Source organism: Pedobacter hartonius, from assembly GCF_900107535.1.
Taxonomy (GTDB): domain Bacteria; phylum Bacteroidota; class Bacteroidia; order Sphingobacteriales; family Sphingobacteriaceae; genus Pedobacter; species Pedobacter hartonius.
Genome location: NZ_FNRA01000003.1, coordinates 403,700 through 461,370, shown reverse-complemented (window position 1 = coordinate 461,370; position 57,671 = coordinate 403,700). Strand labels below are relative to the sequence as shown.

The 57,671-nt window shown below is 42.5% G+C and carries 49 protein-coding genes (2 of these 49 running past the window's edge); 29 read left to right on the top strand and 20 right to left on the bottom strand.

All coding sequences use genetic code 11. The features are described 5' to 3' along the window. Positions 1-1,876 carry the 3' portion of an ABC transporter permease gene (locus BLW16_RS08055; protein WP_090556028.1) on the top strand. 518 nt of this gene lie to the left of the window's left edge, so only the last 1,876 of its 2,394 coding nucleotides appear in the window; its start codon lies beyond the left edge, outside the window; it ends in the stop codon at positions 1,874-1,876. A 44-nt stretch (positions 1,877-1,920) separates the two neighbouring features. On the opposite strand, the gene BLW16_RS08050 is transcribed toward BLW16_RS08055, so the two are convergent. Beyond that, a complete protein-coding gene (locus BLW16_RS08050; RefSeq protein WP_090556027.1) occupies positions 1,921-2,322 on the bottom strand; it encodes a hypothetical protein in 402 nt (133 codons plus the stop codon). 350 nt (positions 2,323-2,672) lie between these two features. Between BLW16_RS08050 and BLW16_RS08045 the strand changes: the two genes are divergently transcribed. From BLW16_RS08045 to BLW16_RS08030, 4 genes are all read left to right on the top strand, one after another. Next, positions 2,673-2,873, top strand: a complete 201-nt coding sequence (locus BLW16_RS08045) for a hypothetical protein (protein ID WP_139298286.1) — start codon at positions 2,673-2,675, stop codon at positions 2,871-2,873. Positions 2,874-3,245: 372 nt separating this feature from the next. Continuing rightward, positions 3,246-3,842 (top strand): Crp/Fnr family transcriptional regulator, encoded by a 597-nt coding sequence (locus BLW16_RS08040; RefSeq protein ID WP_090556025.1) that lies wholly within the window; start codon positions 3,246-3,248, stop codon positions 3,840-3,842. 185 nt (positions 3,843-4,027) lie between these two features. Continuing rightward, a complete protein-coding gene (locus BLW16_RS08035) occupies positions 4,028-4,477 on the top strand; it encodes a MauE/DoxX family redox-associated membrane protein (RefSeq protein WP_090556024.1) in 450 nt (149 codons plus the stop codon). Positions 4,478-4,548: 71 nt separating this feature from the next. Beyond that, positions 4,549-4,857: a hypothetical protein gene (locus BLW16_RS08030; RefSeq protein WP_090556023.1), complete on the top strand. Its 309-nt coding sequence runs from the start codon at positions 4,549-4,551 to the stop codon at positions 4,855-4,857. 95 nt (positions 4,858-4,952) lie between these two features. On the opposite strand, the gene BLW16_RS08025 is transcribed toward BLW16_RS08030, so the two are convergent. The 4 genes from BLW16_RS08025 to BLW16_RS08010 all read right to left on the bottom strand — a co-directional run bounded on the left by BLW16_RS08025 (position 4,953) and on the right by BLW16_RS08010 (position 11,986). Further along, positions 4,953-6,356 (bottom strand): RagB/SusD family nutrient uptake outer membrane protein, encoded by a 1,404-nt coding sequence (locus BLW16_RS08025; protein ID WP_090556022.1) that lies wholly within the window; start codon positions 6,354-6,356, stop codon positions 4,953-4,955. A gap of 6 nt (positions 6,357-6,362) precedes the next feature. Then, the gene (locus tag BLW16_RS08020) at positions 6,363-9,809 is read right to left on the bottom strand and encodes a SusC/RagA family TonB-linked outer membrane protein (RefSeq protein WP_175470512.1); all 3,447 of its coding nucleotides are present in this window, start codon (positions 9,807-9,809) and stop codon (positions 6,363-6,365) included. 283 nt (positions 9,810-10,092) lie between these two features. Beyond that, positions 10,093-11,247, bottom strand: coding sequence for a FecR family protein (locus BLW16_RS08015; RefSeq protein ID WP_090556020.1), 1,155 nt, complete (start codon positions 11,245-11,247; stop codon positions 10,093-10,095). Positions 11,248-11,413: 166 nt separating this feature from the next. Further along, on the bottom strand, positions 11,414-11,986 hold the full coding sequence (locus BLW16_RS08010) for an RNA polymerase sigma factor (protein ID WP_090556019.1): 573 nt from the start codon (positions 11,984-11,986) through the stop codon (positions 11,414-11,416). 623 nt (positions 11,987-12,609) lie between these two features. Here BLW16_RS08010 and BLW16_RS08005 point away from each other — a divergent pair. After that, positions 12,610-13,032, top strand: a complete 423-nt coding sequence (locus BLW16_RS08005; RefSeq protein WP_090556018.1) for a winged helix-turn-helix transcriptional regulator — start codon at positions 12,610-12,612, stop codon at positions 13,030-13,032. Positions 13,033-13,171: 139 nt separating this feature from the next. Continuing rightward, on the top strand, positions 13,172-13,495 hold the full coding sequence (trxA, locus tag BLW16_RS08000) for a thioredoxin (protein WP_090556017.1): 324 nt from the start codon (positions 13,172-13,174) through the stop codon (positions 13,493-13,495). 58 nt (positions 13,496-13,553) lie between these two features. Here trxA and BLW16_RS07995 read toward each other — a convergent pair whose 3' ends face one another. The 3 genes from BLW16_RS07995 to BLW16_RS07985 all read right to left on the bottom strand — a co-directional run bounded on the left by BLW16_RS07995 (position 13,554) and on the right by BLW16_RS07985 (position 15,939). Beyond that, a complete protein-coding gene (locus tag BLW16_RS07995; protein WP_090556016.1) occupies positions 13,554-13,904 on the bottom strand; it encodes a hypothetical protein in 351 nt (116 codons plus the stop codon). A gap of 127 nt (positions 13,905-14,031) precedes the next feature. Beyond that, positions 14,032-14,913: an OmpA/MotB family protein gene (locus tag BLW16_RS07990; RefSeq protein ID WP_175470511.1), complete on the bottom strand. Its 882-nt coding sequence runs from the start codon at positions 14,911-14,913 to the stop codon at positions 14,032-14,034. Positions 14,914-15,018: 105 nt separating this feature from the next. Next, positions 15,019-15,939, bottom strand: a complete 921-nt coding sequence (locus BLW16_RS07985) for a Nif3-like dinuclear metal center hexameric protein (protein WP_217631536.1) — start codon at positions 15,937-15,939, stop codon at positions 15,019-15,021. A 239-nt stretch (positions 15,940-16,178) separates the two neighbouring features. Here BLW16_RS07985 and BLW16_RS07980 point away from each other — a divergent pair, with 239 nt between their 5' ends. From BLW16_RS07980 to BLW16_RS07970, 3 genes are all read left to right on the top strand, one after another. After that, positions 16,179-16,985 (top strand): GlgX family protein, encoded by an 807-nt coding sequence (locus BLW16_RS07980; RefSeq protein WP_245735174.1) that lies wholly within the window; start codon positions 16,179-16,181, stop codon positions 16,983-16,985. Positions 16,986-17,222: 237 nt separating this feature from the next. Then, complete coding sequence (locus tag BLW16_RS07975) at positions 17,223-17,471, top strand: hypothetical protein (protein WP_090556014.1); 249 nt, start codon at positions 17,223-17,225, stop codon at positions 17,469-17,471. Between the two features lie 209 nt (positions 17,472-17,680). After that, positions 17,681-17,968: a helix-turn-helix domain-containing protein gene (locus BLW16_RS07970; protein ID WP_245735173.1), complete on the top strand. Its 288-nt coding sequence runs from the start codon at positions 17,681-17,683 to the stop codon at positions 17,966-17,968. A gap of 1 nt (position 17,969) precedes the next feature. On the opposite strand, the gene BLW16_RS07965 is transcribed toward BLW16_RS07970, so the two are convergent. Next, on the bottom strand, positions 17,970-19,196 hold the full coding sequence (locus BLW16_RS07965; protein ID WP_090556012.1) for a hypothetical protein: 1,227 nt from the start codon (positions 19,194-19,196) through the stop codon (positions 17,970-17,972). A gap of 156 nt (positions 19,197-19,352) precedes the next feature. Here BLW16_RS07965 and BLW16_RS07960 point away from each other — a divergent pair, with 156 nt between their 5' ends. Further along, complete coding sequence (locus BLW16_RS07960) at positions 19,353-20,942, top strand: family 43 glycosylhydrolase (protein ID WP_090556011.1); 1,590 nt, start codon at positions 19,353-19,355, stop codon at positions 20,940-20,942. A 128-nt stretch (positions 20,943-21,070) separates the two neighbouring features. Here BLW16_RS07960 and BLW16_RS07955 read toward each other — a convergent pair whose 3' ends face one another. The 3 genes from BLW16_RS07955 to BLW16_RS07940 all read right to left on the bottom strand — a co-directional run bounded on the left by BLW16_RS07955 (position 21,071) and on the right by BLW16_RS07940 (position 24,500). Beyond that, positions 21,071-23,116 carry a M13 family metallopeptidase gene (locus BLW16_RS07955; protein ID WP_090556010.1) on the bottom strand — a complete coding sequence of 682 codons (2,046 nt, stop codon included), beginning with the start codon at positions 23,114-23,116 and terminating at the stop codon, positions 21,071-21,073. Between the two features lie 602 nt (positions 23,117-23,718). Continuing rightward, entirely contained in the window at positions 23,719-24,210 is a 492-nt protein-coding gene (locus BLW16_RS07945; RefSeq protein WP_090556008.1) for a M61 family metallopeptidase, read from the bottom strand. After that, positions 24,207-24,500: a hypothetical protein gene (locus BLW16_RS07940; RefSeq protein WP_139298285.1), complete on the bottom strand. Its 294-nt coding sequence runs from the start codon at positions 24,498-24,500 to the stop codon at positions 24,207-24,209. The genes BLW16_RS07945 and BLW16_RS07940 overlap by 4 nt, the downstream gene beginning before the upstream one ends. An 88-nt stretch (positions 24,501-24,588) precedes the next feature. On the opposite strand from BLW16_RS07940, the gene BLW16_RS07935 reads away from it, so the two are divergent. Beyond that, positions 24,589-25,038, top strand: a complete 450-nt coding sequence (locus BLW16_RS07935; protein WP_139298284.1) for a hypothetical protein — start codon at positions 24,589-24,591, stop codon at positions 25,036-25,038. Between the two features lie 84 nt (positions 25,039-25,122). On the opposite strand, the gene BLW16_RS23480 is transcribed toward BLW16_RS07935, so the two are convergent. Continuing rightward, the gene (locus BLW16_RS23480) at positions 25,123-25,290 is read right to left on the bottom strand and encodes a hypothetical protein (RefSeq protein WP_394332011.1); all 168 of its coding nucleotides are present in this window, start codon (positions 25,288-25,290) and stop codon (positions 25,123-25,125) included. A 620-nt stretch (positions 25,291-25,910) separates the two neighbouring features. On the opposite strand from BLW16_RS23480, the gene BLW16_RS24005 reads away from it, so the two are divergent. From BLW16_RS24005 to BLW16_RS07860, 13 genes are all read left to right on the top strand, one after another. Next, complete coding sequence (locus tag BLW16_RS24005; protein ID WP_217631540.1) at positions 25,911-26,282, top strand: FecR family protein; 372 nt, start codon at positions 25,911-25,913, stop codon at positions 26,280-26,282. After that, a complete protein-coding gene (locus BLW16_RS07915) occupies positions 26,167-26,439 on the top strand; it encodes an endo-1,4-beta-xylanase (RefSeq protein WP_090556004.1) in 273 nt (90 codons plus the stop codon). Before BLW16_RS24005 ends, BLW16_RS07915 begins: the two co-directional genes overlap by 116 nt. Positions 26,440-26,566: 127 nt before the next feature. After that, on the top strand, positions 26,567-27,775 hold the full coding sequence (gene nagA, locus BLW16_RS07910; RefSeq protein WP_090556003.1) for an N-acetylglucosamine-6-phosphate deacetylase: 1,209 nt from the start codon (positions 26,567-26,569) through the stop codon (positions 27,773-27,775). Between the two features lie 9 nt (positions 27,776-27,784). Continuing rightward, a complete protein-coding gene (locus BLW16_RS07905) occupies positions 27,785-28,540 on the top strand; it encodes a glucosamine-6-phosphate deaminase (RefSeq protein WP_175470510.1) in 756 nt (251 codons plus the stop codon). Between the two features lie 138 nt (positions 28,541-28,678). Then, positions 28,679-29,746 (top strand): LacI family DNA-binding transcriptional regulator, encoded by a 1,068-nt coding sequence (locus tag BLW16_RS07900; protein WP_090556002.1) that lies wholly within the window; start codon positions 28,679-28,681, stop codon positions 29,744-29,746. Between the two features lie 349 nt (positions 29,747-30,095). Next, a complete protein-coding gene (locus tag BLW16_RS07895) occupies positions 30,096-31,445 on the top strand; it encodes a sugar MFS transporter (RefSeq protein ID WP_090556001.1) in 1,350 nt (449 codons plus the stop codon). A gap of 11 nt (positions 31,446-31,456) precedes the next feature. Then, on the top strand, positions 31,457-33,049 hold the full coding sequence (locus BLW16_RS07890; RefSeq protein WP_090556000.1) for a beta-N-acetylhexosaminidase: 1,593 nt from the start codon (positions 31,457-31,459) through the stop codon (positions 33,047-33,049). 170 nt (positions 33,050-33,219) lie between these two features. Further along, positions 33,220-36,423, top strand: coding sequence for a SusC/RagA family TonB-linked outer membrane protein (locus tag BLW16_RS07885; RefSeq protein WP_090556156.1), 3,204 nt, complete (start codon positions 33,220-33,222; stop codon positions 36,421-36,423). Positions 36,424-36,446: 23 nt separating this feature from the next. After that, the gene (locus tag BLW16_RS07880; RefSeq protein WP_090555999.1) at positions 36,447-38,024 is read left to right on the top strand and encodes a RagB/SusD family nutrient uptake outer membrane protein; all 1,578 of its coding nucleotides are present in this window, start codon (positions 36,447-36,449) and stop codon (positions 38,022-38,024) included. Positions 38,025-38,110: 86 nt separating this feature from the next. Next, positions 38,111-38,773, top strand: coding sequence for a carbohydrate-binding family 9-like protein (locus tag BLW16_RS07875; RefSeq protein WP_090555998.1), 663 nt, complete (start codon positions 38,111-38,113; stop codon positions 38,771-38,773). A gap of 107 nt (positions 38,774-38,880) precedes the next feature. Beyond that, a complete protein-coding gene (locus BLW16_RS07870; RefSeq protein WP_090555997.1) occupies positions 38,881-40,305 on the top strand; it encodes an inorganic phosphate transporter in 1,425 nt (474 codons plus the stop codon). A 34-nt stretch (positions 40,306-40,339) separates the two neighbouring features. Beyond that, positions 40,340-41,161 (top strand): universal stress protein, encoded by an 822-nt coding sequence (locus BLW16_RS07865; RefSeq protein WP_090555996.1) that lies wholly within the window; start codon positions 40,340-40,342, stop codon positions 41,159-41,161. Positions 41,162-41,169: 8 nt separating this feature from the next. Further along, positions 41,170-42,567, top strand: a complete 1,398-nt coding sequence (locus BLW16_RS07860; protein WP_090555995.1) for a CehA/McbA family metallohydrolase — start codon at positions 41,170-41,172, stop codon at positions 42,565-42,567. A 328-nt stretch (positions 42,568-42,895) separates the two neighbouring features. Here the strand turns inward: BLW16_RS07860 and BLW16_RS07855 are convergent, their stop codons facing one another. Further along, a complete protein-coding gene (locus BLW16_RS07855) occupies positions 42,896-44,077 on the bottom strand; it encodes a glycoside hydrolase family 28 protein (protein WP_090555994.1) in 1,182 nt (393 codons plus the stop codon). A 252-nt stretch (positions 44,078-44,329) separates the two neighbouring features. Between BLW16_RS07855 and BLW16_RS07850 the strand changes: the two genes are divergently transcribed. Beyond that, positions 44,330-44,830 carry a hypothetical protein gene (locus tag BLW16_RS07850; protein WP_139298283.1) on the top strand — a complete coding sequence of 167 codons (501 nt, stop codon included), beginning with the start codon at positions 44,330-44,332 and terminating at the stop codon, positions 44,828-44,830. A 94-nt stretch (positions 44,831-44,924) separates the two neighbouring features. Here the strand turns inward: BLW16_RS07850 and BLW16_RS07845 are convergent, their stop codons facing one another. From BLW16_RS07845 to BLW16_RS07830, 4 genes are all read right to left on the bottom strand, one after another. Beyond that, the gene (locus BLW16_RS07845) at positions 44,925-47,348 is read right to left on the bottom strand and encodes a TonB-dependent receptor (protein ID WP_090555992.1); all 2,424 of its coding nucleotides are present in this window, start codon (positions 47,346-47,348) and stop codon (positions 44,925-44,927) included. 135 nt (positions 47,349-47,483) lie between these two features. Beyond that, complete coding sequence (locus BLW16_RS07840; RefSeq protein WP_090555991.1) at positions 47,484-49,115, bottom strand: PepSY-associated TM helix domain-containing protein; 1,632 nt, start codon at positions 49,113-49,115, stop codon at positions 47,484-47,486. An 8-nt stretch (positions 49,116-49,123) separates the two neighbouring features. Continuing rightward, positions 49,124-49,405, bottom strand: coding sequence for a hypothetical protein (locus BLW16_RS07835; RefSeq protein WP_090555990.1), 282 nt, complete (start codon positions 49,403-49,405; stop codon positions 49,124-49,126). Positions 49,406-49,407: 2 nt separating this feature from the next. Next, positions 49,408-49,740 carry a hypothetical protein gene (locus tag BLW16_RS07830; RefSeq protein ID WP_090555989.1) on the bottom strand — a complete coding sequence of 111 codons (333 nt, stop codon included), beginning with the start codon at positions 49,738-49,740 and terminating at the stop codon, positions 49,408-49,410. Positions 49,741-49,955: 215 nt separating this feature from the next. On the opposite strand from BLW16_RS07830, the gene BLW16_RS07825 reads away from it, so the two are divergent. Together BLW16_RS07825 and BLW16_RS07820 are read left to right on the top strand one after the other, a co-directional pair. Then, positions 49,956-50,717, top strand: coding sequence for a DUF72 domain-containing protein (locus BLW16_RS07825; protein ID WP_245735171.1), 762 nt, complete (start codon positions 49,956-49,958; stop codon positions 50,715-50,717). Positions 50,718-50,865: 148 nt separating this feature from the next. Next, the gene (locus BLW16_RS07820) at positions 50,866-51,192 is read left to right on the top strand and encodes a nucleoside triphosphate pyrophosphohydrolase family protein (RefSeq protein WP_090555988.1); all 327 of its coding nucleotides are present in this window, start codon (positions 50,866-50,868) and stop codon (positions 51,190-51,192) included. A gap of 92 nt (positions 51,193-51,284) precedes the next feature. Here BLW16_RS07820 and BLW16_RS07815 read toward each other — a convergent pair whose 3' ends face one another. Both BLW16_RS07815 and BLW16_RS07810 read right to left on the bottom strand, forming a co-directional pair. Further along, positions 51,285-51,881 (bottom strand): GIN domain-containing protein, encoded by a 597-nt coding sequence (locus BLW16_RS07815; RefSeq protein ID WP_090555987.1) that lies wholly within the window; start codon positions 51,879-51,881, stop codon positions 51,285-51,287. Between the two features lie 204 nt (positions 51,882-52,085). Continuing rightward, a complete protein-coding gene (locus BLW16_RS07810; RefSeq protein WP_090555986.1) occupies positions 52,086-53,888 on the bottom strand; it encodes a glycoside hydrolase family 35 protein in 1,803 nt (600 codons plus the stop codon). A 989-nt stretch (positions 53,889-54,877) separates the two neighbouring features. Here BLW16_RS07810 and BLW16_RS07805 point away from each other — a divergent pair. Further along, a protein-coding gene (locus BLW16_RS07805) for a SusC/RagA family TonB-linked outer membrane protein (RefSeq protein WP_090555985.1) crosses the window boundary here: on the top strand, positions 54,878-57,671 show its 5' portion. Its footprint extends 623 nt past the window's final position; the window shows 2,794 of its 3,417 coding nt (coding positions 1-2,794); its start codon is at positions 54,878-54,880; the stop codon falls past the right edge of the window.

Here is a 57,671-nt window from a genome sequence, read left to right as displayed (position 1 = left end):
TTTACTGAGCAATCAAACAAATTTGAAAGTGACAGGTGTATTCAAAGATATGCCTGAAAATAGCAGTTTTCCTTTAAAGATCGTGGTCAGTTACCAGACTTTTGAACAAAAGAACGGTTCGAACTGGGATGCTGTAGCTTCGCAGACGGAATGTTATGTGCTCCTTAAAAAGGGTGTGCATATTGCCGACCTGCAGAAGCCGCTGGCACAGTTTAATAAAAAATATTTTGAGGATAAAAAGATAGCCGGTAATCAGAACAATTCATTTCAGTCATTGAGTGATATTCATTTCAGCGAGCGTTACGGTAATTTTTCTGATACGTCGATCACCATGAAAGAAATTTATGGACTGGCTGTTATTGGCCTGTTTTTAATGCTTACTGCCTGTATCAACTTTATCAATCTGGCTACAGCACAGGCTATCAACCGGTCGAAGGAGGTTGGGATACGTAAAGTAATGGGTAGTAAACGCCAGCAGCTGGTCATCCAGTTTTTAACCGAAACATTTGCGATCGTACTGATGTCCATGTTACTGGCCTGCATCTTATCTGAACTTGCGATCCCGGCGATGGCGAACCTTTTTAGTGACAACATTACCTTTAGTTTGTTCTCACATCCTGCGATCTTTATATTTATTGGTATACTGATCATCATTGTTAGCTTTCTGGCCGGTTTCTACCCGGCAATGATTATGTCTGGTTTTAGTCCTGCCTTGGCTATCAAAAATAAGCTTTCTGTAAACAGCAGTGGATTAAACCTGCGTAAGGTCCTGGTAGTGGTACAGTTTGCGGTTACCATTATTCTGATCATCGGCACATTGGTGATTATCCGCCAGATGGAATACATCAGGCAGAAGCCGCTGGGTTTTACCACGGAATCCATTGCAATGGTAAATACACCCGGAGACAGCTTAAGCAGAACCAGGTATCGTACTTTTAAAGAGCAGGTATTACGGGTGCCCGGAGTACAGATGCTGAGTTATTGTACCATTCCCCCGTTATCGGAGGATACCTGGACAACTGACTTCAGTTATAATGGAATTAAAAATAAGGACTTTGAGGTGCGGATATCCATTGCCGATGAAAATTATTTTAAGCTGTTCGGTTTGCAGCTACTTGCCGGGAAAGCATTTGTTAAAAGTGACAGGGCCAGGGGCTGTGTGGTAAATCAAACTTTTATCAGGAAACTGGGGATCACGAATCCGGAGGATGTTATAGGAAAGATTATTGCTGCGAGCGGGAATGAATCACTGCCGGTTGTGGGTGTTGTTAAAGACTTTAATGACCGGTCGCTCAAGGAAAGTACATCGCCTTTGCTCATAGAGCCAAATCCGGATGAATACTATAAAGCGGCCATCAAAATAGAGGGTAAACAGTTGATGCCTGCGATGAGAAGGGTAGAAGCATTGTGGAACAATGCCTTCCCTAATTATATTTATCATGCAAAATTTATCGGCGATGAGGTGAACAAATATTATGAAAGTGAGCGTGTAATGGGGGTATTGTTTAAGGTATTCGCTGGTGTGATTATTTTTATCTCCTTTATTGGTTTGTTTGGTTTGATTTCGTTTGTAGTCACGCAGCGTAACAGGGAAGTGGCTATCAGGAAAGTACTGGGTGCATCAACGATGGAACTGGTAAAGATGCTGAACAGCTCATTTTTGCTGATGGTTTTTATTGCAAATTTAGTGGCCTGGCCATTGGCGTATATGTTTGTTTCAAAGTGGCTATCGGGATTTGCCTATCGAATAGACTTGAGTATATGGCCATTTGCGATAGCGTTTTCGATTTCTATGTTCATCACTTTGATCACTGTAAGCATCAGATCTTACAGGGTAGCCGCTGGAAATACGATTGATGCGCTTAAATATGAGTAATTACCGCCCATTAGCGGCACCGCTGCTGGCGGCCGGGTCTGCAATTACTGTTTTTCGTAATGATTTTCTACTCCGTCAGCAGCGATTTGCCCGTAAAAAACAATGAGCTTTTTCCCTGATAAATTAATGTATACTTTTTCATTATTCTTGAGCAGTATACTGTAATTAGACTGACTGTTATTGATCCTGACTTCTTCTTTCTGAAAAGCGAACGTTCCGCTGTCAATAAGTTGATGATCTACATATCTTTCATAATTGGATTCCGAAAATTTCAACACATTTCCGTTACCGGCCTTAAAATTCGGATCAGCTCCCGCAATCTGAATTCCTTCAATATATCTTAGTTCCCAGGTTCCGTTGAAGGCTGATTCTACTGATTTCTTTTTGCAACTGAATGCCGAAAGCAGCAGTATCATGCAGAGTGAGAGCGTTAACATTTTTTTCATACAACTTGGTAGTTTACAGGATAAACGATTTTAATTGTCAGAGCGCTACAGATTAATTGTTTAAGACGTACGTTTCGTCAAAATGCGCTTTGGAAAATAAACGTATACCGGCGGGTTCAGAGGTTATATAGTTGCATCATTATTCGTTCATTCCTGTAGGCAGATGTGAGCTGAGAGTGGCCTGGGAGTGAATCAAAAGTGAGTATTAGCTTCAATACTCATTCCTGACTCACTCCCAGGCCACTCTCAGCTCAGGGGAACTGGCCGTCCTGAAGCCACAATGATTGTCCCGGCATTTATTTATGCCCTTAACCTTAGTAAAAATATAAAATAAAAGCAGGATGAGTAAAATGGTTTTTGTAAAAAAAGAAGAATTATTATGGAATTTTTTTGTGCATCTGGCAATGCCCTCCGGAATTCCGATACAAATATCAGGAGAAAAAATTCAGGGAAGCCGGATATTGAGCAATAAGGAAAAATTTCTGCTATCTGTTTATAATGTTTCTGATTATTCTGTTTTGAGTGCTGGATTTGTCGGCGGCAAAATATAATTCCACAGAAATAAAATACTTTGAATGTAGACCTATGGTGTTGATTAATAGTCTTTTAAAGCTAATACGATTTAGTGTTGCAACACTATTTTGTCTCGTTTTTATGCTAAAAAATATTTGATTTTTAGCAAGTATAAATCACATTTTTTTCGTTTGATTTCTCATAAATATTTTTAGATTTGTTTAGAAGGGATAAAAAATTATAGATTTTTAATGTCATTGAGGCTATATTGTGAGTATTTGCTGCAAATCGTTGCCTGTAATTTTAGCTGTAGGTTTAAATAGATTAAACATTATAATTTGGGCCATATCATTGCATGTTAAGGCTACTAAATAAATGTAGAGTTTTCGGGAATTTGTAGATAATATTTTATGGTAAACCACGGATTATATGACGTTCTTTTTAACGCCAAACATTTGCCGGAAGAGCTTAAAGATGGTAAAATCCGTGAAGAGCTGATGCGGGCTGTAGAGTTACAACTTACAACCAGTGTGCATAAGAAAAATCAATTATTACTTACTCCGGGGCATACTGCCGATCAGATTTATTTTCTGGAGCGTGGAGCTGCGCGTGGTTATTTTCATGACGAAGAGGGCAAGGAACATACGCTCTATTTCTGGGATGAGAAGAGCATAATCATTGATTCCGTAAGTTTTTTTAGTGAACAGCCCAGTGATCTGTATATCGAGGTGATGCAGGATAGTGTATTGCTATCATTGTCGCGTAAGAAACTCAATGACATTCTGGTCTCTTTCCCCTATCTTAATATGGTGATAGATCTCATTCTGCTTAACGATTTTAAACAGTGCCGTAAAAGAATAATGGATTTTATCTCGCTTAACCCGGTTGCACGATATGTTCAGCTGGTTAAATCCATACCAAGAGTTGACCTAAAGTTTCATCAGCAGGAAATCGCATCCTATCTGGGAACAAGCCGGCAGACCGTATCCCGGTCAAAACGCGCATAAAGCGGGTCTGGTGGTTAGCTTCAAATTAATGGATCCTGATCCAGTTATCTCTGATTTTTGTATCAAATGGTACATCGTTTTGTGAAATAATTACATCATTTTGTATAATATGGGAAGTGCTTTGCTCCAAACGGGCACAACTTTTAAGAATGGTGTGGTTAACTTGGTACTACAATATTTAACCCATGGAATCTATTTTAAACAACAGGCGCTATCCTGTGCTGTCAGGTAAAACAAAATCCATCATCGTTGAGAAGACGGTCTATTCTTTTATTATCCTGTTTATTTATACTGCAACGAGTAAAATCCAGTCGTTTGAGTCTTTTGAACTGGTTCTGAGCAAATCAGTACTTATTGGTAAATATAGTACCCTGGTAGCCTGGACAGTACCATCCCTGGAGATTCTGATCAGCGCACTGCTGATCGTCCCGGTTACGCGAAGGTTGGGTTTGTTTTCTTCTCTGGCAATTATGCTCGTTTTTACAATTTATTTAATTTATATGATCAATTCCGGCAGCCAGTTGATTTGTACCTGCGGGGGTGTGTTAAGTTCTCTAACCTGGAAACAGCACATCTGGTTTAATGCGGTTTTCATTGTACTTGCATTGACGGGAGTAAAATTGTACAAATCATAGTTTTTGAAAACAGAAACCCACAAAAAAGCAAATAAAGTATTACCTATTATTAAACCTATAAATTTTAAACCATGAACAAAATTATTATTGGCTTACTTGCTGCAACAGTTGCTGCAGGTGGCAGCGTATTGACAAATCCCGAAAAAAAATATAATACCGGGGACTGGTATGGACATACCCTTTCTGATGCATATACCAGATTCTCGAGCCCTTATCTGCTGGGTTTATGTTTGCCTCTTTCAAGCTCACCGTGCGCTTATTATGAAACTCCTGAAGGGGATGGACATATTACGGCAACTTTCTCAAAAGCGCAGGCGCTGGAATGGATGCAGGCTGGTTATCTTGAACCGGTTGGAGCAGGATTTTATCTTGGCTTATGAAACTTAAAACAAACTATTGAAATAAATTTTCGGGTAATAATAAAAGGGGTTCAGGCCCCTTTTATTATTGGGTATAATGAGTCATACCTCAATCGCTAGCGATGGTTTTGCACAATTCCGCTAAGTGCTGCTTCGTCACTTGGGATAGGAAAAACGTAACGCACATCATTTGGTAAAAGCCTGGCAGTAACTCCATTTAATACTCTGCTGAGTACAATTCCTGCTCCCTCTTTGTTAAGTCTTTTGATATCGTCCCATCTCAGGCCTCTCCATACTAATTCTTTTCTGCGCTCCAGCAGAACGAGATTAAGGGCTTGTTTAGAAGTCGAGGCGGTTAAAGGCGTAAAAGATGATGCAGGGTATCTTTTGCTCAGCAATGTATTCAGTGTAGAAAGACTGGTAGTAGTATTTTCACGCCTGGCTGCACATTCTGCCTTGACCAGATATATTTCATCGGTAGCCAAACCTGTGTATGGGAATATGTTCTGGCCGAAATAATTGCCGCCCATGATATAACCTTGTATAGAAGGCTTAAAATAAATTTTAAGCCTCAGATCATTGGTATCATATAATTTAAGCAGGTTGCTGTCTATAACAATAAAGTTGTTAAAAGTGACTGCACAGGCTGAATAGGTTGGAACAGTTGCGGTCGTAAACAATGTTTCTTCATTTAACTTATCAAATGGAAAGCTGACAGTAGTGCTAACCTTTTGATAATCTATCAGTTTATCATATAATGCGAGACAACTGTCTGCTGCGAGTTCTGCTTTGCTGTAGGCACCCATGCTAAGAAAAATCCTGGCTTGCAGGGCATACGCCGATACGGCCGTAGGTTTGTTTTTCTTATCAGTAGGAGTTGAGGCGCCCAATAGTACCCTTGCAGAATTCAGATCTTTTAAGATCTGATCATAGCTTTGCTGAAGTGTTGATCGCTGTACTATATCATCGATCTCCGGTTTTAATTTCAGCGGAATTCCCAGGTCTGTGTTTGAGCTTGCAGGATCATAAGCTTTACAGAAATTCCTGCTGAGGTCGTAAAAATGGTATGCCCTTTCAAATAATGCCCATCCTTTAATATAATTCCATTTTGCTTCATTATCTGCAGTAACCTCAATTTTCTCCAATCCGCTCAATACATTGTTAGCATAAAATATCGCGCTGTAAGGTTTTGCCCAGTCCTGGATATTAGACGCGCCGGCAAATAAATCTGCAGCCCATATATAAGCATTTCTTTCTGTGGCAGTGCTGGTAGATTGCCAGGTTGCATAATCGATATAACTATATTCATCTGCAGATAATATGGGCAGTGCAGAAGTAGAATACGTGAAATTGTCACCTTCAAGCAGGATTTCAAAATCAGCAATCGTAACCGGCCGCGTAATATTTGTTGAAGGCTTGGCATCAAGAAAATCTTTTTTGCAGCCTGATGATAAGAATCCGGTTAATGAAATCAGTATTGCCACAAGGCAAATACTGATCTTGTTGTTTATAGTTTTCATCGCTAATCAAAAATTAGTTTTAATTCCAAAAGAAATGCCCTTCGCCGCGGGATAGCCACTCCTTGCATCAGGATCAATATGGCGTTTGTTTGCTCTCCAAAGAATACCTAAATTATTTGCATAGGTATAGAAACCAACTGAGCCTAAGCCAATTTTCTTTAACCCATTGCTGGACAGGGTGTACATTAACTGAATATCCTTGAGCCTGATATGATCTCCTTTTTCGGTTGTTTCCTGAGAATAGGCATAAAAATGATCGCGACTAACATTAGCCGGGTAAACTAAAGCCGGGACTGTTGTCCTTAATTCGTCACCTGGTTTTTGCCATCTCTCGCTATATTCATCAGAATGGTAATCACCGCTATACAAAGAGCTGTACTGCAGGGCTGCACGCCTAAAGTAATAACCAAACTTATAACTGATATTAACTGATAATTCGAGCGACTTAAAACTAAAGGTATTTCTGAGTGATCCAAATACTGTAGGAACTGCGGAGCCTTCATATTTCAGTTCGTCGCGGTTTGTAGAATTATTAATAGAGGTATAATTTGTGCTTAAGTTCTTTCCAACGAAGCCCTGTGGGTTTCCTTCACTATCCAGCCCCAGGGATCTGAAACTGAAAATGGATAGTATCGGATAGCCCGTCAGTGGGGTAATTGATTGGGAATTACTGACTATCGCATAATTGGAACCCGTATTGACCTGGTAATTTGTGACTTTATCTTTTGTTATATTGAAGATCGCAGTAGTGCCCCATTTAAATAATCCGTTCAGATTACGCGAATTTAATTGAATATCATATCCCCTGGTGTGGGTGTCTGCAACATTACCCGTAAAAATGCTCATTCCTGTTTGCTGGGCAATCGGACTGGTTCCGATCAGATCTGCACCATTTTTCAGATAGTACTCCATACTTCCGGAAAGCACTTCATTTTTAAGACTGAAGTCTAAGCCAAAATTAATATTCTTCACGCGTTCCCATCGGAGTGAAGGATTTGGAGGATTAAAAATAACCGAGAATGAAGTTCCCAGGTAATTAAGCGATGGACTGGGGCCTACCGTTGTAAATGCGGATATAGTCTTGTTCACGTTTCCGTTATAGCCGTAGGTAGCTCTCATTTGTAACTTTGGCAGCCAGCTTAAACCATAAAACTTTTCCTTATCCAAACTCCAGGCTATTCCTGTTGAGAAAAGAGGAACGCCCTTTTTTTGAGCTGATACTCCAAATAAGTTGGATTCGTCCCTGCGGTAACTTCCTGACAGGATCAGCCTGCTGTTATAGGTATATATCGCATTGACGTAATAAGATATATAGTGATCCACTGCCCCTCTTTGCGAAGACGGAATGTTTGTTAATTTCGTCGTCTGTGCACGATAATAATACGGAAATGCAGTGACCGGATCAACAATGATGCTTGTTTCAGTGTCAGGGTCATAACCATAGAGTTTCTGGCTATTACTCGATGCATTTTCTGAACGGATTTCGTAACCGGCGATTGCATTCAAATTGTGTTTCCCTGATAGGGTTTGCCTGAAATCCAGTTGTGCGCGCCCGTAATTGGCATTAAATGAATTATTAGATCTATTAAACTGATCTCCAATTGGCATCGGATTCGTCACTGCGCCTGTATTACTGTTAATCTGGGTGACCTCATTGATTGCATTCCTTGTTGCATAGGAATCTATTGTCCTTAATGTTTGATTGATACCTGTTGACCGGAAGTACTGATAATTGACAGAAAATGCAAGCGGTTTAAACAGCTGGTAACGCATACCTGTATTGACTCTGATGTCAGTAGACTCACCTTTAAAGGAGTTTGCTTTTTTCCTCAGTTCCTCTAACGGGCGGTACTTCCAGTTTAGTAAACTGCCATTTCCGGCGGTATCTGTATAGGAGGTCCTTAGTCCGGAATTTGTCAAAACTGATAACGCATTCCCATACTGATCTGCAATTTGCTCGTAGGGATATAATGGGGCGTATCCGTCTGCATTATCATTCCTGGCAAGGGAACGGGTAAATGTAATATCCGTGGTGAGCTGTACTTTATGATCCACCAGGTCATAGGTGTTGTTTGCTTTGAGCGTATAACGCGAATTAGAGGCACCGACAGTTACAGGACTAAGATGATCGTATCCCGCTGATAAATGATACGTATTGTTCATACCACCTCCGCTTAAACTGAGATAGTATTGCTGCTGTATGCTCTTTTGATAGAAATATTCCTCCAGCTGATTGCGTGCATCGTTATTCTTCAGGGCATCAATACTTGCCTGTGTGGCGGCGGTATTTGCAGATGTCTCCTTCGAGAGCAGGGCAATGGCCGGAGAAATAACTTCGTAATTATTGCGGAGTACCGTATTGTACCTTCCCTTTGAATACAGGAACTTCTCAAGATCTGTAAACTCTGCCGATGTCATCTGACGCTGATAGTGAAGGTCGGGTTTGTTGCCTATCGTTATATTGGTGTTGAAAGATACTTTTGTTTGCTGGTTGAGCTTTCCTTTTTTGGTAGTAATGACAATGACACCGTTTCCGGCCCTTACACCCCAGATTGCTGCTGCTGCGGCATCTTTCAGTACAGTTACATCTTCGATGTCATTGGGGTTAATTGTGTTGAGATCTCCTTCAAAAGGAAAATTATCAATGACGATCAATGGTTTGGTTTCAGAAAAAAGGGTGCTTCTTCCTCTCACGCTGATTCCTGTTGTATTTCCAACCTGGGAATCTACAAGCAGTCCATTGGTCACTCCCCTGAGTCTGCTCAGGAAATCTGGTGACACTGAGCGATTGACCAGCTTATTGTCTATCAGCGTAAATGAACCGGTTGTACCTTCCCTGGCTATTTTCTGATAACCTGTAGAAATGATCACTTCATGAAGCTGATTTACGGATGTTTGCAGTTGAATGTCTCCGGTTTCTGCAGAAGCTTTCAACTCAACGCCGACATAACCCAGGTGGGAAATAGTGAGTATCGAATTTTCATCAACTGATATAAATTCAAACTCCCCATAGCTATCCGTAATCGCTGTTCTTTCCACATTTTGGATCTTTACCATGGTTCCCTGAAGGGCCAGACCATTTTCATCGAGCACGCGGCCATGCACGTCAATATCACGAAAAAATCCTCCTGCTTTATTAACCGCATTGGTCAGATGTGAAGGACGGGTGCGGATCAGCGTGACATCCATGCCATTGATGCTGTAGGTGAGCGGCAGGTTTTTTAAACATTTTCTAATTGCTTCTTCAAGTGTAGCATTTTTAAGAGAAATACTAATAATGGGTTTATCAAGATTAAAATTCTTAGCGAAAAACGTATAACCTGTCTGACTTTCAATGGCATTAAGGGCTGAGCTCAGGCTAATGTTAATTTGATGCAGGTTGATTTTCTGACTATAGGACTTGGCACTTAATTGTGTAAGGGCAATGATCAATATCAAAGCGGTAAGTTTCATAGTCAATAGCAATTTTTTAGGCAGCCTTCGGCCTGACATGCCTGGTTTAAAAGCATATATTTTCATACTTTTGTGCTGTTTGGGTTAATTAGAAGAATCTGGTGAAATAGATTTATCCCGATTTATCGGGAAGGGTTAACCCAAATGTTTGCGCAGAAGTGCTCGTAACACTTCTGCGCTTTTTTTTGAATTAACCATACTGTCGTCAGAGAACCTGTCGTTGATGTGTAGTCATTACATTGGTTTATTGGTTAGAAATCTGGTATGGTTGGTTATATTTATTTTATTTTTTACTTCGGATAATTACTTTTCTGTCTTTTATTTCATAGCTGATACCGGAACCGAGCACCATATTCAATACCTTTGCAAGGTCATTGTCGCGGTGAACTTTTCCGTAGAGTTTATCTTTCGGCACCGCTCCATCATACTCAACCTCAATATCGTACCAGCGTGCTATCTGGCGCATTCCTGTCTGCAGATCATCGTTCCGGAACTGAAAGGATCCGTTTTTCCAGGATATTGATTCAGCAGCATTAGCTTCTGATATTTTAATTCCTTCAGCAGATACAACAGATTGCTGGCCGGGTTTCAGTATGCTTTCTGCCACAAATCCTGAGCCTCTATGAATGGAAATTCCATGTGATAGGGTAGGTATAACGGCCACTGAGCCCTCCAGAAGTGTTGTCCTGATACCCGGTTCATCGCTGTAGGAATTGATGTTGAACTTTGTACCGATATCCCGTACACACTGGCGGGCAGTCTGAACAATAAATTGTTGTTTTTCATTGTGAGATACTTCAAAGTAGGCTTCGCCGCTCAAAATTACCCTGCGCTCTGACAGCGACGAAAAAGTAGCAGGATATTTTAATGTTGAGGCGGCGTTTAGCCATACCTTGGTACCATCGGGCAAACACACCATATATTTACCACCGTTTGGAGTTTCTATGCTATTGTATTGATTTCCTGCTGATCTGGTAGCCGTAGCAGTATACAGCAACTGACCGTCACCGGTCTTGGTTATTTTGACCCCTCCCTGCTTGGCCAGGTCACCGGTACGTGCGTCAGTTAAGTCGATACTTTTGCCATTTGCCAGCGTAAGCCTCGCTTTATTGCCTCCCGGTGTGATCGCATAAACAGCATCGTACTTTTTCTCATTGATACCCTGAAGGATAAAATAAAAAGTAAAGCTGGCAGCTACCAGCAAAAAAGCTGCAGCAACATATTTCATTGGAATGGTTCTTCTTTCATTCTTGTGCAGTCGTGCAAAAATGGCTTTGTCCATTTCTTCCATGCGTTTCTGGAAAATTTCAGGATCCGGATAGGACTGGCCTGATTTGAATTGTTCAAAATACCAGTTATAGAGTACGAGTAATTCCTGGTCAGTTATGGTTCCGTTTCCATATTTTTCAAAAATATTTTTTTCAGATGACTTGTCCATAGGTATAAGAGTTTAATAGATGATCTTATTGTTTGTTTACTATTCCGCGCGCCTGATTATAACCCCGTTTTAGAATATGACGTAAAGGGCGCGTTTTGGGAGTAGATGAATTTGAAAAAAAATGAAATCTTTATTTCAGCAATTGGAAGGGGTGGCTGAAGGGACCTTACAGGAATAGAAATGAAAGCAAACGAAGACTTAATTTGATGTTTATTTTTCTTAAAGCATATTGTACCTGCTTTTTCACTGTGTGTTTGGAAATATTCAGTTTTTCTGCAATTTCCTGGTGTGACAGTCCGTCAAGTCTGCTCAATTCCAAAATTTTACGCATTTTGGGCGGAAGAGAATTGAGTACCATATAAAACAAAGCGACCGTTTCCTTATCGATATAACTCTCATCCAGTGGCTTAGTTCCTTCATCCTCATAAGCTTTCACTGAATCGAGGTAACTCATGATCGTCTTTTTGTGCCTGATCCCGTCAATGATCTTGTGCCGGACAGATTTATGCAGATAAGCTTTTACTGACACGGGCACTGTAAGCCTTCTTCTTGTTTCCCAGATATTCAGAAACATCTCCTGCACCACGTCCCTCGCTTCTTCGTTATCTTTTGAAATAGTGAAAGCCTGCAGATAAAGAATGCCTTTGTAGCGGTTAAAGAATTCCGTAAATGCAGACTTGTCACTTGTTTTGATCAGTTCGATGAGCTCCCGGTCGGAGAGGGTTGAATATTTGGTCATTTTGCCGTAAATGAAAACTTAAGCCTAAAGAGAATACACATATATACGTATTCTTTTTTGGAATGGATTCTATCTAAAGCAGAATTATAAGGTGTAATGAGCTAAAAAACAGGTCTTTATTTCCTTATCAAACATTTGTGCTGTTATTTGTTTCACAACTAAAACGTTTGTCTGGTGCAAAATGAAGGAAAACAATGCCCTAAGCCATTACTTCGTTTTTTTGTCGCTGATAGATCAGGATAGCCAGAAGGAAGCCGATAAATACCATTCCCATGCTAAATGGAAAAATATATATCATTATAAAATGACTGGCTATTCCTCCGACCAGCGGGCCGGTGAGGCCAGGTGAAATGTCGATGAATAACCCATACCCCCGAGAGCAGCGCCAGTTCAGGGCCAATAAAGGTGCTACACTTTACTTTCATTTCACATTTTAAGCTGATGAATCCGGGACAGCCGTGATTTTACAGGATCAGCACTATTGATTTTTAAAATTCAACTGTTACCGGTATTGAGTGATGATTTGGGTAGTTTACTATTGCGGTAATTAATTATAAATGATAAATTTGAGTATTCTTATACAATTGTATTCAATATAGCTATTCTGCTCAAATCAATACCTTATGAAGGCTCGCTCTGACTGTTCTATCTGTTACGCATTAGATATATTCGGTGATAAATGGACATTACTCATTTTGCGCGATATGATTTTTGAAGGAAAATCATCTTTCAGTGAATTCAGGAATTCTGAAGAGAAGATTGCATCAAACATTTTAACTGACCGCCTTAAAAATCTGGATGCTGAAGGATTTCTGATCAAGACGGCTTCAGCTGCCAATAAGGCGAAATTCCTATATTCCCTGACCGACAAAGCGATCGATCTGCTGCCTGTTTTTGTAGAAATATTTGCATGGGGCGCAAAATACAATGTGATTAAACAGTCTACAAACCCTGTATATAAAAAACTGGTCGCAAACAAATCCAAAACGATTACGGAATACGCCAACGGGCTGAAAATAAAGAGAGATACGGCGCTCGGAAGTTAGCATTTGCCAGGCACAGGCACTGACCTGGGATTGTTATCTTAATGTAAGAACTTTTTGGTTTTACTGAAAACTGGTTGCGAAATGCAACTGGTATCTGAAAAATGATTACTTTTGTTATAGAAATTAAAACAAAGAAATCATGACTACTATAGAAATTACTGATGCGAACTTTGAGGAACTTGTGCTGAAATCAGACAAACCCGTACTTCTTGACTTTTGGGCAGAATGGTGCGGACCCTGTCGTATGGTAGGCCCGGTGGTTGAGGAAATTGCTAAAGAATATGAAGGACAAGCCTTCGTTGGTAAAATAAATGTTGACAGTAATCCGCAAATATCAGTAAGGTTTGGCATCAGGAATATTCCTGCCCTGTTATTCTTTAAAGATGGTGAGGTTGTAGATAAACAAATCGGCGCAGTGCCAAAATCTGTATTGGCTGAGAAACTGGTAAAACAGCTAAACTAATATAGAACAGATATTTAATAGAGGGGGGTTGTTATATCACTATATAAGACCCCTTTTTTTATGATTTAGAATCATTTAAAAAAAGTGATCTATAATCCGGATTAGCTTCTACCCTTCGCAGCATGAAAAAGGAGAAAACTGCAAGTATCCCGACGGGAATGATAATCATTTGAATGACCAGGGCTAGGCGGCTGAGCTGAAAGTACCGCAGGGTGTATACCGCAATAAACAATGCGAAAATGGTGTATTTGCTGATCATGAACACGGAATTGTAGAGAGATGCCTTTTTCATGTTGGCGGCAAGCCGGCTGCATTGGTTATCATTTAGACTGTTGATAAAACTGAGCTCTTCCTCGTCCCATTCCCATTCATTGATAATAGTCTCTCTTGCTGAACGTATATTTCCCATAAGATGTAAAATTACAAAAATTCAATCATACCTATAGGTATTCTAGCACCGCAAAGGTATAAATCTGATAAAAAACCGGTCTCCTGTTAAGAAGACCGGTGAATAATTAATTCCTTGAACAAGCTTCTTAGGGTGTTTTACTTTCTGGTGTTTTTGATGTTTCAGGTGCCTTTCCTATCAGGTCCATAAACTGCTCCAGTTTAGGAGTAATGATGATCTGTGTACGTCTGTTCCTGGCTTTTCCGGCATCAGTATCATTCGGCGCGATCGGATTATATTCTCCCCGTCCGCCGGCAGTTAACCGTTTCGGCTCAACTCCGTAAGTAGTTTGCAAGGCCTGCACTACGGACGATGCCCTGAGTGCACTCAGGTCCCAGTTATTACGAATATTTGGCATCGTAATCGGAACAGCATCTGTATTACCTTCGATCAGGACGTCATAATCACTGTAGTCCTTGATGATCTTTGCAATTTTGCTCAGTGTTTGTCCGGCTTTATCGGAGATATCATAACTTCCGGATTTATATAACATATTGTCGGCCAGTGAAATGTAAACCACTCCTTTTAATACCTGCACATCCACATCCTGCATTTCTTCGCGGCTCAGGGAACGGGTCAGGTTATTTGTCAGTACTAAATTAAGTGAATCGCTTTTGTTCTTTGTATTCACTAAATGCTGTATGTATTTATTGGATGAATTGATCTCATCAACCAGTTTTGAAATATTAACATTTCCCTGGCCCGATGAGGTAAGGCATTTATCCAGTGCTGCCTGTAATGCTGTAACATTGGAGCGTTCAGAAGCAATTTGCTCTTCGAGGCTCTTTACCCTTGATGTAGAAGAAGACAGCCCCTGCTGGCTTTCATCGTACTTTTTACTGAGTTCACCGTTTTTTGTTTGTAGATCTGTATAGTTAGATTGTAAATCATTAAACTTTTTATTACTTACACAACCTTGTGATAATAAGGCGAGCGATAACAGCGCTACCGGCAAAATTGAAAATTTCATAATTCTGATTTTTATTTAAATATCTGTAATAGATATTCATAGTTGCACAGATCGTGCCAATCAGTATTTTAATCAGCGTCATCCGCCCCAAATTCTTCTTTTATATCAGATCCATGTAAACGGATTACCTGAAGTTAGGTGTGTGACCGTTAAGCCAGGGAGCTTAGGCTGCAGCCATTCTACCAGGTATTCCATACCAGGTTCTTCGCTTACCGCATGCCCAAGGACGATCAGCGAGGTTTTGCCTCCCATTAACCTTCCATCCCTGATATACTCTGCAGTTTCCCATTCCTGAAGTTCTCCCACCACCAGTACATCAGGCTTTTTGGTTTCCAGGAGGAGCATTTGATTTTGTCCGCCCCAGGCACCCGGCATTACGGCGACCCTGCTGCAGCTCTGTGCGGGATCGCCTATGATCCGCAGTTTTTCAATCCCCAGTTTTTGTTTAAGCTGTTTCGCAAGGTTTTCCAGGCTAAGTGGGGGTAGTATTAAGGGTTCCTCGCGCGATTTGAAATAAGGTAACCAGTCCATTTTTTTCATAAACCCGTATTGTATACCGTCCGGCTTGCAGGCATGCCAGTAATCGTGAAAACGCCATACGGTAATACCATGTTTCAATAAGAGGGCCTGCTTCTTTTTTACTTCTGAATTTTGTGCTACGTAGTTGATATCATCTGCATGGTTATAAAAAGTAGGTTCATGCGCAATGATAAAATTTGCCCTGAGCCGCAGGGCCTGTTCTATTACCTGTATAGTGCTGAACATCGTTGTTACAATACCAGTCACAATCATCTCCTTATTTCCGCTTTTTAGCGTATCAACGGTCTGTTTGAACGGTGCACCTGGAATTTCCTTTAAAATGAGCTGCATGATATCATCTACTGTATAGGTTTTGGACGCATCTGTTAGCACATGTGCTGTGGAAATATAGGGCAAAAGGGCGAAAGTCCCGAGGGCTTTAAGTGTATTTGAAATAAAGTAGCGTCTTTCCATTAAGGGACAGGGGTCAGCGGATTCATTTTTCATGTTTTGGGATTCATCTGATACAGGCAATTTAATAAATAATCCGCAGGAACGGAACGGATAAGCAGCATGGAATTGACGTATTGTATTGGTGTACGTATTAATATCATTTCTTTACGCGGAAAATACGTGTTGTTTAAATGTTGAATAAATACTAACCTTCAAAATTTGGGTTTGTTGCTGATTTAAAAAAAAAGGAATGTGAAAAAAGCATTCTGTATTTCCTGTAACGAAAACAAAAAATGAATTTAAACATCTTTCCCGGAAAACCATTTCCTCTTGGGGCAATCTGGGATGGCAATGGAGTCAATTTTACCATATATTCTGAAAACGCAACTGCGGTTGAACTCTGCCTGTTTGATCCCGAGAATGATGAAAAAGAATTTGTGAAATTTAATATTACCGAACAGACTGACCTTACCTGGCATATCTATGTACGGGGGATATCACCGGGCCAATTGTATGGCTTCCGGGTTTACGGACCTTTCGTGCCCGAAAGCGGACACCGCTTTAACCCTAATAAACTGGTGCTTGACCCTTATGCCAAAGCGATATCCGGGACGATTGAATGGAACGATGCCTTATTTGCCTATAAGATAGGCGATCCGGATGAAGACCTGAGCCTCAGCGATACTGACAGTGCAGACTATATACCAAAATCTGTAGTGATTGATCAGGGTTTCGACTGGGAAGGAGACCAGTGCCCGGATACGTCGTATGATAACTCTGTAATCTATGAAGCCCATGTAAAAGGATTCACCAAACTGCATCCCGGCATCCCGGAAGAAATACGCGGAACCTATGCGGCAATCGCGCACGGGGTGACCATCAATTATCTGAAAGAGCTGGGCATTACTGCTATAGAGCTTATGCCCGTACATCATTTCGTGTCAGACAGGCACCTGGAAGAAAAAGGCCTGGCCAACTACTGGGGATATAACACACTTGGCTTTTTTGCCCCGGATGTACGCTACTCTTCCAGCGGCAGGCACGGAGAGCAGGTCACAGAATTTAAGACTATGGTAAAGCACTGCACAAAGCCGGAATAGAAGTGATCCTTGATGTAGTCTTGGCCAGTGATCTTCTGTGCGGTAATAGGTATTACTGGCGTGGCGAATCGCAATACATCCAACTGAACCCATACCTGATGCCCGCACATAATTTTTATCACTTAAATTTCCTCCACTGGCAATGGTCATACTCAATACTCACATCATTATGACTGGTTTGAGGAACAGATCGAAACAGAATTCTGATTTAAACGTTCTATTTTAAATTGGATACAAATGATGCAGGAATTCAGTGTACGCTTTCTACATAAAACAGTTACCGTGACGCCCTTAGATGAAGCGAATCATTTTATGGTAACAATGAATGACGATGATGAGATCCACGGCATAGTAATTCCCGAACTTTTGGGGATCATTTATCCTGTAGAGGATCTGGACGTAGGTTATGTATGGCATACGGACAGCGATATGAATATGGAGCTGGTCGAGTTCATCGGGCAGATGATTGAGGACAGAAGTTCATAGCCAACTCGAATCTTTGATAAACTTCTTAATCTAATTTTTATTACGACAAAATTTTGAAGGATAATGTAAGATATTTAACGAAATGGTATTGCTTTTATTTTGTTATGATTAAATAAATTTAAAATATGTATATTGTGCTGAGATAAACGTAATTATTATTTGTTGCTATGAACATCGTCGGTCACAACATCAAAAAACTTCGGCAAAAAATGGAGTGGAACCAGGCTGAAGTTGCAAAAAGGCTTGAAATCTCCATCCCTGCATATTCTAAGATTGAAACTGGCATCACAGAAATAGGATTAACGCGGCTTTTTCAGATCGCACAGCTTTTTGAGGTATCGCCGGCGGATATTCTTCTCGAAGAACAGGATCATCCGGAGGTTATTAGTTCTGATGAGATCATCAGGCTTCAGGAAGAACTGAGGATCAAAGATGACGAGGTTATTAAACTACAGCAAAAGGCAATAGAGCTGTACGAAGAACTTGTGCGGAAATAGGTTAACCCAATCCATAGAAGTTATCCGAATCGCCCAGGTATTTCACAATAGATTCCGGATCCTTATCTTTGATTTCTTTTTCCGAATATTCTTTCAGATGGCCCAGCTTGAGTAAAGAACCACATCCTGCCTCCCTGAACAGTTTACTAAGGCGTTCGTTCTGGTCAATGTGGTAAGCACTGAATGCGGGTAGGGTGTCAATCATCAGGTACTTCTTGTCCTGTTTGTCGAGTGCCAGAAGCTGGTTGAGCTTTTTACCTTCCGGAGTTCCGTCATTGGTAAGGAAAAGAAATGTGCGGATGATCAGTTTTGCGTCTGCCAGGCTGACCAGCAGGTAACCTACTTTCTGGTCTGACAGGTAATATTCCACCAGGCTGTTATTATCATTTTTATGATACCTGATAACGGGTTGGTTTAAAATCATAAAGATCATATAATGCATGATCCCGGGAGTAATATCAATCCGCTCCTGTAATTTATCCAGCGCGTGCTTCTGGATATAAACATCAAGCGGGATGTCCAGTGAACCTGTTTTAAATCCGATCACAGACGGTTTGATCCTAGTGTTCAGCCATTCCATATCGCCGTCAACCCAGCCCAGACGAATGATGCTGCGTGTTTCTCCATCAATGGTTACAGACGTTTTTTCTGGTTTGAATTCCTGTATGAAAACATCGTTGGAGGTAGCGTCTCTGTCAAAGCAGGCGGTTTGGCCGATATCTGCGTTGATGATCGTGTGGTTTAAATTACTTAAAAATACAGTGGTATCATGAACCAGCTCTACCAGCATATCTTCTATCATGGTATGAATTCCACCACCGGGGAAGTACGGGCTGAAAGCTTCTTTGAGCTGATCTGCATAGCGGAAATTAACTTCTGCCATCTCCGAGATATAATTGATCAGCAAAAGTCCTTCAGACAAATACCAGCTTAGATAAACCTTCCCTCCATTGTCCAGTTCAATATACCTGTCGCTGATGAATTTATTCATCAGCTTATTGAATTGCACTACCTTCCATTTTTCAATATTTGCTTCCGGGGCAGCTTTGGCTTTAAGTGATGGGTAACGGTTGATGAACATATGCTCAATGATCATTGGATGGATCTTTTTAAAATATCCCGGCCCGGCAAAGGTGTCACATAGTGATTCGATGCGTTCATAAAATCTGTTGCGCAACTGTGCATTGGTATCTGTGCCTTTTAAAGCAGGCTTTTTACTTTTGCTCATTTCATTCTGTAATTTGGTGTATGGCGAAGTTCATGAAATTTGTCAATATACTATATTCACAATCGTATCATTTCATGTAAATATATTATCATATCGTGCATGAGGAGGAACACATGATCCGATAACTTTATACAATGCCAATATAAATATGTTTGTATGAAAAAATACTTAAGGGCAACCCTGTTTTGGCCCATGCTTGCGTTGATTGTTTTATTAATTCCTGTAACTCTCTTTGCTCAAAAGCATGCTGAAGGACCGTCTTCAGCTACTGCTACATTTACAAATTTTAATGAAAAGGGCGAACAGGTAACAAGGTTCAGTTGTGCTGGTGAGGCAATTGATGCCCATGATGGAGAGATTGCGTTGTTTGATGGTATGTATTATTTGTATGGAACAAGTTATGACTGCGGTTTTCAATGGGGTAAAAAGGATGCTCCATTTTGTGGATTTAAAGTTTACAGTTCCAGAGATATGGTCAGCTGGACAGACAGGGGTTTCCTCTTTGATGCCGCAAAACCAGTTTGGCAAACTCGCTGCAACGGGGCTACATACGGCTGTTTCCGCCCGCACGTGATCTTTAATAAAAAAACGTCCTTATATATTTTATGGATCAATGTTTATGACAACAGGGTAGGTTTTCGTGTATTTACGGCTAAAAATCCTACCGGTCCATTTACTGAAGTGGCAGAACCCAGGCTTGCCGTGAATGCTGATTCGCCGGTGGCAGGTTTAAATAATGGCGACCATGACACGTTCGTTGACGACGATGGCACAGCTTATGTTGCCTATACAGACTGGCGTACAAAAGGTACAATCGTAATAGAAAAATTAAACCCGGATTATCTTTCTGGTACCGGGGTCCATGTTAAAGCCGTTACCACAGGTAATACGGAAGCTCCGTCACTGTTTAAAAGGGGAAGTAAATACTACATCACCTATTCTGACCCTAACTGTGGTTATTGTTCCGGCACCGGGACTTCTTATAAAACGGCCGCTTCGCCTTTGGGGCCCTGGTCTGAGGGCATTAGTATCAGTAATAACTCCTGCGGCGGGCAACCTTCGTTCGTCTCTCCGATCAAATTACCTTCAGGAGTAATCTATTTGTATGGAAGTGACCTCTGGAATAATGCTGCAAAAAATGAAGCACTTGCAAATTACTATTGGGCTCCGTTATCTTTTGCGGATGATGGCGCTATACAGCCGATGATCTGCCTGCAAACAGTGACGATACCTGTAAAACAGGGGATTAAAAAGAAGGCGTTATCTGCAGAGCTGGATAATACTTCAGGACTGGAGGGTTTTAGAACGCATGGCGATATCAGGAAAGGTACCTGGCGGTCGCAGTCTTTTGTTGCCAAACGGTCAGGCTTGTTGAACAGGGTTTCTTTCACTACGTTTAAAAACGGTGATCCTGATGCGGCGCTACTTCTTGAGATCTATGCTGCCAGTGACGCCGGAATCCCTGAGGGACAGCCGCTCTCTTCAGCGGTTGTGGCTGCCGGGTCCGTTGGCTGGGCCGCAAATTACATTACTGTTGAACCGAAATGCAGGGTGACTGCAGGAAGAAGTTATACAATTGTGCTGAAATCAAATACGACTTCCGGATTTTATGGATTTGCCTTTAATGACGGCCTGAAAGATGAGGGAAGGAAGTCGGCTTACAGTACAGATGGCGGCCATACTTATGCTGTTGATGAAAGAAGAACATTAATGTTTCAAACTTATGTTCGAGAAGCAATGAAATAGGATCTTCATGACAAATCATGGTTTAAAGTTATCTGATAGCTGGAAAAGCAAAATTACACTTGTGCGCCAATATTACACAGAACAACTGACAGATGATTCTGCCCGCAGTTCTGTGTATGGTAAACTGGCTACCAGATTTTTATTCGTTCAGTTTCGGGTTTATACATTTTATCGCCGGGTTTGATGTTGAAGGCTTTATACCAGGCTTCTGTATTGGACAACGTGCCATTTACCCTGTAAATATCAGGTGAGTGGGGGTCAGCACTGATCCTCATGCGGGTCGATTCATCACTTTGTTTCGACCGCCAGAGCTGTGCAAAGGAGAGGAAAAAACGCTGGTCAGGGGTTAATCCATCTATCTTTTTATCACTTTTTCCCTGAGCTGTATTTTTAAATGCCTGGTAGGCTATGGCTATACCACCATTGTCGGCAATGTTTTCGCCCATAGTCAGACTGCCGTTCACATGGAGGTCTTTAAGTACGACGTAGTCGTCATACTGTTTTCCGATAGCCGCGGTTTTTGTTTTAAACCTGGCTGCATCCTGAGGGGTCCACCATTCCTTTAAATTACCGTTTTTATCGTACTGTGCACCCTGATCATCAAATCCATGTGTCATTTCATGTCCTATTCCTGCACCTATAGCACCATAATTGATGGCATCGTCGGCATTTTTATCGAAGAAGGGGAACTGCAGGATCCCTGCAGGAAATACAATCTCGTTGAAACTGGGGTTATAGTATGCATTTACAGTAGGAGGAGTCATACCCCATTCCATTTTATCTACCGGTTTATTGATTCTTTTGAGCAGTTCACTATAATCGTGTTTGCTGACAGACAAGGCATTATCAAAATAAGTGTCCCTTCGGATCTCAACATCATCATAGGATTTCCATTTGTCAGGATAACCGATCTTTTTGGTAAAAGCATTCAGTTTATCTATCGCTTTTTTCTTTGTTTCAGGACTCATCCAGTCCAGCTTCTCTATCCTGTCCTTATACGCAGTCTGAAGATTATTTACCAGGTCCAGCATTCTCTTTTTAGCGTCTGAGGTGAAATACTTATCCACATACAATTGTCCCAGCAGTTCGCCAAGGTCATTGTCAACGATCTGCGTCATCCGTTTCCAGCGTTCTTTCTGAACTTTCTGTCCGTTTAATACTTTACCGTAGAAATCAAATCGTGCATCCTGAAATGGCTGGCTCAGATAGTTCGCAGAGCTGTTCAGCGACATGAATGTCAGTTGTTTTTTCCAAAGCGCTACCGGCTGGCTTTTCAGGAGGGTATTCAGTGTGATAAAATATTTAGGTTGCCCCACCAGTATCGTGTCTGTTTTGAATCCCATTCTGCTGAAAATGGCATTCAGGTCCATACCCGATTTTTTCTGCAAGTCACTGACTGCAAACTTATGGTAGTTTTTAACAGGGTCACGCAATTCATTCGGTGTGGAATGTGACAGGGCTATTGCGGTTTCAAGTTTTATGATATCCGCTGCATTTTTTGCTGCGGCAGCCTGATCAACCCCTGTCAGAATAAATAATTTGGCTATATACTTTCCATACGCGGCGCGGATTTTTACGGACGCTGAATCTGTTTTGGTGTAATATTCTCGGTTGGGTAATCCAAGGCCTGTCTGGTTAAAATAGGCCAGGTTTTTATTACTGTTCTTGTCATCTGGCCCTACACCAAATCCGAACAGGTATCCACTTCCCTCTTTATAAGCGTCCGCACAGAAGTTAATCAGCTGTTGTGCATCATTGATCGCTGCAATCTTTGCCAGTTCTGGTTTTATAGGATCATATCCTTTTTTATCAATGGTCACTGTATCCAGCCCGCTGGCATAGAAGTCGCCGATCTTTTGTTCTTTACTGCCTTCGGCGGGGCTGAGGGTTTTCAGGCTATCCAGAATTCCATGCAGGTTTTTAATATTATCATCTGCCAGGATATTAAATGTACCCCAGCTACTCTGACTGGCCGGAATCTTCGTTTCTTTATACCATTTCCCATTGGCATAGCGGTAAAAATCGTCGCCGGGATTTACCGTAGTATCCATACCTGACTTATCAAAAAATACGGTGCGTTCAGGAACGCCGCTGTCTTTTGTTGAAGGTTTATTGTTGCAGGAGGCTGTAACAATAGCCACAAATGCAATACACACAGAAGGGTTGAATCTCATAGAATAGCTTTTTAATTAAAGATGATAAAAGGAAAAGGTATTTCAAAAAAAATACATTAAGTTTATTTCTTAAAAAAAATATATTTCACTTTGTGATAATTAGCATTCATTATTTGAGTTTTAATTGCACCCCACAACTTATGTACTACTGTAAGACAGGAAGGAACAGTAAAAGTTACAGGTTAAGATAATTATCGTTTGATCCGGGAAGATTTGAACTGCAGGTATTACATTCAATATGGATCTTCAAGATTGATCGCGCCGTTGAAGCTATAGGCTCAACCATTTTTTGCGCACAAGTAATTGCGATGCAGTCAGTTGCGGCGACAGGTTTTCGATACGATATCTGTTCTGGCTATTGTTGGGTATAAATTATCAGACCGTGAGGATTCAGTATCCACTGATTCCTCACGGTCTGATAATTTATACCCTGCGTAATTCAGGTAATGGTGCAGGCTACGTCTGCCTTCAGAATATTTAATGATTTCCAGATCCAGCATCGGTGCTATGACCGATCCCCTGATGGCAGAGATCCTCTGGCTACCTTCGTAATTTCCGTTATGGCGATAAAATTTTTCCCAGACCTCAGCATTTGAATTGATTTAATATTCATCTGTGCCCTCATGATTATTCATCAGACGGGTGAATTCCCCTGCGATATTGTCCAGATAATTTTCTGTAGGATAAAGGGCTGCCCTGTGCATGATCAGGTTTTTATAGTAATGGCTGATTCCATCGGCCAGCCAAAGTTCTGCAGTGTTATTTTTCCTATTGTAATCTAAAGACTTCAGGGATGCAGGTATTAGTCGTTTGCCATTCCATAGCTGGAATAGTGTGAAAGGGTCGTCTTTCAAAGGATTCAGGCTGGTAGAGATCCTGGTCCAGTATTTATAGGGTTTAATGTGAATGACAGATGACTGATGCAGCATTCCGGCAGCATATAAAAATATCCCGGGGGCAGAAAGGTAGGCATGTTCATCATCTATGAAGCTATTCTCTGCTGTTTGTCCGAAGGTGTTTACGTGATATCTGATCTTTAACCTGCTGATGCCGGCAGTGTTCACGCTCCATATGTTTTTACGCGTTTTTGTCACGGAAAGCAATTTGCGGTCTGAGGTAGCGGTGATGGATGCAACGTTTTCAGCGTAAGATGCGGCTGGTTTAACCCTGCAATGTCCATCTCAAATTCGGCATAACGCGCCTTTGCTTCGGGAAAGCTGATCGTATAAGTGATCCGTGTTTTATTCGCTGCTTTCAGCGTTGAAAGGCTGCAGGAAAAAAGGATGAAAACTAAAAAACGCAGGTGTTTGAAATGTTCCGGACTCATGACAGGTGCATTTGATGATCTCAGCGACAAAATTAGAGAGGCCGTTCTGGAATCCATATCACCTAAAAAGGTGAATCATTTTTTTTTCAGAACCATATTCAGGAAATGGTGTTATCTGATGAATAACCTGCTAAAGAAATCTACTATGGAAAATCAAAATCAAGACTACGGACATAACGGGAGAATTGACGTAGAAGAAAGAACACAACAATTTCAGCCATCACCTCATGATGAGACTCCTGAGCCGACGCCGGATACTTTTACCGAAGAGGATCTGAATTCGGGCACCGATGATATTGGAACTGCTGACGTTGATGGCCTGCTGGAAGAGGTGGATGACAGGGCAGATGCGGAGGATGAGGATGAGAATCCTGAAGATGACAGTACCGAGGAGTTTGACGATCTGCCAACCGATCCGGGTAACGGTGAGGATGACGATGATTTAGACCTGGATGATGATGATCTGGATCTGGATGATGACGATAGCCTGCCGGTTGTACCTGATGGCGATGAGCTGGATGACGATCTTGACCTCGATGACGACATCGAACTGGATGATGATGAGGAGGAAGATGATGACACCTTCCTGAAATAAGCGATTACATTCAATAAATAATGTGGAAGAAGAGCTGGCAACCGTAATGGTTGTCAGCTGTCTGATGGAGTGAACCTGAAAAAATCAAAATCTGCATACCCGGCTGAAATCAGCAGGTAGCCTGCCATTGTTCAGCAGTTTCTTTCCGTCCGCTGAAAGCCAGTTGACCAGGTCTTTGGAGTGAAGTACGGGAATTCGCGCCTGGCAGTTAAAACTGGAAGCTACCATGTAATAATCCTCTGCGACACGGATGACATCGGGGTCAGAATAATCGGCGAAAATAATTGGGTTTTATACGTTCCGTTTCCCCTGGTCGGGCATCCATACTTGGGCATTGGCGCGGTTAAGTATACAGCATAACAAGATACATAGTGCAATCTTATACATGATTAATCGTTTTAAGGGGTTAAAAGCGTATATCGGGATTGCGGCGACGTTATACTGAAATAATAAGTAATAAATATCTCTAAATAAGCAACAATTTTTATAGTTGCAAATATTATTATATGGGAAAGTCAATAATCAAGTATATATTCGTTTTATTCAATAACCAAATATGCGCCTGCATACCGATAATTTAATGGCAGCGCCAAACGACCTGCTACCGCTGCTGCTGTACGGGGAATTGTACTGAAGCCCGGCAGCAATAATGCCCTGCTCAGACTGGGCGACGGATCCGTTATTGAACTAAACAATGCTTGCAACGGCGTACTGGCCATGCAGGGCAGTACCGCTGTTAAAAAACTACAGACGGGCAGCTGATCTATGCGGCAAACCGCAGTAACGAGGGGCTCAAAAATACGCTGAATACTATCACTACGCCAAAAGGAGGGCAATATCAGCTGACGCTGCCTGATGGAACCAGGATATAGCTGAATGCAGGATCTTCACTGACATTCCCTAAGGTATTTGATGCTTCGGAGCGGAAGGTGACGTTGAAAGGAGAGGCCTATTTCGAAGTGGCCAAAGTGTATACCTCCCTAGCAAAACGAACAGTGAGAATGCCGTTTTCTGTACAGACCGGAGAATCGGAGGTAGAAGTGCTAGGCACGCATTTTAACGTCATGGCTTACCCTGATGCTGTTACCCAGAAAACCACCCTGCTGGAAGGATCTGTAAGGGTAAACCATGGTGCGCAGGATCACCGGAAAAGAAAAACGCGGCTCTGCCTGGCTGGCGGCACCGGATGTATATACACCCTTGCTGGAAGAACAGCAGATTGCGCAGTACACTTCCGTTTTTAAAGTATTCCGTCAGTATAAGGATATACTTTCAGGTGTTACCTTTTGGAATATCGCTGATAAATACACCTGGCTTGACCAAACACCATCTGCTAAAGGCAAAAAGAACTATCCTTTGTTGTTTAATTTCAATCTGAAGCCGAAAAAATGTGTTTTTTAAAGTCGTATATTTTTAACTTAAACGCTGATTTATTGAATTAAATTTTTTTTATTGAAATTCTTATCTATATTCGTGTACGTACCCGAAAATGCTTCAACCTAATTATTCGGTGTAATCTGGACAATGTATGCATAAGACACAAATAAAAATAATCAATGGCCGTGTAATCACCCCATACCGTATAATTGACGGTGCTACGGTGATCATAACAGGCAATAACATTGAAGCTATAAGTGAAAAAGATATCGATGCACCTGATGCAGTACTGATCGATGCCGCGGGAATGTACGTTTCACCGGGGTTTATTGATATCCATGTGCACGGGGGCGGGGGGTACGATTTTATGGATGGTCATGTTGAAGCCTTTTTAAAGATCGCGGAAACCCATGCAAAATACGGCACTACGGCCATGGTGCCTACTACCTTAACCAGTGAGAAGGAAGACCTGCTCAAAACGCTCGATTTGTATGAGATGGCCCATCAGCAGAACACTAAAGGCTCACAGTTCCTTGGGATGCACCTGGAAGGGCCTTATTTTGCCCAAAGCCAGCGCGGTGCGCAGGACCCAAGGTATATCCGTGACCCGGATGTTGCAGAATATACCGCGGTGCTGGATTATTCAAAATCCATCAGGCGATGGAGTGCTGCGCCGGAATTAAAAGGAGCTATTGAATTCGCTAAATATCTGAAAACGAAAGGTGTACTGCCTGCATTAGCCCATACCGATGCCAATTATGATGAAGTGGTTGAAGCCTTTGAAAACGGATATACACTTGCAACGCATCTTTACTCGGGCATGTCCGGTGTACACAGACGCAATGCATTCAGATATGCCGGGGTAATAGAAAGTGCGTTTATTATTGATGCAATGGATGTAGAGATCATCGCTGACGGCATACACTTGCCGGCTCCCTTGCTCAAACTGGTATATAAGATTAAAGGTGCTGACCGTACTGCACTGATCACCGATGCGATGCGCGGGGCAGGGATGCCGGAAGGGGAAAGCGTACTGGGAAACCTGCAGACGGGCCTAAAAGTTATCATAGAGGATGGCGTTGCAAAACTTCCTGACCGTTCGTCATTTGCGGGCAGTGTGGCTACGGCTGACAGGCTGGTGAGGAACATGATCAATTTGGCCGGGGTGCCTGTGATAGAGGCGGTGAAGATGATGACCTTAACTCCCGCAACAATTATGCAGGTAGCTGACCGAAAAGGTTCACTGCTGGCAGGTAAAGATGCCGATATTGTGATCTTTGATGAACAGATCAACATCAAAACCACGATCGTCAACGGACAGGTCATCTATACTGCACCTGATTTTGGTATAAACTCTTAAATAACATAAATGAAACAGATCGTAAAAGACAAGCTTATTGTAAAATCCCTGGAAAGCAGGGCTGTTATGGGGGGGGTTGCTGCCGAAGCCGTGAGTGAGAAAATTAATGAACTGCTGAAAGACAAGCCCATTGTGAATATCATCTTCGCTGCCGCTCCTTCGCAAAATGAATTCCTTGAAAACCTGGTGAAAAAAGAGGTAGACTGGAGCCGGATCAATGCTTTCCATATGGATGAATACCTTAATCTTGACGCCAGCGCACCACAGGGCTTTGGAAATTTTCTGCGTGAAAGGCTGTTTGATAAGGTGAAGTTTAATTCAGTTCATTATCTGGATGGAAACGCCGCAGATGCAATGGATGAATGCCTGCGTTATTCAGATCTGCTGAAAGAATTTCCCACTGATATTGTTTGCATGGGTATCGGAGAAAATACGCACCTGGCCTTTAATGATCCGCATGTGGCAGATTTCAATGATCCTCTTTTGGTAAAAGTGGTGGATCTTGACCTGGAATGCAGGATACAGCAGGTGAATGACGGCTGTTTTGAAACGCTGGATGAAGTACCTACCCATGCGCTAACCCTTACCATTCCCACCCTGTTGAAAGCAACTTATGCTTTTGCGATGGTTCCCGGAGAAAAAAAGGCAAATGCCGTTTACCATACTTTAACCGAATCTATATCAGAGCACTATCCTTCAACCATACTCCGGAAACAGCCAAATGCGATATTGTTTACGGATGATCAGAGCAGTGTATTGATATAAAGATATGCTGATCTAAAGGTGTAGAGCTATAAACGTTAAAATCAAATATAAACACATGAAACCATCATCAGCTTACCGCTTTACAGACAGAGATAAGCAGATGATAGCTTCATAACCACTAAAAATCAATATATACACATGAAAAAACACAGTGATGCAGAGTTGTCTGGTGTAAAGGAAATAGCCAGAAGGGCGAATGTCTCAATTGCAACTGTGGACAGGGTGATTCATAACAGGACCGGTGTCTCTGAAAACACCAAGAACACCATACTGGCTATTATAAAAGAACTGGACTACCAGCCGAATATACTGGCGAGAAGACTGGCGTCAAAAAAGCAGCTTCATTTGGCTATCCTGATCCCGGCGATTTCACAGGAAACTGAATTCTGGAAAGCACCACTGACGGGAATTGAGCAGGCAGAATCTGAAATCAGGCAGTACGGCATCAGGATCGAAAAGTATTTTTTTGATCAGAATGATAAATCATCGTTCGTGGCCCAAACGAAAAAGATTCTTAAAAGTACGGTAGACGGGATCCTACTGGCGCCTTCTTTTATCAATGAATCCTTAGAATTTACCAGGGAATGCCAGCACCTGAATATCCCTTATGTATTTATCAATTCTGATATTCCCAACCAGGATAGTCTGGGGTACATCGGGCCTGATCTGTTTCATAGCGGTTACCTGAGTGCACATCTCACCAATTATGCCATTGAACAAAGCGGAAAGGTCCTGATCATCAATATCTCCAAAGAAATGGATAATTTTCACCATTTATTAAGAAAAGAGGAAGGGTTTACTGCTTATTTTAAAGACAATCAAAAGAACAATTCAATCGTAAAGGCTGATATCAGGCAGACTGATTACCCATCAGTGGCCAGCAGGCTGAAGGAATTATTGGTTACCCATCCCGATGTAAAAGCCATATTTGTAACCAATTCAAGGGTTTTTTCTGTAGCCCGATTTATGGAAGAATCCGAAATAAATGATGTTTTGCTGATCGGGTACGATTATCTTACTGAAAATATCAGGTACCTGAAAAGCGGTGCAATAGATTTTTTGATTTGCCAGAAGCCGCAGGAGCAGGGCTATCGGGGAATAATGACGTTATATCAAAATTTAGTGTTGCATACCGAGGTAGATAAGGCCTATTTTATGCCAATTGATATTATTACAAAGGAAAATTATAAGTTCTATAGGAATTAATTGTTTTTGGGTACGTTTCAAGGGCTGTTTTTTCATAAAATTACCTTTACAATCTAATTCTGACAACATTCAGTCAGAATAAAACCCCTGTTTTGGATAAAGAGAACAGCTATTGATCAAAATTTTGTGAATAAACCAATAAACATTTGAAATGTACATTTATTTGATTATCTTCGGGTACGTAAACGTCAATATATCAGCAGCATTTGATTCCCGTATTACTCATTGCCACCTGAATTTGAAAAACAATATAAATTGCAAAAAAAACAGTTAAGTGTTTTTTTTATGATATATCGGGTACGTACACGTAAAATATGAAAAGATTCAACTAAGCTTAATATTTATCCTAATGTCTGACAAAACAAGAAAGCCAATCATTGCAATACATGCCGGTTCACTTACTGAGAGGGAAACGCAGACTTCCATGCTGATCATTGGTGTCTTGTTCTTTATTTTCGGATTTGTAACCTGGGTGAACTCTATCTTGATCCCTTATTTTAAGATCGCCTGTGAGCTGAGCAATTTTGAATCTTATTTTGTGGCCTTCGCCTTTTATATCTCTTATTTCGTGATGTCCGTTCCTTCTTCGTTTTTGCTGAAAAGGATGGGCTTTAAAAAGGGAATCATGCTTGGATTATGGCTCATGGCTGCGGGGGCATTCCTGTTTATCCCTGCTGCTTTGACCAGAACATATACCGCATTTTTACTGGGGCTGTTTACTATAGGCTCCGGACTGGCCGTACTACAGTCGGCCGCAAACCCATACATTACCATACTGGGTGCCAAAGAAACTGCCGCACGGCGTATCAGCATCATGGGGATCTGCAATAAAGCCGCAGGTATTCTCGCGCCTTTGTTATTTGCTTCTGTGGTACTCAAAGTCACAGACAGCGAGTTATTCAGGCAATTGCCGCTGATGAGCAATATAGAAAAGGACGAAGCCTTAAATGAGCTAATCAGCAGGGTAATTCTTCCCTACAGTGTGCTGGGAACAGTATTGATAGGCCTCGGACTTTTTATCCGTTTTTCGCCACTGCCCGAAATAGATACTGAACAGGAGAGCGCCGAGGTGGCTAGTGCAAACTCCGATAAAACACATATTTTCCAGTTTCCGCATCTCATCCTTGGCGCAGTGGCCATCTTTCTTCATGTAGGCACCCAGGTTATTGCTATTGACACCATCATCGGTTATGCCAATTCAATGCATATCCAGCTGATGGAGGCCAAAGTTTTTCCATCCTACACACTGTTTGCCACCATCACCGGTTACCTGCTGGGTATTTTGCTTATTCCCCGGTACATCAGCCAGGTCAATGTTTTCAGGGTCTGTGCTCTGATGGGAACAGTATTTACATTGCTCATCATATTTGCCCATAGTACGGTCAGCTTTCTGGGCCATGTTGCCGATATCTCCATCTGGTTCATTGTACTGCTGGGCTTAGCCAATTCACTGGTCTGGGCCGGGATATGGCCGCTGGCACTGAACGGCCTTGGCAGGTTTACCAAGCTAGGGGCATCCATCATGATCATGGGTTTGTGCGGAAGTGCTATCCTGCCGCTTTTCTATGGTTATTTTGCAGACCTGTTTAATGCGAGAACAGCGTACTGGGTATTGTTTCCCTGTTACCTTTATCTCGTGTTTTACGCTTTTTATGGTCATGAGATGAGATACTGGTTCAAGAAAAAATCAATCAATTAAACTATAGATCTATGAAGAAACTATTTACAACATTAGTTCTCGTGGCAATATTCACCACAGCATTTGCGCAGTCCAAACCAGCTGCAGCAAAGGCAAAAACCACAAAAGCCAGCATGTCAAAAGCGCAGGCGGCCAATGGCTTTATCGTAAAGGGCTTTCACCTTGACCTCAGGATTCAGGTGATGACCATGGATGCGCTTAGGAAATTCGCGCTAAAGCTCAAAGAAGCAGGAATGAATACGATCATAATGGAATGGGAGGCAACGTATCCTTTTGAAAAACATCCGCTGATCCCTAACCGGTATGCTTATACCAAAGAGGAGGTCGTTTCCTTTGTCAAATATTGTAACGGCCTCGGTATCGATGTGATCCCTTTACAGCAAAGTTTTGGCCACGTGGAGTATATTCTCAGGAATGAAAAATACAAAGACCTGCGTGAAGACCAGAAAGATTATTCTCAGGTTTGCCCGCTGGAGACAGCGGCCGATGAGGCCTTGTTTACCGATCTGTTTACAGAACTGACAACTACGCACACTTCGAAATACATCCATATCGGAGGAGACGAAACCTATCTCCTTGGACATGATGAGAAATGTAAACTGAAAGCCGAGAAAGAAGGCAAATCGAAGTTATACACAGATTACATCAAAATGCTGTGTAATATCGTACTGAAACTGGGTAAAACACCCGTGTTATGGGCAGACATTGCGCTGAAATATCCGGAAGCCATCAAATCATTGCCCAAAGGGACAATTTTTGTGGACTGGAACTACGGATGGGATATCAGCCATTTCGGAGATCACAAAAAGCTCATGGAGAGCGGTTTCGAGATCTGGGGTTCGCCCTCACTGAGATCAAATCCTGATAATTATAACCTGACCGACTGGGAAAAACATTTTAACAATATCAAAGACTTTCTTCCTGCGGCAGATCAGTTCGGCTATAAAGGAATAGTAATGACCTCATGGTCTACTTCTGGTATCTACAATGAGGTATTTGAATCAGGCTCAGATGTATCTGAAGTATATGCAATCCGTCACGTTTACCCGCTCTCAGGTTTCAACATCCTGGTAGACGCCTTCACCGAAGCTGTAAAATCTAAAGATCCCCTGAATATCACAGATTTCATCACGCGTTATGGAGCAAGCCGTTTTGGTTTCAGCAAAGTACAGTCGCAGGAGTTCTGGAAAGCCTTAAAGACCACTCCTTATGAAGTGAAACAAGGCGAAGTAAAATCGCCTTCACCTATGACCGTAAAGCAACTGCTGGACAGTAATACCGTAGCAGTAAAATCTTTGTATGCACTTAACCCGGTAAAAAACCGGAAGGAGTTTGCACACTTCAGGTTAATGGCTGATATCCGCAATTATTACCTGCGGTACCAGGTCATTGAAAAGCAGGTGAACCAGCCTGAATATGGGGAAGCGCAGAAAGCAGAAGTATTGAACGGCCTGAAAACATTGATGGCATTATCAAAAGAACTGGACGACAGGTTTAAAGCGCTGAATAAAGGTTTTCTTAATCCTTCAGAAATGGAAGCAGAGAACCAGATCAGGAATATCAAAGTATACGGTCTCTATGACCGCCTATCCAGACAGAAATAGTATTCACGTCTATTAAACGCTAAAAATCATGACTTAGAAAAATCTCAGTAATCACGGAAAAAGAAAGGAAGATGCTCGCTACATCTTCCTTCAAAGCCTTTCCAACCTCAATCAGGCAATCAATGATGCCTGATTATTTCACAGATCAGTTCAACTATAACCGCAAATGTATGAAAAAACTACGACCTCACCGTAAGTCTTCTATTGTCTGGTTGGAGAGCATATTGAAACAAAAACACCATCTTATTCTCGCTGTTGTTTTCTTTAGCTGCTTCAACGCCAACGCCAGTACCGCTATTAATCCTGCAGGAGATACTACTCCAGCCGAGGGCGCTGCATCGCCAGGCAATACCCCAAATAAAAGCACGACAGCTCCGCTGAGCCCTCAGGCTGAAAACGGCTCTTTAGTGCATAACAAAAAATCTGCAGTCCTTTCTGCACTGCAAAACATTACTGTAAAAGGTAAGATCACGGATGAAACCGGCGAACCACTTCCGGGAGTAAGCATTATGATTGCCGGTACAAAGTCCGGCACGGTAACCAACTCACAGGGTGAATATCAGATCAGTGCGCTTGAAGGTGCTACACTGGTTTATACTTACATGGGCTTTACTACAGAAAGAATCCCGGTGACCAATTCCAGGATGAACGTAACCCTGAAGGTAGACCAGGTACAGAAACAGCTGAACGAAGTAGTGGTAGTAGGTTACGGAACACAGAAACGTTCTGATATTACCGGTTCAGTAACCTCAGTTCCAAAAGAAAGATTATCTGAACTACCCGTGACTAACGTATTACAGGCCATTGAAGGTACCACAGCAGGGCTGACTGTGAACACCGGTTCATCGGTACCCGGAAGTTCGCCCAGCGTATTGGTAAGGGGCGTAAACTCCATTAATGCAAGTACCTCTCCGTTAGTAGTAATTGACGGAGTGCCCTTCAGCAATTTAGGAGGTTCCCTGAATGATATCAATCCTAATGACATTGCTTCCATCGAGATCCTCAAGGATGCTTCGGCAGTAGCCATTTACGGAACAAGGGGTTCCAGTGGTGTCATCCTGGTCACTACCAAGCGCGGTAAAACCGGGAAACCAACGGTTCGCTACAGTGCTTATGCCGGCCCTGAGTTTCAGAATAAGACGTTAACGCCGTTAACAGGTGAACAATATGTACAGAAATACCTGGACTATACCAAACAGAAAAGCCTGGTGGCCAATAATCCGCCGGTACCCAATCAGAGTGAGATAGCCAATTACAATTCAGGCATCACGACCGACTGGATGGATGAAATATCCCAGCAGGGCTATATCCAGGATCATAACCTGAGCATTACCGGCGGATCAGAAAATGTGAGGTATTTTATTTCGGGTGAATACCAGAAACAAAAAGGTGTGCTGAAAGGGTACCAGTATAACCGGGCTTCCTTCAGGTCAAACCTGGATGCCAACGTAACCAGCTGGATGACAATAGGAACCTCTATTTTCTTTGCTGCGAACAATACCGATGGCGGAACTGTAGATTACAGCGCAGCAATGCAAATGAGCCCTTACGGACAGGAATATGATTCAAAAGGACAGTATAACATCTATCCCATGTTCTCAGAAACCTTATATAAAAATCCCCTCCTCGGTTTAAATAAGGATATCGTCAACAGGAATAAAAATCTGAACGGGACCTTCTATACTGAAATTAAACCGCTGTTTCTGAAAGGCTTGAAATACAGGCTGAACGGAAACTATACCTATTTGCCCACCGTGCTTGATAGTTATGGCGGTACCAATGCCGGGAATACCTTAGGGGGTACGGCTTCGGTCAATAATACTGAAACCAACAGCTGGCTGGTAGAGAATATCCTGTCTTATGATCAGAACTGGGGAAAACACCATTTAGACGTAACTGCCCTGTATAGTGCCCAGGAAAAGAAATATAAATCAGCCACTGTAAACGGAAGCACATTCGTCAATAACGACCTGTCCTTTAACAACATCAATGCGGCCAGCCTGATTACCGGTGCTACCTATTACAGCAGGGAGGCACTGATCTCCCAGATGGGGCGTATCAATTATTCCTATAACAGCAAATACCTCCTGACGGCTACTGCCAGACGGGATGGCTATTCGGCTTTCGGGTCCTCAACCAGTAAATACGGAGTGTTTCCCTCGGTAGCCCTGGGATGGAATGTTTCCAATGAGGATTTCCTTAAAAATGTAAAACAGATCGATAACCTGAAACTTCGTGCTTCCTACGGAACAAGCGGAAACCAGGCCGTTGGGGTGTACCAAACGCTGACCACGCAGGGAATCACCAAATATATTTATAGTGGTGTCACTACAACAGGTTTACTGTCCAGCTCGCTGGGAGTAAACGGTGTACTCGGAAATGCAAACCTGAACTGGGAAAGTACTACGGGTACGAATCTTGGACTGGATTATTCCCTGTTCCATAGCCGTATCAGCGGTAGCATAGAGGTCTATAAAACCAAAACCAAAGACCTCCTGCTGAAACGCCAGATTCCTGCGGTCAGTGGTTATCCAAGTATTTATGACAACCTTGGAAGTGTTTCCAATAAAGGAATTGAACTGACCCTGAACACGGCCAATCTGAAGACCACTAATTTCTCCTGGTCAACCAATTTCAATTTTGCCGCAAGCCGCAACAAGATCGTTTCGCTTTACGGAGGAAACCAGGACGATATAGGCAACAAATGGTTCATAGGCAAATCACTGAGGGCCATTTATGATTACAAACTTGCAGGCGTATGGCAGGTAGGAGAGGATGCCTCAAAAGTAGATCCCGGTGCCAAACCAGGCGACCTGAAATTTGCTGATGTGAATGGTGATGGCAAGATCACTGAGGCCGATAAAACCTACCAGGGTACCAGTCTGCCGAAATGGACAGGAGGGATGATCAATAACTTCAATTACAAGAATTTTCACCTCAGCGTATTTCTGCAGACTTCGCAGGGTTCGATGATCAATAACCCCATCCTCAACCTTCAGGATTATGGGGGACGTGTAAATATTCCACAACAGGTTGGGTACTGGACCGCGGAGAACGGCAGCAATACCCGGCCGGCGCTGAGTTATGTAAACCCGAAATTATATGCTTATCCCGTAAAACAGAATTTTACAAGGATAAAAGATGTAACGGCGAGTTACACTTTGCCTCAGCAGATGGCAGACAAACTGAAACTGGGTGGCCTTACGGCCTATATCAGCGGGCGGAACCTCCATACGTTTACCAACTGGGTGGGGCTTGATCCTGAGCTGAATGTAAACGCCAATCAGGCTGGTACTGCCAATGCAGATCTGAGTTATGGGATATATCCATTGGTATCTTCCTATGTAATTGGTGTGAATTTAAGTTTACGCTAAGAAAACCTTTAAATAAAAAAGAAATGAAACAGCTTTATATCATACTAGTCATTTTACTGGCTTCAGCAGGCTTATTCTCCTGTAAAAAAAGTTTTCTTGATGAAAAGTCAGACTCTGCATATTCGCCCCTCACTACTTTTAAAGACTCAGTAGGGCTGGAAGCCGGAATTGCGGGCCTGCAGGAATCTGTGCGTCAGCAATATACCATGCAGGTGACACAATCCCTGCTGTGTATCTTCCAGGTAGGAACCGATGTGGTGATCGACGGAAACGGAAATGGTGAAGAAATCCCCTATCACAATTACAACACGCTGAACTCACAGGATGTAGCCGCTTTGTATTACTGGACCTGGGCGTACAAGGTGATCACTAATGCCAACCAAATCATTAAAGGGGCTTCAGATCCCTCTACGCCGCTTTCAGCTTCCGGCCGTAACGGGTACCTGGCTGAAGCCAAATTTTTCAGGGGCTACGCCTATAACTTCCTGGCTACTTTATATGGAGGCGTGCCTTTGATCGAGGAGCCGCTTTCAGTCCCGAAAACAGATTTTGTAAGGGCCCCTCTAGCCACTATCAATGATTTTATCAATACCGATCTCGTTTTTGCAGCAGCTAATCTTCCAGTGATCGATGCCGTGAAGAAACCGGGACGGATCAGTAAAGAAGCCGCACAGCAATTGCTGGCGGAAGTATACCTTCGGGAAGGCAAAGCAGACCTGGCCGAAGTACAAACCAAAAATGTGATCGGCAGCGGTGCCTTTGCCATTACCACAGACAGGTATGGAATTAAAAAGGACCAGGCAGGAGATCCTTTTTCTGATATGTTCCTGTATGGCAACCAGCGCAGGAGACAGGGCAATAAAGAAGCTATATGGGTAGAAGAGGAAGAATACAATACCGATGGAGGATCATCCAGCTTTGACCAGCACAGGAGGGTATGGGTTCCTGCCTACTACCAACTGGTTGGAATGGCTATTTGTGATTCACTGGGCGGCCGCGGACTTGGAAGGATGCGCCTGAGCCCATGGATCATCAATAACGTGTATAAAGGTGCAGATATGCGGAATTCCAAATACAGTATCCACCGTGATTTTTACTATAATGACCCTGTAAATACCGCGCTGCTGGGCAAAAAGGTTATTCCGTCTGCAGGAGATACCTTATACAGAATTGTGCCGTATACTACCAAGTGGAACCATTTTCTTGTGACCGATGTTGCCGGCGGGGGCTCTTATAAAGACCTGATCATGATGCGCCTGGCCGAAACCTATCTTTTGCAGGCCGAAGCCCAGTATAAACAGGGCAAACTGGACGCCGCTGCTGCCAGTATCAACGTGCTGAGAAGCAGGGCGAAGGTAAGCCCGGTCACTGCTGCAGAGGTAACATTAGACCTCATCCTTGATGAACGTGCCAGGGAACTGATCGGGGAGGAGAACCGCAGGATGACACTCGTGCGGACAGGTACATTGCTGGACCGGGTTAAACGGTTAAATCCTGGAGAGAACACTACCATTGCCGCACACAATGTATTGTTGCCCATCCCTCAAACTGAGATTAATTTGAATAAGGACGCTAAACTGGAACAAAACCCGGGTTATTAGGCGTTATTAGTTTTGCAGGTAAATGTTCGCTAATTTTGCGTCCGTTTACCTGCTGAAATTAAATAAATTGTTATCCTTTGCATTTAATGAATCATATACATATCCCCTTTATCTCTTCTGCCGATAGCAATACCCCATTGGAACAAATTGATGTACTGATGGATTCCATGCCGAAACACGCAATCGATAACGAACCCTGGCCACAGTTTAAAAGCACTTCTGCAGCGGCCTTTGCCATTGCGCATTGCGGAGACGCGGTTTTACTGAAGTACTACGTAAAAGAAGACGTGATCAGGTCAGTCATGTACCGCACCAATGACCCCGTACATAAGGACAACTGTGTTGAATTCTTTATTGCCCTCGAAGCCGAGCAGGCCTATTACAACATTGAAATGAACTGTTTTGGTATCTGCTCCATGGGGTACCGTTTTGATGGGGAAGAACGCAGGTTCCTGCCTGAAGGGACGATCGAAAAGATCAGGCGGAACATGATCCTGCAATCAGTCCCGGCAGGCTCAGGGGCAAAGTATGAGTGGCAGTTGACCGTGATCATACCCGCAGAAGTATTTATATTCAGCCAGCCCGGTTCACTGACGGGCAAAAAGGCGAGGGCCAACTTCTTCAAATGCGGGGATGATCTGCCAAACCCTCATTTCTTATCCTGGAACAGAATTGTGAATGACAGGCCGGATTTCCATTTACCTGAGTTTTTCGGAACTCTGGAGTTTGGGCGGACTTCAGATCAGTAAGCTACGTCATCTAAACGCGTAAATAATATAACAATTTGTTAACCTGAATTTTACGGCATTTAAACGGCTTATGTGGTTATTTGGTAAACAATCCATTTACTCATTTTATGCTATTCCCTTTAGATGCAGTTGTTTTCCCTTTTATAGGCGAAGTAAATTTAAGTGGCTCCATACTGGTCGTTTTCTTAGTTTGTATCCTGGCAGTGATCTGCTTTGAGTTCGTAAACGGGTTTCATGATACCGCCAACGCGGTAGCAACGGTGATCTACACCAAAGCCCTGAAACCGGTAATCGCAGTTCCCTGGTCAGGCTTCTGGAATTTCATGGGTGTTTTACTCGGTGGCGTATCCGTGGCCATGGGGATCCTGAAACTTGTTCCCCTCAATGAACTGATGCTGCTTCCCGTGGAAGTTGGGGCATGTATGGTTCTTGCCGTATTACTTGCCTCCATCGTATGGAACCTGGGTACCTGGTATCTGGGGATTCCATGTTCCAGTTCCCACACCATGATTGGTGCGATGATCGGAGCGAGTTTAGGTTTTACCTGGTATTACGGAGGACGGGGCGTAAACTGGCATCAGGCAGAAGAAATTGGTCTTTCACTCGTGCTTTCTCCTTTGATTGGCTTTGGACTGGCGGTGCTGCTCATGATGTTCCTGAAACATATTGTCAAATCAAAACAACTTTTTCATATCCCTAGGGGTGAAAATGACAGGCCTCCTATCCTTATACGCCTACTGCTGATCACTACCTGTACACTGGTCAGCTTTTTTCATGGCAGTAACGACGGACAAAAAGGTGTTGGCCTGTTAATGCTGATCATGATCGCATTTTTACCGGTAAAATTTGCAGTGAACCATTCTGTACCCGAAGCAAAGATCCTGGCCTCTTTGAACCAGACGGAAGCTGTACTCAACAGAAATTCAGCTGACAACCCCGGTGGAAGCCGTGTGTTTCTGTCTCTTGATTCTGCCATCGGCGAAACCCGGGCTGAATTAAACGGGAAACATATTACCGAAAATCACGAAGCTTACAAGTTCCGTCAGCTGATCCAAAAGGTCAACAGCGGAATTGAAGCCATCAAAACCAATAAAGATTTCAAATTACGTCATGGTGATGAGGCCATCCTGTCTGATGCCTCGCTGGAGTTGGGTAAAGTGACTGATTTTGCACCGATATGGGTGATCGCTACCATTTCCGTTTCTCTCGGACTTGGAACAATGATCGGCTGGAAACGTATTGTAGTTACTATCGGCGAGAAAATAGGGAATGAACATTTGAGTTATGCGCAAGGGGCAACTGCCGAAATTGTAGCCGCAACAACTATAGGACTAAGTACAGGTTTTGGATTACCGGTGAGCACCACCCACGTGCTTTCAAGTGGTATTGCAGGGGCAATGGTTGCTTCAGGAGGGACTAAAAACCTGAATAACGGAACGTTGAAAAACATAGCCATTGCATGGGTGTTAACCTTACCCGTAGCTATTGTTTTAGCGCTTGGTTTATTTATGTTTTTCCATTTATTTATTTAAATTTCTATATCAGTTTATCTAACCTTCTGAAAAAATGAAACAAATATTGTTAGCCACCGATTTTTCAGCCAGTGCGGCCAATGCAATGGAATATGCGATGGAATTAGCCAAAGTATTGAAATTAGAAGTATGTGCTATTCACGCGATACATCCAACGGAAGGCATCAATAACAGTACCTATAATGCAATATTTATTGAAAACTACTATAACAACAAGAGAGAAGCGCTCAAAGAATGGGTGAGTGTTTATACGGACAGGGAAGAGTATAACAATATTAAGGTGAGCACCCTTTGTGATGTGGGTTTCCTGAAAAATGTGATCACCCGTTATATCTCAAACCATCATGTTGAGCTGCTGGTGATGGGCATTACCGGTTCAACAGGGATTACCGGAATCGTGGGCAGTAATGCCAGTATGGTGGTCAGCAATTTAAAGATCCCTACGCTGATTGTTCCAAAGGAAAGCAAGTTCTCTAAAGTGCCCATTATCTCCCTTGCAACAGATTACGAAACTCGCTTGTCTGCAGAAGATGTAAACGCACTGAATGAAATGGTGAAGGGCTTTGAGTCTGAAAAACTGCAGGTATTGTATGTTACAGATAAGCCGGACCCCAAACAGGTGGAGATCTTTGAGAGCAAGCTGAAGGGGCTGATCAAACACAGCAAACCGGAATTCAATTATATTACTGAAAGCAGTCCGATAACAGGCATACTCGCTTTTATTGAATCGCATGAAACAGACATACTTTGTCTGGTCAAACACCATCATAATATTGTTTACCGGCTGTTTACCAGGAATACAGTGAACCAGGTAATGAACAAATCTGTAAAGGCCATTCTGGTTTTACACGAATAAACCAATTCATGAAAAAACACCTCAGGTTACTTTTATTTCTTCAGCTTACTGTTCTTTTTGTATCGGCACAGGATTCGTCCAAAGTTGTCCGCAAAGGATTCATTCCAAAAGATAAATTATTTGAACTGTTGTATGTTCCCTTTGATGTACCGGCAGGTACTACCGAAATCAGGGTGAAAGAGCGTTACGACAAGATGAAGGTCAATGTGCTGAACATGGGCATTTACGACGCAAACGGTTATCAGGATGCTGCGGGTTTCAGGGGCTGGTCTGGCGGGGCAAAGAAGGAATTTTTTATCGCTGAGGCTTCTGCATCTACAGGGTATATCGCCGGGAATATCAACGCAGGCACCTGGAACATTCTGGTCTATCCTTCCACGATTGCCCCGGAAGGACTCAGCTGGACGCTGGAGATCACATTAGTCCCGGGTAAACAGCAGAAAATCGTTGAGGGCAAACCGGCTGCTGTGCAGCTCAATACCATTGCGGGATGGTACCGGGGCGATCTGCATATGCATACACTGCATTCTGACGGCAGGCGTACCACGGATGAACTGGTGGCAGAAGCCAAAGCCAAAAAACTGGATTATATCATCTCTACTGAACACAATACCAACGCCGCAAACCTGAACTGGGGCAGGTATGATTCGAAAGACCTGCTGATCATCAACGGCGAAGAAGTGACTTCAACCCGGTACGGACACTGGAATGCGATAGGCCTCGATGCAAAAACGGTGGTCGACTGGCGTTATAAACCTGAAGATGGCATAATTGGAAAATACGTTGGTAGGGTTCATCAGGATGGCGGCCTTGCCATCATCAACCACCCTTTCTATGACAAAGGTGATAAGACCTTCAAGTTTGACGAAAAAGAGTTTGACGGGATTGAAATCTGGAATGGAGAATGGAATGTGCTGAATGCGCTGGCTTTAAAATGGTGGGATGAGTCACTTCGAAAGGGAGTTAAAAAAATTGCAATCGGTGCGAGTGATACCCATATAGCAAGTGGTTCTCCCAATAACCTGGGAAGGCCGCAGACGGTTGTTTTTGCGAAAGGCTTATCAAAAAATGCCATTCTGGAAGGAATAAAAAAAGGTAGGGTTTATATTGCAGCAGGAGATTCAGTTTCGCTGCAGTTAACGGTGAATTCCGCTGGAAAAACCTATGGTATAGGTGATCAGCTGCCGAAAAATACTGCAGCTGATGTCCATTTGACGGTAAAAGGTTGTAAAAACACAGTGCTGATGGTAATAGGGGATAAGGGGCTTATTTCATCCCATCAGCTGGCAGATGATGTTCAAACTATAGATATGAAAGTGAAGCCGGGTTCTTCCTCTTATATTCGCGTTGAAGTACGCAAAGCAGATCAAACTATGGTTGCGCTGACCAATCCGGTTTGGTTATAAAACCTAAGGAGAGATCAGGATGTTCGGATGAATCAAAAAAAACACAATTTCTGTGATATTGATATTGCTCGTGTATTGTTATGTATTTCTGGGTCGTTGGGTCATGGTTGGATTATCCCTGGGAGGGTTCGAAGGATTTTTTGCCTTCCAACCCCCTGGTAACGTGGGTTCAGTAAATGGTCAATACAAAACAATAGACGAACAATATATGGGTAAAACATCTCCATTACCTGAGCAAAAACACTGATGCCGGGTGAGTTGGAAGATCTGATCCGCCATTTCTTAGTTAACCATCAGCGGAGCTCCGTTTACCATCACATTCTGCACTTTAATATCTTGGTATTTGTTTTTTAATGCAAGTGATTTTGTGGTAACCGTAATATCGTTTGAAAACGATATTGGAGACAGTATCATCAGGGTTACCTTCAAGCTCGCCAAAGCTTTTTGCCTGTACATTGATGTTGGACAGGGTGATGTTTTTGACAGTTCCGTAAGGCTTCTCTGAACTGCCATTCAGATCAAAGAATTGTTTCCAGGGGTTCATATTTACAATAGCGCCACAGGTACCGGTAATGTTTTCAACAGTGATATTTTCAAAGAGCTGATAGGTATCCGGCCTCATTTTCAATCGCAGAATAGGGCAGTCATTATTCACTTTGCAATTTCTGATGGTAATATTGCGGGCATGTATACACTCACTTCCAAGGGTTAATGTGGCATGGGAGGGACCAAAACTACAGTTTTCCACCAGGATGTCTTCCACTATGCCATTACCGGGCAACTTCTGGGCATCGGGGCCTTTTCCGCCTTTGATGCAGACCGCATCATCATTGACAGAGATATAACAATTGCGGATAGTTACTTTTTTACAGACATCGATGTCTACCCCGTCTGTACTTGGGGCTTTGACAGGTCTGAAAGGTGAGCGGATATCACATCCATCCATCAGTACATTCTGGCACTGATAAAGATGTGTGGTCCAGAATCTGGAGTTATGAAGCTGTACTTTTTTGATGTTAACGTTATTGCATCCCCAGATAAAAAGAAGACGGGGGCGGTGAACCTCTAAGTTGGTACTTGGCTGATGTAGTTTTTGCTTCACCTCCCGGTTGGCCCAGAAAGCCTTCCAGAAGCGCAGGCCTGTTATACTAAAATTGTCCACCTGATAGACATTGACCAGTGCTGCATAATAATCAAGATTTTGCCCTTCCATGCGCGAAGGAATCAGCGGATAATCTTTAATGTCATCCGATCCTTTCAACACTGCGCCTTCCATTAACCTCAGGCTGGTTTTTGGTTTGAAGAACAGGGCACCGCTAAGGAAGGTACCCTTTGGAATGACTATGGTGCCGCCTCCTTTAGCCGCTGCCTGGTCGATAACCCGCTGGATGGCTGTCCTGTTCAGCTTTGTGCTATCGGCTTTGATGCCAAATTTCGTGATCAGATAGTCCTGTGACCTTGCATTCAGCAGGCTGAACAGCAGGCACATTAATAGTAATAGTTTCTTCATGTTGACTTGTGCTAACTCTTCCCAAGATAGTTTTTATAGGTTGTATTCCCGGTCAATGTAGCATTTTTATTGCGTTTGGTCCTGTCTGCGGTTGAATCTGAAATAATTGATTATTGCTGTAGCACAACGTTTCTCTTTAACATTTTAGTATACATCAGGTTTAATTTTACAATTGCCGCTGAGGCCTATCTTTTATTCACCCAAATCTTTAATCATTCAATGATAGAAATTTCAACTTCAAAAACGAATACTATGAAAAAATTTGTACTGGTTAGTCTGATATTATTTTTAGCTAATGTTGGATGTAAGAAAATGAACGCAGATGGCGGAAGACTTTGCGGATATTCGCCGATTGCTGCGCCCGCATTGAACCTGGTGATCAAAGATAGTGCAGGTAAGGATTTATTGGATGAGAAAACCGCAGGCGCTTATTCAAAAGACAAGATCCGTTTGTTTAGAAAAGATGCCGCAGGAAAAACAATCCCCGTTGTTTTTTATGTCAGTCCGCCATTTTCTTATGGCGATGAAAAATTCAGTTTCGACCTTCTTTATGTTCCTGTCATTACTGATGTGCAGAATCCGGCAGAGAACAGGATGTTTCTGAAACTTGGTGACAGTGATCTTTATGAGCTCAATTTAAAGGTCAGCAAGGCAAAACCTGAATTGGAAAACCTGATAATTGACCAGAAAGAAGCCGATAAAGATGAAGGCAGCGTCATGAAATATCTCAGCATATTTTACCTGACGGAGTAGTGAAGAAAAAGCCATATAAAAACCCCGGTTCCGGCAATTAACCGGAACCGGGGCTCTTGATGATGATCAGGAATTTTCCTGATGATGATGAAAATTAGAAATCGTATCTGGCAGTGAACCTTGCGTTTCTTGGCACCTCATAGATATAAGTATAGTAAGAAACAGATGTTGCCGTCTCTTTAGCCAGTTTTGTATACGAGCCCTGAGTCAGCAACCTGCGGTCAAGTAAATTGTTGACCAGGGCTGAGACAGAAAATTTGCCCCTTGTATAAGATATACCTGCGTCAAACCGGATGTAATCTGCAAACGTAGTTTGCGTAGGTCCGGATCCTGCATAACGGCTTAACTGCATTTGGTAACCACCTGAAAATCCGATTCCGTTAAATACAGAATTTGGGTTTCTGTAACGGTATGACAACCATCCGTTGGTGATGTGTTTGGCAGTATTTGCCAGGTAAGTTCCGGTAGCATTTCTGGCCGGATCTTTATTCTCATCCCTTGTTACTTTCGGGTCTGTATAAGCGTAGTTCAGCGTCAGGTCTAATCCTTTTGCAATTTCACCTACCAGGTCAAATTCGATACCTTTAGATTCAACTTCACCTAACTGTACCATAAAGTTGTTAGGGTCACCAAGAGGATATGCAGGGTCAGGGGTCAGCACGTTTTTCTTTGTGATCTTATAGACCGAGAATGTTGAATTCCATCGTCCTTCAAACCAGTCTTTCTTCAATCCGAATTCAATGTTATTACCTGTAACCGGTTTAAAGATATCTCCGGTTGCTGATCTGTTAGCCTGAGACTGCGGGATAAAACTCTGGTCGTATAAAGTATATGCGGAGAATGAATTGGTGATGGAATAACTCAGACCGGCCCTTGGTGTAAATTTATTGTCTGACATGTCTGTCGCGTTGGTTTTACCGACCGACTGTGCATGGGTGAATCTACCAGCCAGTGTTAAGCGCAGTTTTTCTTCGAGAAAACGCAGTTCATCCTGCAGGTAAACTCCAGTATAAGTGGTGTTGGTTGCATAACTATTGCCACCTGAGCGTACTTTGATGCTTCTTGACCTGTTGAATACAGGGATGTTCTCAGCGGGGATACCATAAACAGGGTTATAGATATTAAAAGTGGCATCATTTGCCAGCTGAAGGTCTGAAGTAGACGAACTTGAAAAGTCTCCCCAGGTTTTCAGATTACCCATATCCAGGCCTCCTAATATCCGGTGTACTACCGGCCCTGTTCTTACTTCACCGGTTAAGCTGAACTGTGCATTTTTATTGATGGCCAGTTCTTCACTGATGTACAGATTCCTTTTCGCATCACCATTGGGTGCAAGGCTGGAAATCCATGGTGTACTGCCACGCAAGTTATAATTCAGATAAGCGAGCTGCGCATTGAAAGTCCAGTCCTTATTGAATTTATGATTGAAATAAAACGTAGCATTATGATCGTTCAGTATATTGGGATCCAATGCAGGATCTCCAATGAAGAAACTTGGGTCAGTGTCGCCATATCCTTTTGGTGAAAAACCATAGTTACCTAATGCCAAAGCCTCTACATGCTGGTGTGTGTATTCAGCCGTGATTTTTGTATTGCTGTCGATCTGGTAGCTGATTACCGGAGCAATCACATACTTGTCATTGTAGTTGAATTTGTTGAAACTGCCTTTAGTCTGTGCAGCAACGTTTAAGCGATACAGCAATTTGCCGTCATGAGAAAGCTTGCCATCCAGATCTACGGCTGCACGTGCAAGGTTGTATCCGCCGGCACTTACGCTAACAGAACTTTTGTTCATGCCTGTAGGTTTCTTGGTAACGATATTATAAATACCGCCTGGCTCACCATTGGCCATCAGAAAACCTGCAGGGCCTTTAACAAATTCCACACGGTCGATTGTTGCAGCATCATCTGCCAGAGGGCCCCATGGGGTTTTTAAGTTCATCCCGTTACGGAAGGCCGGAATAGAGAATCCGCGCATATAAATGTTTGCATATTGTGCGTCCCAGTGGCCGACTCTAACGGCACCACTTACGTTCCTGGTTATTCCGTCTACGATGTCAAATGCCATTTGGTCTGCCATCACCTGACTGGTAACCACCCTGATGTTTTGAGGCAATTCCAGTAATTTTGTTTGCAAACGCAATGAAGAAGATGTTTTTTCTACTTTATATTTTTTGTTGGTAGAAATTTGTACATCTTCCAGCTGCGATTTGTTCTCATTCAGAGAGAAGTCAGCTATTACAGTACCTTTGGTCACCGTAATTTGTTTTTCTTTCGGATAAAGGCCCACGGCAGATACAATAAGTGTGTAATTTCCCGCTGGTACTTTTCTGACGTGATACGAACCATCTTCATTCGTTACAGCGCCAAGGGTAGTACCTTTTAGCTTTACTGTAACCCCATCGGCAATAGTACCATCTGAAGTAGTAATCCGGCCTCTGATACTACCAGTATTTTGTGCGAATATCTCGCTGCTCAAAAATAAAATGAAAAGGAAGAATAGTAATTGTTTCAACATAATGTTATTAAGATTGATTAAAAATAATTCGGCGCAAAGTAACTACTAATTTATTGTGTATGCAAATAATTTTTAATTAATCTAAATAACTTGCTTGTTGTAAGAAAGAATTCTGGATTAGCGATTATAAGCAGGTTATACAGTAATTTCCTCCTCTGAACGTTGTTTCTGCTTTATTTTGTAGTAACAAATAAATCCTACTGCGGCAATACATAAACTTAAAATATCCACAAAAAGGATATCAACAGCACCTGCAGCATAGGTTTTCCATATCCAGTTTCCTGTAGTGAGTCCGTTTGCAATGGGAATTAAAAAACTGACTGTGCTGCCCATCAGGAGGGTTTCGCGATTGGTACGGCTAATGTTTTTGCGAATAATATAATAGGCTGAGATAACCAGCCAGCTGTAAAAAAATACATGGTATATAAAGTCCATGTCAACCGGGTTACCCAACTTTACGGCGATAAAGGTGAGGGCGGTGACGGGAAACATGGAAAGGCATATGGCAAGAAAGATATTAGCCAGCCATAAATTGAACTTTCTCTTGTGTTCAGGTACATTCTTTTTGTCGCGTGCAACGAGCCATACGAGGATCCCTGAAATGATGACCACACAGCCCATGATCCCCAGAATAAAGTAGACGATCTTTAACGCATAACCTCCGTAATCTCCAAAGTGTAACCTATAAATCAGACTTTTTACCTGGTTTACATAATTGCTTTCCGGCAATGGAGACTGCTGGTAAACAATCTTATCATCTTTGAGCTGGTAGATGATCTTTCCTTTCCCTGAAAAATTACGTTCAACGTCTGCAGCGCCTTCCATGATCAGGTGCATGGAGGTGTCACCATAGTTTTTAATGGATACACTTTTGATATAAGAGCCCTGCCAGAGTTTCTCTGTACGGTTGATATAAGACTGGATATCAATTTTACCCGGCAGAGACTGATAACCGTAAGTATATTCCTTTTCATCAAAATAATCAAGGTCCCTGTACAATTCCTGTGATTTGCCGTCATACATTAAGTAGGTAAACGGAGTGAGCAGAACTGCGTTAAAAATGAGTACAATTCCTGTTATAGCATAGATGAGCTGGTAGGGGAAACCTATCATTCCCAATGCGGTATGTGAATCCGTCCAGGCAGTTTTTACTTTTGACCATGGCCTGAAAATAAAGAAGTTGGAAACGATCTTGTCCCAGTGAAGGAGCAATCCTGTAATCAGCGCAAACAGGAAGAAAAAAGATACCAGGCCTGCCAGCATATACCCGAAAGGTACGCCAAGCCGGATCGGTACTTTATTTAACTGGGCCAGAAAGTGAAGGCGATATAAAAATTCCCCCAGATCATATGATTCTTCGTAGGTCTTACTTTCTCCCCTGGCGAAATTATATTTGAAATTGATACCATCGCCGCGTCTTCCTATTTTTGCCCCTTTTTTGTCTGCCTCAGGTTTCTTTTTTGATTTCAGGGTACTGTCTTTACTGGCAGTCAGGCTCACGTAGGTATCCATCGTGTTCTCCTGGAAGAAGAAAGAAACATCTCTGCCCTTTAGGTTATGTTTCTGATCCAGGGAATCCAGTAAGGTGTTATAGTTCAGTTTTGTTTCTTCGCGGGCCCGGAATGAGGTATTGCTTTGCCATGCTGAGATGTCTTTCTTAAAGAGCGTATAAGAGCCCGCAAAAAAGATGACAAACAGGATCGCCGAAATGATAATCCCACTGATGGTATGTGTACTAAAATATATATTGTAATTTCTATTCTTCATGGTTCAGGTTACAGTTTTAGGAGGAAGGGAGTGGCAAATACCGCAGTTAGGAGCAGATAGTAAAGCCAGATCTTCCATCCGCTTTTAGTCAGAAAGGCCAGCAGCAATAAGATGGCCCACAGCAGGTATCCGGTAAATGCTGCAGTGATAATCACATTTTTAGGCTCAAAAATATAGCCCAGCAGATGATGAAAAGCAATCATCACGCAATAGCCTCCCAGAAAACCTGCAGTTATTTTTATAAATTTTTCGAGAGGAGAGTTGGTTAGGTATTTTTTATTGGCTGGCATAACTAGAAAATCAACAGTTCAAAAACAATAAAAACCAGGTAGATGGAAAGAATATGTTTAACGGACAAATAGCGAAACGGAAATAATAATACGATAAGGCTGCCCATCGCCATGATGATGACAATGAGGCTGAATATGCCAGCCACAGGTCCGCCAAGATAATCGAGCAATGCATAGGCAAATATCAATAGCAGGACGATGATGGATCCGGACAGGCTTGTCCGGGCTTCCAGATAACGGGCCCATGCCGGTTTATCAGACCAGTTGTTTTTCTTCGATGTGTTATAGAACAACAAAAAGGCTATAAATACCAGGAGAATAAGAGTAGTATACATTGCAGGTTAAATTATTGTGAACGCATTATTTCATTGCAGCCTGGTAAAGAAGGTTGAGCGATTTAGCAGGTTAATGTTATTTAGATCGATTAAGTTTAGTGCAAATATATACAAGTATAAATATTTAACAACTCTTGTGTGAAATTAGTTATGATTGGCAATCCTCCCTATGCTATAAAATTTAAACATTTTCCTGCGCTTCAGGTTATATGGCTATGGAAGAAACACCTATGCCAGGTTACTATTCCGGTACAAGCGGTTTGCTGCTGCCGGTACCGAACAAGCTTTTTTATCCGGAGGAATTCAGGGATAAAAGCAGACTTTGTTTTTACGGTTCACTGATGAACAGCATCGAGATAAACAGTTCTTTTTATAAGGTGCCTATGGCCTCAACCGTACAAAAATGGGCAAATGATGTGCCTGATGACTTCAGGTTCAGCTTTAAACTCAGCAGAGAGGTTACCCACAATAAAGGCCTTGCGTTTGATCCCGCTATGGTCAGTCGTTTCATGAAAATTATTTCTTCTGCAGGCAATAAAAAAGGCTGTTTGCTGGTGCAGTTTCCGGCAAGTGTGCGAATAGGGGATCTGAGGCAGCTGACGGTGCTTGCCGATGTGCTGCGTGACAGTGATCCCGCGGGAGACTGGAATATTGCCTTGGAATTCAGGCATGTTTCGCTTTATCATGATGATGTATATAGTTTGCTGGAAGAGCATTCCATGGCGATGGTGATCCAGGATATGCCAAAGGCAGTCACACCGGTGCTGGAAACAAATCTTCCTTTTGTTTACCTGCGGTTTCATGGTCCGGACGGAAAATATGGCGGTAGTTATGAAACCAGTCTGCTGGAGGAATATGCAGGCTATATTAAGGATTGGATGGCTGCCGGAAAAACGGTATACACCTATTTCAACAATACTATCGGAGCTGCAGTAGCTAACTTAAATAGACTGCGCGACCTCGTGCAGGCCTATTGATCACCTTCTGATATTGAATTGGTCAATAGTGCAAAATCAACAACAGTATTTGTTTTACATTTCTGAAACATTTGTTTTATTAAACCGCCTACCTTTGCAGAAGAGATAGAATAGAGTGGAAATAATTAGTATATAAACAGAACATAGGATGGAAGGATTGAATTTTGACGAAACAGTGCTCAGGTCCCAAAAATTACGGACGCTTTATCATGAGCTGGAACGCAGGTTCCATGGCAGCGAGTGGACAATAGAAGAAGATGCACTTGCGTTTTTAACGGATGCCGGATTGGTGGGCCGACTTACCATGTCGCAGCAGGGCCGCTGGCCACAAGGCGGGGAGACCATTCCGGATCTTGAACATAAATTCGGAAAATGTATCTGGTGGCTGATTATCCTTGCAGACCGTATGGAGATTGATATCCAAAACGCCCTGGGCGGGTTTCTTAGCAAAACAGAACAGCTTCTGGATAAATAACATTTGAAAAAAAATACCGGCTCATGCCGGTATTTTTTTAAGGATCGTTAATAAAGGGAATCAAATGTGTGCTCAGCTGCCCGCCAGTATGATTAGTTTTTGGCGTTGAAGGTTACTGCTTTATCATAAACTTTGGTGTACTGGCTTTTTGTTGCGGCAAATTTATCAGTATCCATTTTCGCAATACCCGCTATTTCATAAATGTGTTTGTCAGTCTTTCCGATCAGCTCTAAATTTGCCCGGTCATTGATCACTGTGTAGATGCTTTCTGTATTTGCTTTAACACGTGCGGAGGCATCATCTTTAAGCATTACCTGCAGGTTCGCCACATTGAATTTTCCAACAGTCCTTACACTTGCTTTTTCCGAAGCATCTATACGGTACAGGTCTTTTACGTAAACTGTTACTGTCACCGGGCTGCTTTCAGTAGAGTTGATAGTTAATGTATTTCCGGTCTGTTTAACCGATACTTTTTTCATATCAAGATCTTCCATCGTTACATATTCCTGGTTGTTTTGTACCAGCAGTACTTTTGTATTCCCGGTTACGATTACTTTTTTAATGTCCCAACCGGCAGCACCTTTATTGATAGTAACTGTAGCAGCAGAAGCTGTAAGACTAAATACTGAAGCGAATAGAACGATTGCTAATGAGCTTGATTTTAATACGGTGTTAAATAGAGTTTTCATATCTTTTGAGTTTTGTTTTTTTTGAATGATTTCTTAATTGTTTGTATATAAGACGTCAATACACTACGAACGTTTCAGCTGTGTTGCCGTTATTATACCACGGTGCTGTAACAGCCGACAAACGCCTGTAATATTTCTACCAACGGGTACAAAAAAAGGGCGTGAATCATCATGATACACGCCCTTACGATAAAGATATTATTTTTATTCAAGTGTTTTTACACCGGCAATGCTGGTTGTGCTTTTCTGATGCAGGTCAAATACAGTTACCTCATTTTTGCCTTTTTTGAGCCAGTTGGCAGGGCAATACAAGTGAAACTGCGGGCCTGCGTTCCAGTATCTTCCAAGATTATGCCCGTTCACCCAGATGACTCCTTTTTTAAAGTTGCTCAGGTCCAGGTAAGTGTCTGCAGCTGTTTTCAGTTCAAAGCTGCCTTTGAAGAATACGCCGTCATGAAGACCGGCTTTATCGTTTTGCTGCAGACCCTGTACATAATTGTCATCCATAGGCAGGTTAAATATCTCCCAGTTGAATAATGTCATCCCTTCCAGCGTGACACGGTCGGTAATTCCTTTACGGTCTATAATGTACTGGGCAAAGTTGATATGGCCCATGTTTTCCACCAGGATTTCCAGAACAGGGTCTTTCACCTCACTTTCCGGCAGCTTAACCGTCCATTTGCCGCCATCACGGTAAACCGTATCCACCAGCTTGCCGTTTAACAGCACCATTGCATAATCATGAGGTTCGGTGATGGTCAGCTCGCCACTTTTACGGCCGATCAGTTTTGTACGGTATATAATAAAACCACTGTACTGGCCCATGCTCTCCATCGTTTTTACCTGTGAAGATGTAACAGCCGCCGGCAATTCATTCCATATGCTGGTAAGAGGCTGCATTTGAAAGCTGGGTACAACGGTTACCGCCGTCGGTTTAGGAACCTTTGGCAGTTTTTGTTTGGTGTATCTGGCAATCAGGTCACGTAAAGCAAAATACTTGGGAGTGGCTTCGCCTCGTTCATTGATTGGGGCATCATAGTCATAACTGGTGATGTCCGGTTGAAACTGTGTAGGCGTGAAAGCATTTGCACCGGCGCTGAAACCAAAGTTTGTGCCGCCATGTATCACATATAAGTTAAATGAACGCTTGTGCTCAAGCAGGTAAGTAACCTGTTTAATAATTTCCGACTGGGCGGGTTTCTGATATTTTTCCTTCCAGTGGGTAAGCCATCCCGGATAGGTCTCGGCACTGAAAGCCGGTACATCCGGGTTCTGTTTAGCCGCCTGTTCAAAATCTGCATCGCTGCCTCCGCTATCCAGCCCTATTGCAGCTCCTTCTACTGTACCTGCCTCCAGCATAAAAGCAGTAGGACCATCAGCAGTATAAAACGGCACATCAATTCCATTGTCTACCCAAAGTTTCTTCAGGGCCTTAATGTAATTTCTGTCATTGCCGTAACTTCCATATTCATTTTCTACCTGAACCATAATCACGGGGCCTCCGTTGGTGCATAAAAGCGGCTTGATCTGTTTGGAAACTTCAGTAATATATTTTGTTACGGCACCCATATATCCTGGATCCATAGTTCTTAATCTGATATCAGGTATCTTCAGCAGGTAGGGAGGTAATCCGCCAAAGTCCCATTCGGCACAAACATAAGGTCCCGGCCTGAACAATACCCACATGCCTTCTTCCTGGCAGATCTTTACGAATTCAGCAATGTCACGGTTTTCAGACTTCCAATCAAACACACCTTCTTTTTCCTCAATATAATTCCAGAAAACATAGGCTGCTATGGTATTGCAGCCCATAGCTTTCGCCATTTGAATACGGTGGCGCCAATACATCTTTGGGATTCTGGCGGGGTGCATTTCCCCGCTAATTATTTGAATGGGCTTGCCGTCCATCATAAAGTCGCTTTTAGCGAAGGAGAAAGAGTGTTTTTGCTGCGCGTTTACGGACCTTGTGAAAAGAATAAATAAAAGTAGTGGGAAGAGTTTCTTCATGAATTGAGTTGATGGTTATTAAATCAGCTAAACCGATTTATTCTATAAAATATAATAGCATTGAAGCAGCATATTTAAGAATAATTGTTTAAAAACAAGGTATTTTATTTAGCGTAATTCGTTTTATCACTATAATATCGCACAGCATAAGGTACGACGTGCCCTTGATTTCCCCCGCGTACCGTAATGCCATTGTTATACCTGAACAGCAGATCTCCTTCTATCTTTTTACCCTTCCTGACGAGGAATAGCGAAGCTGTATCATGTTCGTAAACTGCTATATAGTGTTTCTCCGTTAGATCAGACACCTGTCCGGCATTTCGGCGGCCATCTCCATTTGCTGCCGGGTACAGCTGTAAAGCAGCGCCAGCGTAACCGCACAGGCTGTTAAGCCCTGTAAACCCGTAATTCTCATCTATTCTGACTTTTTACTAATCATGCTCCCCGAAGGGAAATTCCATAAATCGAAACCCAGAAATGACAGGAGCAAACCAGTTGGACAGCATATAAATATTTTCAAGAAGGAATTTTCTGCTGATTTTCTGTGTAAAATGTTTTATTGTAATATATTTTATTAAAAAATGCAGTATTTATATAAAATATATCTAATTTTTTGTGGTTTAAATTAGTCTGAAATACAGTTTGATGTGTCTTTATTGTGAATCTTTCATAAAATAAAAGGTATAATCTAAAATTTTATGCTTTTTGTAGTCTTTTTTATTGTGAAAGTTAGTTGATAGTGCCTTTTATTGTGGTAAAAATCGATTATTTGTTGAAATCGGGGAGCGCATCTTGTTCAGAAGATGGAAATAATTAAAATCTTAATTTACCTTAAATCCAGCAGCCTATGCAATGAAAAAGAGACGTAAAAAAAGTTGAATGTGGTTCCAGCACATCCAACCTGTAATTTTCTTGAGCTTTCGCTCAACTAATCCTGTAGACCTCCCTATAGGGAAGGTTATCTTTTTAACAAAATTTATCTCAAATATATGACAAATAAAATATTGTCAAGCCGGTTTTCATTTAAAAATCTGGCGAGCTTTATATTGACCATTATCCTGTTTCAATATGCGTTGAGTACAAGGGCCGCAAGTACTGTAAAACAGGGTCTCGATACCAAAATCACACTCAAAGTAACCAATATGCCTGTAGCAGAGGTGTTAAAAAAGATCAACCACCTGGTAAAGATCGATTTTGCTTATGGCTCTGATGCGCTGGGCGACAATAAAAAAGTTAGCCTGAATGTGAAGGAAGAAAAACTCTCTGACGTGCTGAAGATGATTTTGGATCCATTTCATATGGAATTTTACTACGCTAAAGATCTTATCCTGATCCAGATGATCCAGGAAGATTCAAAACATCCTGTAAAAAATATCACTGCCAATAAACAAAGCCAGGTAACAGGAGTGGTGACAGATGCGAAGGGGCTTGCACTGCCGGGTGTCAGTGTTAAACTGAAAGATGGCCAGGCAGCGGCCAGCACCAATGCCGACGGAAAGTACTCCATTTCACTGCCCGACGGTAATGGCAACCTGGTTTTCAGCTCGATAGGTTTCATAACACAGGAAATCCCCGTGAGCGGAAGAAGTACCATCAATGTATCAATGAAAGAAGAGTCGCAGGCTTTAAGTGAGGTAGTAGTTACTGCCCTGGGAATTGCACGTGAGAAAAAAGCACTTGCCTATTCTGTAACAGAGGTTAAAGGCGATGAACTTACAAAAGCGAGGGAAAATAACCTGGGTAATGCACTTGCCGGAAGGGTTGCCGGGGTGAATGCCAGCAGCACCGCTACGGGTGCGGGCGGTTCCAGCCGGGTAATCATCAGGGGTAATGGTTCCCTGGGTGGTGAAAACCAGCCTTTGTATGTGGTAAACGGTGTTCCAATGACCAATAGCACGCCAAGTACCCCGGGTACCTATGGCGGGGTAGACAGGGGCGACGGACTGAACAGTATTAACCCGGATGATATTGAATCAATTTCTGTTTTAAAAGGCGGAACGGCAGCGGCGCTGTATGGTTCCAGAGCTGCAAACGGCGTCATCCTGATTACTACTAAAACCGGTAAAGGACAGCGCGGGCTAGGAGTAGAGTACAACACTACTTATACAATGGAGACCCCATTGTCAATGCCAGACTGGCAATATGAATACGGATCTGGCGACCGTGGGCTGAAGCCTGCTTCGAAATCTGAAGCAATCGCAAATGGAAGGATCTCCTGGGGAGCGAAACTTGACGGCTCATCGGTAGTCAATACAGACGGCATATCCAGGCCTTATGTGGCGCAGAAAAACAATATCCAGAACTTCTACGATACAGGAAATACCTTTTCCAACACACTGGCCTTGACCGGAGGGAATGAAACATCCAACTTTCGCTTCTCGGCTTCGAACATGGATAATAAAGGAATCGTGCCAAACTCGTCTTTAAATCGTAAAACCTTCAACCTGAGCGCCAGCGCTAACCTTTCCAAGAAGGTGATTTTTGAAGGAAACGTTCAGTTCAATATCGAGAAGAACAAAAACCGGAGTTATATTGCCGATTTTACCAAGAACCCGAATGCCTCTGTAGGGTTGATTGCCACCAGTCTGGATGTGCGCACGCTCGCTCCTGGTTATGACGCACAGGGATTCGAGGTGCCATGGAACGATTATGTGTTTGTAGTAAACCCATATTTTGCGGTAAATAAAGTGCAGAATGAAGATGAAAGAAAACGGTTTATAGGTTCATTCAGTACCCGGTATAATATTACCGACTATCTGTATGCCCGCGGCCGTCTTGGAATTGATTATTTTAATACCAATGGATTTGATATCAATCCCAGCGGTATCCTGACTGATACCAGGGGCAGCATGACTACCGACCGTAACAGTACCTATGAAACGAATGCTGAAGCTTTGCTCGGCTTTGACAAAACATTCGGAAAATTTTCGGTGAATGCCCTGATAGGCGGAAATCAAATGCACTCACAAGTTAGGGCCGGCACCCTGTCAAGCGGTCTTTTTAATGTTCCTTTTACTTATTTTATTGGTAACGGAAGCAGCCAGACCTTTACCGATACTTTCAGTGAATCGGCAATCAATTCATTCTTTTCATCAGCAGATATTGGGTTTAACAACTACTTATATTTAAGCTTAACAGGTCGCAAGGACTGGTTCTCAACGTTGTCAATGGCCAACAACAGTCTCTTTTACCCATCTGCAGGATTAAGTTTCATCCTATCCAATGCATGGGCATCAAAACCTTCATGGCTTTCGTATGCAAAAGTACGCAGTTCATGGGCACAGGTAGGCGGGGGCGCTCCTAATCCATATTCGCTGGCTTTAACTTATACCGCACAGTCGGTAACTCACCTGGGACAGCCACTGCTGGCGATCACCGGCAGCAATATCCCAAGTGAACTGAAACCTTATACCTCCACAACTACTGAAGCAGGTATCGAGACCAGGATGTTCAATAACAGGATCGGGGTTGACCTGACGGTGTACAACAGGGTTACCACGAATGACATCGTGAATGCTGCGGTTGCCGTATCCTCAAGTTTTAACAGCGTATCACTGAATGTAGGAAAAATGCGGAATAAAGGTGTGGAGTTGCTGCTGACAGGCACACCACTGCGTTCCTCTAAAGGGATCAACTGGGATGTGAGTTTCAATATGGCTTACAATAATAATAAAGTGATCAATATTGCCGAAGGTTTAGATAAACTGGCATTGCCGGGTGCAATGCCGCGGACTGAAAATGCCTATGTATATCATTATGAAGGACAGTCTTTTGGAATGATCG

Bases quoted from the DNA above. Each gene is read 5' to 3' on its own strand.
- BLW16_RS07820 (WP_090555988.1), top strand. From the start codon at position 50,866: ATGGAAGGATTGAATTTTGACGAAACAGTGCTCAGGTCCCAAAAATTA.
- BLW16_RS08020 (WP_175470512.1), bottom strand. From the start codon at position 9,809: ATGAAACTTACCGCTTTGATATTGATCATTGCCCTTACACAATTAAGT.
- BLW16_RS07975 (WP_090556014.1), top strand. From the start codon at position 17,223: ATGATGCAGGAATTCAGTGTACGCTTTCTACATAAAACAGTTACCGTG.
- BLW16_RS08035 (WP_090556024.1), top strand. From the start codon at position 4,028: ATGGAATCTATTTTAAACAACAGGCGCTATCCTGTGCTGTCAGGTAAA.
- BLW16_RS07835 (WP_090555990.1), bottom strand. From the start codon at position 49,405: ATGCCAGCCAATAAAAAATACCTAACCAACTCTCCTCTCGAAAAATTT.
- BLW16_RS07940 (WP_139298285.1), bottom strand. From the start codon at position 24,500: ATGGATTCCAGAACGGCCTCTCTAATTTTGTCGCTGAGATCATCAAAT.
- BLW16_RS07885 (WP_090556156.1), top strand. From the start codon at position 33,220: ATGAAAAAACTACGACCTCACCGTAAGTCTTCTATTGTCTGGTTGGAG.
- BLW16_RS07825 (WP_245735171.1), top strand. From the start codon at position 49,956: ATGGAAGAAACACCTATGCCAGGTTACTATTCCGGTACAAGCGGTTTG.
- BLW16_RS07850 (WP_139298283.1), top strand. From the start codon at position 44,330: ATGAAAAAATTTGTACTGGTTAGTCTGATATTATTTTTAGCTAATGTT.
- BLW16_RS08005 (WP_090556018.1), top strand. From the start codon at position 12,610: ATGAAGGCTCGCTCTGACTGTTCTATCTGTTACGCATTAGATATATTC.
- trxA (WP_090556017.1), top strand. From the start codon at position 13,172: ATGACTACTATAGAAATTACTGATGCGAACTTTGAGGAACTTGTGCTG.
- BLW16_RS07995 (WP_090556016.1), bottom strand. From the start codon at position 13,904: ATGGGAAATATACGTTCAGCAAGAGAGACTATTATCAATGAATGGGAA.
- BLW16_RS08050 (WP_090556027.1), bottom strand. From the start codon at position 2,322: ATGAAAAAAATGTTAACGCTCTCACTCTGCATGATACTGCTGCTTTCG.
- BLW16_RS07960 (WP_090556011.1), top strand. From the start codon at position 19,353: ATGAAAAAATACTTAAGGGCAACCCTGTTTTGGCCCATGCTTGCGTTG.
- BLW16_RS08040 (WP_090556025.1), top strand. From the start codon at position 3,246: ATGGTAAACCACGGATTATATGACGTTCTTTTTAACGCCAAACATTTG.
- BLW16_RS08025 (WP_090556022.1), bottom strand. From the start codon at position 6,356: ATGAAAACTATAAACAACAAGATCAGTATTTGCCTTGTGGCAATACTG.
- nagA (WP_090556003.1), top strand. From the start codon at position 26,567: ATGCATAAGACACAAATAAAAATAATCAATGGCCGTGTAATCACCCCA.
- BLW16_RS07965 (WP_090556012.1), bottom strand. From the start codon at position 19,196: ATGAGCAAAAGTAAAAAGCCTGCTTTAAAAGGCACAGATACCAATGCA.
- BLW16_RS07810 (WP_090555986.1), bottom strand. From the start codon at position 53,888: ATGAAGAAACTCTTCCCACTACTTTTATTTATTCTTTTCACAAGGTCC.
- BLW16_RS07845 (WP_090555992.1), bottom strand. From the start codon at position 47,348: ATGTTGAAACAATTACTATTCTTCCTTTTCATTTTATTTTTGAGCAGC.
- BLW16_RS08030 (WP_090556023.1), top strand. From the start codon at position 4,549: ATGAACAAAATTATTATTGGCTTACTTGCTGCAACAGTTGCTGCAGGT.
- BLW16_RS07815 (WP_090555987.1), bottom strand. From the start codon at position 51,881: ATGAAAACTCTATTTAACACCGTATTAAAATCAAGCTCATTAGCAATC.
- BLW16_RS07915 (WP_090556004.1), top strand. From the start codon at position 26,167: ATGGTGCGCAGGATCACCGGAAAAGAAAAACGCGGCTCTGCCTGGCTG.
- BLW16_RS07905 (WP_175470510.1), top strand. From the start codon at position 27,785: ATGAAACAGATCGTAAAAGACAAGCTTATTGTAAAATCCCTGGAAAGC.
- BLW16_RS07855 (WP_090555994.1), bottom strand. From the start codon at position 44,077: ATGAAGAAACTATTACTATTAATGTGCCTGCTGTTCAGCCTGCTGAAT.
- BLW16_RS07840 (WP_090555991.1), bottom strand. From the start codon at position 49,115: ATGAAGAATAGAAATTACAATATATATTTTAGTACACATACCATCAGT.
- BLW16_RS07875 (WP_090555998.1), top strand. From the start codon at position 38,111: ATGAATCATATACATATCCCCTTTATCTCTTCTGCCGATAGCAATACC.
- BLW16_RS07870 (WP_090555997.1), top strand. From the start codon at position 38,881: ATGCTATTCCCTTTAGATGCAGTTGTTTTCCCTTTTATAGGCGAAGTA.
- BLW16_RS07900 (WP_090556002.1), top strand. From the start codon at position 28,679: ATGAAAAAACACAGTGATGCAGAGTTGTCTGGTGTAAAGGAAATAGCC.
- BLW16_RS08010 (WP_090556019.1), bottom strand. From the start codon at position 11,986: ATGACCAAATATTCAACCCTCTCCGACCGGGAGCTCATCGAACTGATC.
- BLW16_RS07985 (WP_217631536.1), bottom strand. From the start codon at position 15,939: ATGAAAAATGAATCCGCTGACCCCTGTCCCTTAATGGAAAGACGCTAC.
- BLW16_RS08045 (WP_139298286.1), top strand. From the start codon at position 2,673: ATGGTTTTTGTAAAAAAAGAAGAATTATTATGGAATTTTTTTGTGCAT.
- BLW16_RS07890 (WP_090556000.1), top strand. From the start codon at position 31,457: ATGAAGAAACTATTTACAACATTAGTTCTCGTGGCAATATTCACCACA.
- BLW16_RS07935 (WP_139298284.1), top strand. From the start codon at position 24,589: ATGGAAAATCAAAATCAAGACTACGGACATAACGGGAGAATTGACGTA.
- BLW16_RS08015 (WP_090556020.1), bottom strand. From the start codon at position 11,247: ATGGACAAGTCATCTGAAAAAAATATTTTTGAAAAATATGGAAACGGA.
- BLW16_RS07955 (WP_090556010.1), bottom strand. From the start codon at position 23,116: ATGAGATTCAACCCTTCTGTGTGTATTGCATTTGTGGCTATTGTTACA.
- BLW16_RS07830 (WP_090555989.1), bottom strand. From the start codon at position 49,740: ATGTATACTACTCTTATTCTCCTGGTATTTATAGCCTTTTTGTTGTTC.
- BLW16_RS07860 (WP_090555995.1), top strand. From the start codon at position 41,170: ATGAAAAAACACCTCAGGTTACTTTTATTTCTTCAGCTTACTGTTCTT.
- BLW16_RS07895 (WP_090556001.1), top strand. From the start codon at position 30,096: ATGTCTGACAAAACAAGAAAGCCAATCATTGCAATACATGCCGGTTCA.
- BLW16_RS07865 (WP_090555996.1), top strand. From the start codon at position 40,340: ATGAAACAAATATTGTTAGCCACCGATTTTTCAGCCAGTGCGGCCAAT.
- BLW16_RS07980 (WP_245735174.1), top strand. From the start codon at position 16,179: ATGAATTTAAACATCTTTCCCGGAAAACCATTTCCTCTTGGGGCAATC.
- BLW16_RS07880 (WP_090555999.1), top strand. From the start codon at position 36,447: ATGAAACAGCTTTATATCATACTAGTCATTTTACTGGCTTCAGCAGGC.
- BLW16_RS07970 (WP_245735173.1), top strand. From the start codon at position 17,681: ATGGAGTGGAACCAGGCTGAAGTTGCAAAAAGGCTTGAAATCTCCATC.
- BLW16_RS07990 (WP_175470511.1), bottom strand. From the start codon at position 14,913: ATGAAATTTTCAATTTTGCCGGTAGCGCTGTTATCGCTCGCCTTATTA.